Origin of the sequence: Rhizobium sp. NXC24, from assembly GCF_002944315.1 — a bacterium.
In the GTDB taxonomy this organism is placed as follows: Bacteria; Pseudomonadota; Alphaproteobacteria; order Rhizobiales; family Rhizobiaceae; genus Rhizobium.
This window is the reverse complement of record NZ_CP024311.1, coordinates 1-56,625: the sequence shown is the minus strand read 5'-3', so window position 1 is coordinate 56,625 and position 56,625 is coordinate 1. Positions and strand designations below refer to the sequence as shown.

55 protein-coding genes (1 of these 55 only partly in view) are annotated in these 56,625 nt (G+C 60.4%); 24 read left to right on the top strand and 31 right to left on the bottom strand.

All coding sequences use genetic code 11. The features are described from left to right. From NXC24_RS00275 to hslV, 4 genes are all read right to left on the bottom strand, one after another. A protein-coding gene (locus NXC24_RS00275) for a cytochrome P450 (RefSeq protein WP_104821482.1) crosses the window boundary here: on the bottom strand, positions 1–547 show its 5' end (the start). The gene continues 848 nt to the left of window position 1, outside the view; the window shows 547 of its 1,395 coding nt (coding positions 1–547); the start codon lies at positions 545–547; its stop codon lies beyond the left edge, outside the window. Positions 548–595: 48 nt separating this feature from the next. Next, positions 596–1,549: a DUF1402 family protein gene (locus NXC24_RS00270; RefSeq protein WP_104821481.1), complete on the bottom strand. Its 954-nt coding sequence runs from the start codon at positions 1,547–1,549 to the stop codon at positions 596–598. A gap of 168 nt (positions 1,550–1,717) precedes the next feature. Further along, a complete protein-coding gene (hslU, locus tag NXC24_RS00265; RefSeq protein WP_104821480.1) occupies positions 1,718–3,025 on the bottom strand; it encodes an ATP-dependent protease ATPase subunit HslU in 1,308 nt (435 codons plus the stop codon). A 43-nt stretch (positions 3,026–3,068) separates the two neighbouring features. After that, positions 3,069–3,596, bottom strand: a complete 528-nt coding sequence (hslV, locus tag NXC24_RS00260) for an ATP-dependent protease subunit HslV (protein WP_104821479.1) — start codon at positions 3,594–3,596, stop codon at positions 3,069–3,071. A gap of 214 nt (positions 3,597–3,810) precedes the next feature. On the opposite strand from hslV, the gene hisB reads away from it, so the two are divergent. Genes hisB through coaA form a run of 7 tightly spaced genes read left to right on the top strand, consistent with a single transcriptional unit; the run spans position 3,811 to position 8,473 of the window. Then, positions 3,811–4,419, top strand: a complete 609-nt coding sequence (hisB, locus tag NXC24_RS00255; RefSeq protein WP_104821478.1) for an imidazoleglycerol-phosphate dehydratase HisB — start codon at positions 3,811–3,813, stop codon at positions 4,417–4,419. 26 nt (positions 4,420–4,445) lie between these two features. Further along, on the top strand, positions 4,446–4,928 hold the full coding sequence (locus NXC24_RS00250) for a DUF2628 domain-containing protein (protein WP_104821477.1): 483 nt from the start codon (positions 4,446–4,448) through the stop codon (positions 4,926–4,928). A gap of 2 nt (positions 4,929–4,930) precedes the next feature. Next, positions 4,931–5,581 carry an imidazole glycerol phosphate synthase subunit HisH gene (gene hisH / locus NXC24_RS00245; protein ID WP_104821476.1) on the top strand — a complete coding sequence of 217 codons (651 nt, stop codon included), beginning with the start codon at positions 4,931–4,933 and terminating at the stop codon, positions 5,579–5,581. A gap of 25 nt (positions 5,582–5,606) precedes the next feature. Next, a complete protein-coding gene (gene hisA, locus NXC24_RS00240; RefSeq protein WP_104821475.1) occupies positions 5,607–6,356 on the top strand; it encodes a 1-(5-phosphoribosyl)-5-[(5-phosphoribosylamino)methylideneamino]imidazole-4-carboxamide isomerase in 750 nt (249 codons plus the stop codon). Continuing rightward, positions 6,353–7,141, top strand: coding sequence for an imidazole glycerol phosphate synthase subunit HisF (gene hisF, locus NXC24_RS00235; protein WP_104821474.1), 789 nt, complete (start codon positions 6,353–6,355; stop codon positions 7,139–7,141). Before hisA ends, hisF begins: the two co-directional genes overlap by 4 nt. A gap of 15 nt (positions 7,142–7,156) precedes the next feature. Then, the gene (locus NXC24_RS00230; protein WP_104821473.1) at positions 7,157–7,471 is read left to right on the top strand and encodes a phosphoribosyl-ATP diphosphatase; all 315 of its coding nucleotides are present in this window, start codon (positions 7,157–7,159) and stop codon (positions 7,469–7,471) included. Between the two features lie 6 nt (positions 7,472–7,477). Continuing rightward, positions 7,478–8,473 carry a type I pantothenate kinase gene (coaA, locus tag NXC24_RS00225; RefSeq protein ID WP_104821472.1) on the top strand — a complete coding sequence of 332 codons (996 nt, stop codon included), beginning with the start codon at positions 7,478–7,480 and terminating at the stop codon, positions 8,471–8,473. A gap of 3 nt (positions 8,474–8,476) precedes the next feature. On the opposite strand, the gene NXC24_RS00220 is transcribed toward coaA, so the two are convergent. From NXC24_RS00220 to NXC24_RS00210, 3 genes are all read right to left on the bottom strand, one after another. Then, on the bottom strand, positions 8,477–9,085 hold the full coding sequence (locus tag NXC24_RS00220; RefSeq protein ID WP_104821471.1) for an alpha-ketoglutarate-dependent dioxygenase AlkB: 609 nt from the start codon (positions 9,083–9,085) through the stop codon (positions 8,477–8,479). Positions 9,086–9,371: 286 nt separating this feature from the next. Continuing rightward, the gene (gene arfB, locus NXC24_RS00215; protein WP_104821470.1) at positions 9,372–9,806 is read right to left on the bottom strand and encodes an alternative ribosome rescue aminoacyl-tRNA hydrolase ArfB; all 435 of its coding nucleotides are present in this window, start codon (positions 9,804–9,806) and stop codon (positions 9,372–9,374) included. Positions 9,807–9,927: 121 nt separating this feature from the next. After that, entirely contained in the window at positions 9,928–11,538 is a 1,611-nt protein-coding gene (locus tag NXC24_RS00210; protein ID WP_104821469.1) for a phosphoenolpyruvate carboxykinase, read from the bottom strand. 364 nt (positions 11,539–11,902) lie between these two features. On the opposite strand from NXC24_RS00210, the gene NXC24_RS00205 reads away from it, so the two are divergent. From NXC24_RS00205 to NXC24_RS00185, 5 genes are all read left to right on the top strand, one after another. Next, on the top strand, positions 11,903–12,634 hold the full coding sequence (locus tag NXC24_RS00205; RefSeq protein ID WP_199773506.1) for a response regulator transcription factor: 732 nt from the start codon (positions 11,903–11,905) through the stop codon (positions 12,632–12,634). 195 nt (positions 12,635–12,829) lie between these two features. Further along, the gene (locus tag NXC24_RS00200) at positions 12,830–14,623 is read left to right on the top strand and encodes a sensor histidine kinase (protein WP_104821467.1); all 1,794 of its coding nucleotides are present in this window, start codon (positions 12,830–12,832) and stop codon (positions 14,621–14,623) included. Then, on the top strand, positions 14,620–15,072 hold the full coding sequence (locus NXC24_RS00195; RefSeq protein ID WP_104821466.1) for a serine kinase: 453 nt from the start codon (positions 14,620–14,622) through the stop codon (positions 15,070–15,072). Before NXC24_RS00200 ends, NXC24_RS00195 begins: the two co-directional genes overlap by 4 nt. Before the next feature lie 152 nt (positions 15,073–15,224). Continuing rightward, complete coding sequence (locus tag NXC24_RS00190; RefSeq protein ID WP_104821465.1) at positions 15,225–15,626, top strand: PTS sugar transporter subunit IIA; 402 nt, start codon at positions 15,225–15,227, stop codon at positions 15,624–15,626. Positions 15,627–15,645: 19 nt separating this feature from the next. Next, positions 15,646–15,921, top strand: a complete 276-nt coding sequence (locus NXC24_RS00185) for an HPr family phosphocarrier protein (protein WP_104821464.1) — start codon at positions 15,646–15,648, stop codon at positions 15,919–15,921. Between the two features lie 25 nt (positions 15,922–15,946). Here the strand turns inward: NXC24_RS00185 and NXC24_RS00180 are convergent, their stop codons facing one another. Together NXC24_RS00180 and NXC24_RS00175 are read right to left on the bottom strand one after the other, a co-directional pair. Further along, on the bottom strand, positions 15,947–16,576 hold the full coding sequence (locus tag NXC24_RS00180; RefSeq protein ID WP_104821463.1) for a glutathione S-transferase family protein: 630 nt from the start codon (positions 16,574–16,576) through the stop codon (positions 15,947–15,949). A gap of 156 nt (positions 16,577–16,732) precedes the next feature. Continuing rightward, on the bottom strand, positions 16,733–17,221 hold the full coding sequence (locus tag NXC24_RS00175; protein WP_104821462.1) for a GNAT family N-acetyltransferase: 489 nt from the start codon (positions 17,219–17,221) through the stop codon (positions 16,733–16,735). Positions 17,222–17,525: 304 nt separating this feature from the next. Between NXC24_RS00175 and ahcY the strand changes: the two genes are divergently transcribed. The 7 genes from ahcY (at position 17,526) to trxA (ending at position 31,296) form a co-directional block, all read left to right on the top strand. Continuing rightward, positions 17,526–18,926 (top strand): adenosylhomocysteinase, encoded by a 1,401-nt coding sequence (gene ahcY / locus NXC24_RS00170; RefSeq protein ID WP_104821461.1) that lies wholly within the window; start codon positions 17,526–17,528, stop codon positions 18,924–18,926. 317 nt (positions 18,927–19,243) lie between these two features. After that, positions 19,244–21,832: a PAS domain-containing sensor histidine kinase gene (locus NXC24_RS00165; RefSeq protein ID WP_104821460.1), complete on the top strand. Its 2,589-nt coding sequence runs from the start codon at positions 19,244–19,246 to the stop codon at positions 21,830–21,832. After that, a complete protein-coding gene (gene tsaE / locus NXC24_RS00160; protein ID WP_104821459.1) occupies positions 21,829–23,340 on the top strand; it encodes a tRNA (adenosine(37)-N6)-threonylcarbamoyltransferase complex ATPase subunit type 1 TsaE in 1,512 nt (503 codons plus the stop codon). The genes NXC24_RS00165 and tsaE overlap by 4 nt, the downstream gene beginning before the upstream one ends. A gap of 77 nt (positions 23,341–23,417) precedes the next feature. Beyond that, positions 23,418–24,149 carry a nucleotidyltransferase family protein gene (locus NXC24_RS00155; protein ID WP_104821458.1) on the top strand — a complete coding sequence of 244 codons (732 nt, stop codon included), beginning with the start codon at positions 23,418–23,420 and terminating at the stop codon, positions 24,147–24,149. A 3-nt stretch (positions 24,150–24,152) separates the two neighbouring features. Beyond that, complete coding sequence (gene addB / locus NXC24_RS00150; protein ID WP_104821457.1) at positions 24,153–27,341, top strand: double-strand break repair protein AddB; 3,189 nt, start codon at positions 24,153–24,155, stop codon at positions 27,339–27,341. Beyond that, the gene (gene addA / locus NXC24_RS00145) at positions 27,334–30,900 is read left to right on the top strand and encodes a double-strand break repair helicase AddA (RefSeq protein ID WP_104821456.1); all 3,567 of its coding nucleotides are present in this window, start codon (positions 27,334–27,336) and stop codon (positions 30,898–30,900) included. The genes addB and addA overlap by 8 nt, the downstream gene beginning before the upstream one ends. A 75-nt stretch (positions 30,901–30,975) precedes the next feature. After that, the gene (gene trxA, locus NXC24_RS00140; RefSeq protein ID WP_028753820.1) at positions 30,976–31,296 is read left to right on the top strand and encodes a thioredoxin; all 321 of its coding nucleotides are present in this window, start codon (positions 30,976–30,978) and stop codon (positions 31,294–31,296) included. Between the two features lie 251 nt (positions 31,297–31,547). On the opposite strand, the gene NXC24_RS00135 is transcribed toward trxA, so the two are convergent. The 6 genes from NXC24_RS00135 to NXC24_RS00110 form a co-directional block, all read right to left on the bottom strand. Continuing rightward, positions 31,548–32,876 carry a folylpolyglutamate synthase/dihydrofolate synthase family protein gene (locus NXC24_RS00135; RefSeq protein WP_199773553.1) on the bottom strand — a complete coding sequence of 443 codons (1,329 nt, stop codon included), beginning with the start codon at positions 32,874–32,876 and terminating at the stop codon, positions 31,548–31,550. A 57-nt stretch (positions 32,877–32,933) separates the two neighbouring features. Beyond that, positions 32,934–33,845: an acetyl-CoA carboxylase, carboxyltransferase subunit beta gene (accD, locus tag NXC24_RS00130; protein ID WP_104821455.1), complete on the bottom strand. Its 912-nt coding sequence runs from the start codon at positions 33,843–33,845 to the stop codon at positions 32,934–32,936. A gap of 210 nt (positions 33,846–34,055) precedes the next feature. Continuing rightward, positions 34,056–34,895, bottom strand: coding sequence for a tryptophan synthase subunit alpha (gene trpA / locus NXC24_RS00125; protein WP_104821454.1), 840 nt, complete (start codon positions 34,893–34,895; stop codon positions 34,056–34,058). A gap of 10 nt (positions 34,896–34,905) precedes the next feature. Then, on the bottom strand, positions 34,906–36,120 hold the full coding sequence (gene trpB, locus NXC24_RS00120) for a tryptophan synthase subunit beta (RefSeq protein ID WP_104821453.1): 1,215 nt from the start codon (positions 36,118–36,120) through the stop codon (positions 34,906–34,908). Then, entirely contained in the window at positions 36,117–36,791 is a 675-nt protein-coding gene (locus NXC24_RS00115) for a phosphoribosylanthranilate isomerase (RefSeq protein WP_104821452.1), read from the bottom strand. Before NXC24_RS00115 ends, trpB begins: the two co-directional genes overlap by 4 nt. 193 nt (positions 36,792–36,984) lie before the next feature. Beyond that, entirely contained in the window at positions 36,985–37,800 is an 816-nt protein-coding gene (locus NXC24_RS00110) for an oxidoreductase (protein ID WP_104821451.1), read from the bottom strand. A gap of 89 nt (positions 37,801–37,889) precedes the next feature. Here NXC24_RS00110 and NXC24_RS00105 point away from each other — a divergent pair, with 89 nt between their 5' ends. After that, positions 37,890–38,333, top strand: coding sequence for a helix-turn-helix domain-containing protein (locus tag NXC24_RS00105; protein WP_104821450.1), 444 nt, complete (start codon positions 37,890–37,892; stop codon positions 38,331–38,333). Between the two features lie 28 nt (positions 38,334–38,361). On the opposite strand, the gene NXC24_RS00100 is transcribed toward NXC24_RS00105, so the two are convergent. The 6 genes from NXC24_RS00100 to NXC24_RS00075 all read right to left on the bottom strand — a co-directional run bounded on the left by NXC24_RS00100 (position 38,362) and on the right by NXC24_RS00075 (position 44,703). Then, positions 38,362–39,123 (bottom strand): SprT family zinc-dependent metalloprotease, encoded by a 762-nt coding sequence (locus tag NXC24_RS00100; RefSeq protein ID WP_104821449.1) that lies wholly within the window; start codon positions 39,121–39,123, stop codon positions 38,362–38,364. A gap of 90 nt (positions 39,124–39,213) precedes the next feature. After that, positions 39,214–39,654: a DUF2852 domain-containing protein gene (locus NXC24_RS00095; protein ID WP_104821448.1), complete on the bottom strand. Its 441-nt coding sequence runs from the start codon at positions 39,652–39,654 to the stop codon at positions 39,214–39,216. Between the two features lie 158 nt (positions 39,655–39,812). Further along, positions 39,813–41,087 (bottom strand): polyhydroxyalkanoate depolymerase, encoded by a 1,275-nt coding sequence (gene phaZ, locus NXC24_RS00090; RefSeq protein WP_104821447.1) that lies wholly within the window; start codon positions 41,085–41,087, stop codon positions 39,813–39,815. A gap of 208 nt (positions 41,088–41,295) precedes the next feature. Then, positions 41,296–42,138, bottom strand: coding sequence for a fumarylacetoacetate hydrolase family protein (locus NXC24_RS00085; protein WP_104821446.1), 843 nt, complete (start codon positions 42,136–42,138; stop codon positions 41,296–41,298). A gap of 129 nt (positions 42,139–42,267) precedes the next feature. Beyond that, positions 42,268–43,686, bottom strand: a complete 1,419-nt coding sequence (locus tag NXC24_RS00080; RefSeq protein WP_104821445.1) for a pyridoxal-dependent decarboxylase — start codon at positions 43,684–43,686, stop codon at positions 42,268–42,270. Between the two features lie 63 nt (positions 43,687–43,749). Then, positions 43,750–44,703 carry a glutathione S-transferase family protein gene (locus NXC24_RS00075; RefSeq protein ID WP_104821444.1) on the bottom strand — a complete coding sequence of 318 codons (954 nt, stop codon included), beginning with the start codon at positions 44,701–44,703 and terminating at the stop codon, positions 43,750–43,752. Between the two features lie 154 nt (positions 44,704–44,857). Between NXC24_RS00075 and NXC24_RS00070 the strand changes: the two genes are divergently transcribed. Together NXC24_RS00070 and NXC24_RS00065 are read left to right on the top strand one after the other, a co-directional pair. Continuing rightward, entirely contained in the window at positions 44,858–45,157 is a 300-nt protein-coding gene (locus tag NXC24_RS00070) for a DUF2218 domain-containing protein (RefSeq protein ID WP_104821443.1), read from the top strand. Between the two features lie 82 nt (positions 45,158–45,239). Beyond that, the gene (locus NXC24_RS00065) at positions 45,240–45,839 is read left to right on the top strand and encodes a nitroreductase family protein (protein WP_104821442.1); all 600 of its coding nucleotides are present in this window, start codon (positions 45,240–45,242) and stop codon (positions 45,837–45,839) included. Positions 45,840–45,906: 67 nt separating this feature from the next. Here NXC24_RS00065 and gyrB read toward each other — a convergent pair whose 3' ends face one another. The 5 genes from gyrB to NXC24_RS00040 form a co-directional block, all read right to left on the bottom strand. Continuing rightward, positions 45,907–48,342, bottom strand: a complete 2,436-nt coding sequence (gyrB, locus tag NXC24_RS00060; protein WP_104821441.1) for a DNA topoisomerase (ATP-hydrolyzing) subunit B — start codon at positions 48,340–48,342, stop codon at positions 45,907–45,909. A 149-nt stretch (positions 48,343–48,491) separates the two neighbouring features. Beyond that, positions 48,492–48,857 carry a helix-turn-helix transcriptional regulator gene (locus NXC24_RS00055; RefSeq protein ID WP_104821440.1) on the bottom strand — a complete coding sequence of 122 codons (366 nt, stop codon included), beginning with the start codon at positions 48,855–48,857 and terminating at the stop codon, positions 48,492–48,494. Continuing rightward, positions 48,854–49,438 carry a Smr/MutS family protein gene (locus tag NXC24_RS00050; protein WP_104821439.1) on the bottom strand — a complete coding sequence of 195 codons (585 nt, stop codon included), beginning with the start codon at positions 49,436–49,438 and terminating at the stop codon, positions 48,854–48,856. Before NXC24_RS00050 ends, NXC24_RS00055 begins: the two co-directional genes overlap by 4 nt. Continuing rightward, entirely contained in the window at positions 49,438–50,556 is a 1,119-nt protein-coding gene (locus NXC24_RS00045) for a murein transglycosylase A (RefSeq protein ID WP_104821438.1), read from the bottom strand. The genes NXC24_RS00050 and NXC24_RS00045 overlap by 1 nt, the downstream gene beginning before the upstream one ends. Further along, on the bottom strand, positions 50,553–51,254 hold the full coding sequence (locus tag NXC24_RS00040; RefSeq protein ID WP_104821437.1) for a Tim44/TimA family putative adaptor protein: 702 nt from the start codon (positions 51,252–51,254) through the stop codon (positions 50,553–50,555). Before NXC24_RS00040 ends, NXC24_RS00045 begins: the two co-directional genes overlap by 4 nt. Before the next feature lie 146 nt (positions 51,255–51,400). Here NXC24_RS00040 and NXC24_RS00035 point away from each other — a divergent pair, with 146 nt between their 5' ends. After that, the gene (locus tag NXC24_RS00035; RefSeq protein ID WP_104821436.1) at positions 51,401–51,931 is read left to right on the top strand and encodes an FxsA family protein; all 531 of its coding nucleotides are present in this window, start codon (positions 51,401–51,403) and stop codon (positions 51,929–51,931) included. Between the two features lie 95 nt (positions 51,932–52,026). Then, on the top strand, positions 52,027–52,509 hold the full coding sequence (secB, locus tag NXC24_RS00030) for a protein-export chaperone SecB (RefSeq protein WP_104821435.1): 483 nt from the start codon (positions 52,027–52,029) through the stop codon (positions 52,507–52,509). A gap of 81 nt (positions 52,510–52,590) precedes the next feature. Here secB and dnaQ read toward each other — a convergent pair whose 3' ends face one another. The 5 genes from dnaQ to NXC24_RS00005 are packed head-to-tail and all read right to left on the bottom strand — an operon-like array spanning position 52,591 to position 56,233. After that, a complete protein-coding gene (gene dnaQ, locus NXC24_RS00025; protein WP_104821434.1) occupies positions 52,591–53,307 on the bottom strand; it encodes a DNA polymerase III subunit epsilon in 717 nt (238 codons plus the stop codon). Between the two features lies 1 nt (position 53,308). Then, positions 53,309–53,926: a dephospho-CoA kinase gene (gene coaE / locus NXC24_RS00020; protein WP_104821433.1), complete on the bottom strand. Its 618-nt coding sequence runs from the start codon at positions 53,924–53,926 to the stop codon at positions 53,309–53,311. Next, on the bottom strand, positions 53,926–54,783 hold the full coding sequence (locus tag NXC24_RS00015) for a shikimate dehydrogenase (protein ID WP_104821432.1): 858 nt from the start codon (positions 54,781–54,783) through the stop codon (positions 53,926–53,928). The genes coaE and NXC24_RS00015 overlap by 1 nt, the downstream gene beginning before the upstream one ends. Further along, positions 54,776–55,375, bottom strand: a complete 600-nt coding sequence (locus NXC24_RS00010; RefSeq protein WP_104821431.1) for a Maf-like protein — start codon at positions 55,373–55,375, stop codon at positions 54,776–54,778. Before NXC24_RS00010 ends, NXC24_RS00015 begins: the two co-directional genes overlap by 8 nt. A gap of 36 nt (positions 55,376–55,411) precedes the next feature. Continuing rightward, positions 55,412–56,233: a pyruvate, water dikinase regulatory protein gene (locus NXC24_RS00005; RefSeq protein ID WP_104821430.1), complete on the bottom strand. Its 822-nt coding sequence runs from the start codon at positions 56,231–56,233 to the stop codon at positions 55,412–55,414. Positions 56,234–56,625: the final 392 nt, after the last annotated feature.

The window sequence follows — 56,625 nt, the reverse complement described above, 5'->3', positions numbered from 1 at the left end:
GCTGGTTGACGTCATCGGCGAAATGGCCGCTTTCGGTGACGATCTCACCGGAGAACAGCGTTTCGGCGAGGATGGCGAAGGTAAGCTCGGTCATATCGATGGCGATGTCGAAAACCTTGCCATCGCTGCCGGCCTCCTCGTATTTGCGAACATAGGCTTCGCTCTGGCTCAGCATCTGGCCGGCAAAGCCCTGGGCATGGCGCGGCGTGAAAACCGGCGCGACGGCCTTGCGCGAGCGCTTCCAGACCTGGCCTTCCGCCGTCAGCAGGCCGTCGCGCAGGATTGGCCGGAGCACGAGCTGGCGGATATCCGACATGCGGTAATTGGAGGCATTGTCGACCAGCACATGCTTGATCAGGCCGGGATCATTGACGATCAGCGTGTGCTCGCGAAAGAAGCGCGTCATGATCCATGGCAGCGTATAGGAAGGCTCACCCCATAATTCCAGCGGATTGCGCAGGATGGTGCGGATGATCGTCAGACGCGATGGCGGGACGGTACGCGGGGTCGGGGCTGGTGGGGAAAAGGCTTCCGGGATCATGTCCATGAGATCCAATCTCCTCGAAAACCTTATTTTCGCGACGGCTCCCGAAGTTTAAAGCAGCGACTTCAGATCGTCCAGCTTATCATTGATAAGCCAGCCATAGTAATTTTCCTCCGGCCAGACCGGTTGTCCGGCCCCACGGTTCTTGGCGGCGAGCGCTGCGGCCCGCTGGCGGGAATTGCCGACATTGTAGAGCGTCGCCGTGATGCCCGGATTGCCCGAAATGTCCATGCCGGCGATCGAACGGTAGTCATCGATCGACTTGCGGATCGAGGCCGCAACGAAGGCGAGCGACAGATCCGGATCCATGATGGCCTTGTAGACGCTGCCGGCGTCCTTTTCATCCAGCTTCGGAATGCCCGACGTGCTGCTGACGAGATCGGAGAGCTCCAGCGCCGTCAGCGGATTGACCTGGCCGAGGCCGAAGGTCTGGCCGGCATAGAAGGGCTGGAAGAACACGGCGCTGAAACGGTTGTCGGGGAAGGATTTGCCGCCGACCTTCTTGCCGCGGAAATCGCTTTCCCAGACATCTTCGCGGCAGGTCCAGAGGCTGTAGGAATCCCTCTTGCCCTTGCAGGCATCGAATTGCGGCCGGGCGACAAAATCATCGACGTCTTCGCCGTCATAGGCGAAGCGGAAGCTCTGGCCGGCATAGGAGGCGGCTTTGACGTAGTAGGACTGCAGGCCGTCATAGGCGTCGACATTATAGGTATGTTCGCCGACCAGCGCGCCGATGATGTGGATGGGGTCGATGCCGTAGGCGCGCGCCGTCGACTTGATCTTCGACATGAGCTTGGTATCGGTCGCCAGCAGTTCGTGAACCTTCTGGTATTTGCGCTCGAAGGTCGAATTCGTGCCCTTGGTACGGCGCACGGAGGCACCAGGGATTGCCGGCTGCTCGGCGTTGCGGTTGCCCGGCGGCACCATGGCCGCTGCATCCGCATAGGCCGGAGTCCAGGAGAGGCTGACAACCGCCAGAAGAAGGGTGATCAGAATGCGTCGCACGATGGCTGCCCTGTCGAAGTTTCATCCGATGTTTCAATGCGGCTGCCTGACGGACAATCTTGGCCGAATAAAGCCATTCCCACGCAAAGAAGCGGGCCTTAACTAAAAAGTTAACGGCCCGCTGTCGAGTGCTTAATATGTCAAGATGCCGTCACCGGCTTAATTCCATTAGAGAATGAAGCGCGACAGGTCGGTATTGGTGGCGAGATCGCCAACATGTTCGCGCACATAGTCGGCGTCGATGGTCACCGACACGCCGGCACGATCCGAAGCGTTGTAGGAAATATCGTCCAGTACACGCTCCATCACTGTCTGCAGGCGGCGGGCGCCGATGTTCTCGACAGTGGAGTTGAGGTGCACAGCGACATCGGCCAAAGCGTCGATCGCGTTATCCGTGAAATCGAGCTTCAAGTTTTCCGTCTCCATCAGCGCCTTGTATTGGCGGATGAGGCTGGCTTCCGGCTCCGTCAGGATACGGCGGAAATCCTCTTTGCTCAAAGGCTTCAGTTCGACGCGGATCGGCAGACGGCCCTGCAATTCCGGCAGGAGATCCGAAGGCTTCGACACATGGAACGCACCCGAGGCGATGAAGAGGATGTGATCGGTCTTCACCGGGCCATATTTGGTCGCAACCGTGGTGCCTTCGACCAGCGGCAGCAGGTCGCGCTGCACGCCTTCGCGGGAAACGCCGGCGCCCATGCCGCCATCGCGGGCGGCGATCTTGTCGATCTCGTCCAGGAAGACGATGCCGTCATTCTCGGCCGATTGAACCGCTTCGCGCTGGATCGCCTCGTTGTCGATCAGCTTGTCGGATTCGTCGCGGATCAGTTCCTTGTAGGAATCCTTCACCGTGGTGCGCACCTTCTTGGTGCGGCCGCCCATGGCCTTTCCGAACATTTCGGACAGGTTGAGGACGCCGATATTGGCGCCGGGCATGCCGGGAATTTCGAAGCCGGGCATGCCGGAGCCCGTGTCGGCGACTTCGATATCGATTTCCTTGTCGTCCAGTTGGCCTTCGCGCAGCTTCTTGCGGAAGCTGTCGCGCGTTGCCGGCGAGGCCGTAGAGCCGACGAGGGCATCGAGCACCCGCTCTTCCGCGCTCATATGCGCCTTCGCCTGCACTTCGGCGCGCTTCTTTTCACGCACTAGGCCGATGCCGACCTCAACGAGATCGCGGACGATCTGTTCGACATCGCGGCCGACATAGCCGACTTCGGTAAATTTCGTCGCTTCCACCTTGATGAAGGGCGCGCCGGCAAGCTTGGCGAGGCGACGGGAGATTTCCGTCTTGCCGACGCCGGTCGGGCCGATCATCAGAATGTTCTTCGGCATGACTTCGTCGCGCAGATCGGGCTCGAGCTGCTGGCGGCGCCAGCGGTTGCGCAGCGCAATCGCCACGGCGCGTTTGGCCTCATGCTGGCCGACAATATAGCGGTCGAGTTCTGAAACGATCTCGCGGGGGGAAAAAGTGGTCATTTCGTGCGCTTCCCGTCAGGGCTAGAAACAATCAAGAGAGGAATTAGGCTTCGGAGTCGAGCGTTTCGACCACGACATTGTGATTGGTGTAGACACAGATGTCGGCGGCGATATCGAGCGCGCGGCGGGCAACGTCCTCGGCCGATTTGTCGGTATCCATCAGCGCGCGCGCCGCGGCGAGCGCAAAATTGCCGCCGGAGCCGATCGCCATGGCGCCGTGTTCCGGCTCAAGCACATCGCCGTTGCCGGTGACGGCGAGCGTCACTTGTTTGTCGGCGACGAGCATCATGGCTTCGAGGTTGCGCAGATATTTGTCCGTACGCCAATCCTTGGCAAGCTCGACGGCGGCGCGCATCAACTGACCGGGATATTGTTCGAGCTTCTTTTCCAGCCGCTCTAGCAGCGTAAAGGCATCGGCGGTCGCACCGGCGAAACCGGCAATCACGTCACCCTTGCCAATGCGGCGAACCTTGCGGGCATTGCCCTTCATTACGGTCTGGCCGAGGCTCACCTGGCCATCGCCAGCCATCACCACCTTGCCGCCCTTACGAATAGTTACAATTGTCGTCATATAAACACCTGTTTGCCCCCATTTTGGCGGGCTTTCTGCCGGGCCGCGTTTCGGCCCCGTCAAGCCCTATGTAAGAGGGCTTTTTACGATTGCAAATGCCCGTTATTTCGGAATGATGCATGTAAGCCGGCTAGATAAGTCTATACTGACTTAACTTCTGGATATTTGCCGATGTGCCTGATAAGGAACGGCCGTCAATCCCGATGGAGCAACCATGGCAGAGACCGCAGCGAGCCGCACGGCAAGCGTTTCCCGCAAGACCAATGAGACTTCGGTCTCCGTGTCCGTCAACATCGACGGCAGTGGCAAGTCGACGATTTCGACGGGCGTCGGCTTCTTCGACCATATGCTGGAGCAGCTTTCGCGACATTCGCTGATCGATATGGAGATCGACACCAAGGGTGATCTGCATGTCGACGATCACCACGCGGTCGAAGATACCGGCATCGCCATCGGCCAGGCCATTGCCAAGGCGCTGGGCGACCGGCGCGGCATTACCCGCTACGCCTCGATCGATCTCGCCATGGACGAAACGATGACGAAGGCGGCCGTCGATCTGTCCGGCCGGCCCTTCCTCGTCTGGAATGTTGCCTTCAGCGCCCCGAAGATCGGCACTTTCGATACCGAGCTGGTGCGCGAATTCTTCCAGGCCTTGGCGCAGAATGCCGGCATCACGCTGCATATCCTCAACCACTATGGCGCCAACAATCACCATATTGCCGAGACATGCTTCAAGGCCGTTGCCCGCGCACTGCGCACGGCAACCGAGATTGATCCGCGGCAGGCAGGCCGTGTGCCCTCGACAAAGGGCACCCTCGCCTGAGCCCCCGTCATGGGGAAAGTGAAGAGATGGCAAGCTATTTGATTTTGACGCCACCCGGAGGACCGGACAAAAACCAGGTGAGCACGCGCTTCATCCGCGACGGTTTTTCCTGGACCGCATTTTTGTTTCCGACACTATGGATGCTTTTTCACCGGCTGTGGCTGCAGGCCATCGCCGCCTTTCTGCTACAGGGCATCGCCCTGGAATTGATCCGCCGGCCGGAGTTTTTTGCCGCCGGCATCGCGATCCTGCTCGGCGTGCATGTCCTGGCTGCGCTTGAAGGCAACCACGCCGCGTATCGGAGCCTCGTTGCAGGCGGCTGGAAGACGGAAGACTTGGTTTCGGCGCCCAATCTGGCGACGGCCGAAGAGATCCATTTCACTACGACTGAGCCGAAGGCCGAGGAGAATATCCGTTCAAACGATTGGGATATCCCCACCTCTCCAAACAATAGCCCAAGCCGGGGCGGACCGTCTTTCGGTCTTCCCGGCTATGACGGAGGACGCTGATCATGCGCGTCGCGATTATCGATTACGGCTCAGGCAATCTGCGCTCGGCCACCAAGGCCTTTGAACGCGCCGCCCGCGAAGCCGGTATCGACGCTGAAATCGATCTGACTGACGATGCCGAGCGTGTCGCCACCGCCGATCGCATCGTGCTTCCGGGCGTCGGCGCCTATGCCGATTGCCGCCGTGGGCTCGACGCCGTTTCCGGCATGGCGGATGCGGTGATTGATGTCGTGGAACACAAGGGCCGCCCTTTCCTCGGCATCTGCGTTGGCATGCAGCTCATGTCGTCGCGCGGGCTGGAAAAGACGATCACGCAGGGGTTCGGCTGGATCAAGGGCGACGTCAAGGAGATGACGCCCGGCGATCCCACGCTGAAAATCCCGCAGATCGGCTGGAACACGCTGGATCTCAGACACCCGCACCCGCTCTTCCACGGCATTCCGACCGGATCGGAGGGGCTGCATGCCTATTTCGTGCATTCCTATCATCTGGCCGCCGACCATGCCGACGATGTCATCGCCACGACCAGTTATGGCGGAGCGATGACCGCCTTCGTTGGCCGTGACAACATGGCCGGCTCGCAGTTCCATCCGGAAAAGAGCCAGAAGCTCGGCCTCGCCCTGATTGCCAATTTTATGCGCTGGAAGCCGTGACGCTTCGCGCATTAAGGACAAAGACATGATTCTCTTTCCCGCCATCGACCTCAAGGACGGCCAGTGCGTGCGCCTGAAGCTCGGCGACATGGAGCAGGCGACCGTCTACAATCCCGATCCCGCCGCCCAGGCGAAAGCCTTTGAAGACCAGGGCTTCGAATGGCTGCATGTCGTCGATCTCAACGGCGCCTTCGCCGGCGAGACCGTCAATGGGGCGGCCGTTGACGCCATTCTCAAGGCGACGAAAAACCCTGTGCAGCTCGGCGGCGGCATCCGTACGCTCGACCATATCGAAAACTGGCTGACACGCGGGCTTGCCCGCGTCATTCTCGGCACTGTCGCCGTGCGCGATCCGGCGCTTGTCGTCGAAGCCTGTCGGAGATTTCCAGGCCATATCGCCGTCGGCATCGACGCCAAGGGCGGCAAGGTGGCGGTCGAAGGCTGGGCGGAAGCCTCCGAACTCGGCGTCATCGAACTGGCGAAAAAATTCGAAGGCGCAGGCGTGGCCGCGATCATTTATACCGATATCGACCGCGACGGCATTCTCACCGGCATCAACTGGGCTTCGACGCTGGAACTGGCCGATGCCGTTTCCATTCCCGTCATCGCGTCCGGCGGCCTTGCCTCGCTTGATGATATCCGCCGCATGATCCAGCCAGATGCCCGCAAACTGGAAGGTGCGATTTCCGGCCGCGCGCTTTATGATGGCCGGATCGATCCGAAGGAGGCCTTGGCGCTGATCAAGGCGGCCAAGGCGAAGGAGATCGCGCAATGACCCTGAAAGCCCGCGTCATCCCCTGCCTCGACGTCAAGGACGGCCGTGTCGTCAAGGGCGTCAACTTTCTCAACCTCGTCGATGCCGGCGACCCCGTCGAAGCCGCCAAGGCCTACGACGCCGCCGGTGCGGACGAGCTGTGTTTCCTCGATATCACCGCCTCTTCCGACAACAGGGAGACGATCTTCGATGTCGTGGCCCGCACCGCCGAGCAATGCTTCATGCCGGTAACGGTCGGCGGCGGCGTGCGCACCATCGCGGATATCCGCAAGCTGCTGCTTTGCGGCGCCGATAAGGTCTCGATCAATTCGGCGGCGGTCAACAATCCTGATTTCGTCGCCGAAGCGGCCGACAAGTTCGGCAATCAGTGCATCGTCGTCTCGATCGACGCCAAGCGGCGGCGTACCGAGGCACTCGGCGGCGACAATATGAGCGCCTGGGAGATCTATACCCATGGCGGCCGCAACGCGACCGGCATCGATGCCGTCGATTTTGCCCGCAAGATGGTCGAGCGCGGCGCCGGCGAACTGCTCGTCACCTCCATGGATCGAGACGGCACCAAGGTCGGCTACGATCTGGAGCTGACGCGGGCAATTGCCGATGCGGTACGTGTGCCCGTGATCGCCTCCGGCGGCGTCGGCGATCTCGACGATCTCGTTGCCGGCATCAAGGAAGGCCATGCGACGGCCGTGCTGGCGGCTTCCATTTTCCACTTCGGCACCTATTCGGTCGGCGAAGCGAAGCACTATATGTCAGAGCATGGCATCGCCATGCGGCTCGATTAGGAAGGGATAGGACGGATGAGCGGATTTACCCTTTCCGACCTCGAAAGAATCGTCGACGAGCGCTCCAAGGCTTCGCCGGAGGAATCCTGGACGGCAAAGCTTTTCGCCGCCGGTCAGCCAAAGGCGGCAAAGAAGCTCGGCGAGGAAGCGATCGAAGCCGTCATGGCGGCGGTGACCGGCGATCGCGACAATCTCACCTACGAGGCAGCCGATTTGCTTTATCACCTTATGGTCGTATTGAAGATTGCAGGCATTCCGTTGCAGAATGTCATGGGTGAGCTCGAAAGGCGCACCGCTCAATCCGGCCTTCAGGAGAAGGCCAGCCGGTAGAATGCGATGACGATAGCGACCCAAACCCTGCCTGCGCACGAGACACTCGATATATTTGAGGCGAAAGCCTATTCGCCCTATTATTTCTTTTCTTCGGACGAGTGGTCGAAATTCAGAGCCGATACGCCGCTGACGCTGACCGCCGATGAAGTGACGCGGCTGCGCTCCATGGGCGACCCGATCGATCTCGATGAAGTCCGACGCATCTACCTTTCGCTATCGCGCCTTCTGTCCTCGCATGTGGAATCCTCGCAGATCCTGTTCGAGCAGCGCAATCGGTTCCTCAGTCTTTCCGACGTCGCCAAGACGCCTTTCGTCATCGGTATCGCCGGCTCCGTCGCCGTCGGCAAATCCACTACGGCCCGTATCCTGAAGGAATTGCTGCGCCGCTGGCCGTCGAGCCCGAAAGTGGACCTGATAACGACCGACGGCTTTCTATTTCCGAATGCCGAATTGCAGCGCCGCAACCTGATGCAGCGCAAGGGCTTTCCGGAAAGCTACGATACCGCAGCACTCCTGCGCTTCCTCTCGGCGATCAAGGCCGGGCAGCCGGACGTCAAAGCACCCTGCTATTCGCATCTCGTCTATGACGTGCTGCCGGACGAATACAAAACCGTCGACCGGCCGGATATCCTGATTTTCGAAGGCATCAACGTCCTGCAATCGCGGCATCTGCCGGCGGATGGCAAGATCGTGCCGATGGTGTCCGATTTTTTCGATTTCTCGATCTATATCGATGCCGACGAGCATCTGATCCACAACTGGTACGTCGCCCGCTTCATGAAGCTGCGCGAAACCGCCTTCCGCGACCCCAACTCCTTCTTCCACCGCTACGCCTCGATCACAGAACAAGAGGCAATCGCGACCGCCGAAGGACTGTGGAAGAACATCAACCTGAAGAACCTGCGCCAAAACATCCTGCCCACCCGCCCGCGCGCTGATCTCATCCTGCAGAAAGGCAGGAATCATCTGATCGAACAGGTGGCGTTGAGGAAGCTTTAGAAGTTACGGGTTCACCCGCCTTAAGGTTAGGTTTATCCGGCCGCCGTTTTTCAGCAGAGTCGAGGTCGCCGGATAGATGCGGTCGACGCCGTGGAAGCAAAGCCTGCCTTTTCCGCCGAGAAGGACAATATCGCCGCTGGAAAGCTTGAAAGATAGCGTACGATCATTGCGGTTAAGGCCGCCGACGCGGAAGAGGCAGGCGTTGCCGAGCGAGATCGACAGCACGGGCGCCGCCAAATCCTGTTCGTCGCGGTCTTGATGCAGGCCCATGCGGGCATCGTCATCGTAGAAATTAATCAGGCAGGCTTCCGGCGGCTTTTCATAGCCCGCTATATTGCTCCAGAGATCAAACAATTGTTGCGGAATCCCCGGCCAGGGCCTGCCAGTCACCGGATGGTTCTGCTGGTAACGATAGCCGCGCTGCTTGTCCGTCACCCAACCCAGCGGGCCGCAATTGGTCATGCGCACGGACATTTCCTTGCCGGTGCCGGGCATGACCGGGGTGTAAAGCGGCGCCTCGGCGACAACGGCGCGGATGGTCTCGACCAGCGCTTCCTGAGTGGAGCGGTCGAGATAACCGGGAAGATGGCGAATTCCGTTGGGTAGGAGCATCGATATTTTCCAAGATTGGTGATCGTCAGGGAAGTGCGCCATTGCCGCGTCTTTGTGCATGGCCCCTCACCTCTGCCCTCTCCCCGCCTTGCGGGACGAGTGAGCTTACAATACCTAATCCGAACCCGTCACGAGTGGGGAGCTTTGTTGTTTCACACTGTCGTCCCTTCTCCCTGCAGTGCGGCGAGAAGGTTGGGATGACGGGCCAGGCACAGAGCTACGGCAACAACAGACTCGCCTGACAAGCCCCATTTTACCCAATCAAACCAAAACCGCAGCCCGAAACCTATTCGCCCCCGGGCTTGCCTCGCATCTTCTTGACCTCAGAGCGACCCGATTTTTCCTTCAGGCGCCGTTCGATCGAGCCTTTGGTCGGCTTGGTCTTCTTGCGTGGCGGCGGCGGCGGTGCGGCGGCTTCGAGGATCAGTTCCTTCAGCCGCTCGCGTGCATCCTCGCGATTGCGATCCTGGCTGCGGAAGCGGCTGGCCTCGATCATCAACACGCCGTCTTTGGAAACGCGCCGGCCGGCGAGCCTCGCGGCGTTGGCCTTCACGCGGTCATTCAGCGACGGCGAATTCGGAATGTTGAAGAATAGCTGAACAGCGGTCGCGACCTTGTTGACATTCTGCCCGCCGGGGCCGCCCGCCAGAACGAATTGTTCCGTCAGTTCCCAGCCGGCAATGGTGATCCGGTCGTTGATGTAAAGCGCGTCGCTGGCCATGGTTTTCTCCGCGCCCGTCTATCCCATATTGACGCGCGGTTGAAAACAGGCAGAGGGCAAAATGAAAAACCCGGCGGACCGGCCGCCGGGTTTCACGTGAGTCATTCCTCTGTGCGGCGAATCACTCCGCCGCGACACGCAAACCCGGCGCCGCGTCACGGACGTTGCCGTCGACATGATCCTCGAACTTGGCGAAGTTGGAGACGAACATCTGCACCAGCTTTGCCGCCTGCGCGTCATAAGCCTCGCCATCGGCCCAGGTGGAACGCGGATCGAGGATTGCGCTGTCCACGCCTTCGACCGCAACCGGCACGGCGAAACCGAAATTCGGGTCGATCCGGAATTCGGCATTATCGAGATCACCCTTCAAAGCGGCGGCCAACAGGGCGCGCGTCGCCTTGATCGGCATGCGCCGGCCCGTGCCGTAGGCACCGCCGGTCCAGCCGGTGTTAACGAGCCAGCAGCCGGCGCCGTGGCGGGCGATCAGGTCCTTCAGCAGGTTGCCGTATTCGGCCGGATGACGCGGCATGAAGGGCGCGCCAAAGCAGGTCGAGAAGGTGGCTTCCGGCTCGACCACGCCTTTTTCCGTGCCGGCGACCTTGGCGGTGTAGCCGGAGAGGAAGTGGTACATCGCCTGTTCCGGCGTCAGCTTGGCAATCGGCGGCATGACGCCGAAGGCATCGGCCGTCAGCATGATGATCGTCTCCGGATGGCCGGTCATGCCGGATTCCGAGGCATTCGGGATGAAATGCAGCGGATAGGCGCTGCGGGTGTTCTCCGTCAGCGAACCATCGTCGAGATTCGGCACGCCATGTTCGTCAAGCACGACATTTTCGAGCACGGTGCCGAAACGGCGGGTCGTGGCGTAGATTTCCGGCTCGGCCTCGGCCGACAGGCGAATGGTCTTGGCGTAGCAGCCACCTTCGAAATTGAAGATGCCATTTTCACCCCAGCCATGCTCGTCGTCGCCGATCAATGTGCGGGTCGGATCGGCTGATAGCGTCGTCTTGCCGGTGCCCGACAGGCCGAAGAAGATCGCGGCGTCCCCATCAGGCCCGACATTGGCCGAGCAATGCATCGGCATGACGCCGCGTTCTGGCAGGAGGTAATTCAGGACGGTGAAGACCGATTTCTTCATTTCGCCAGCATAGGAGGTGCCGCCGATCAGGACGATGCCGTTGACGAGATCGCAGGCGATCACCGTTTCCGTGCGGCAGCCATGGCGCTCCGGATCGGCGCGGAAGCTTGGCAGATCGATGATCGTCAGCTTCGGCACGAAGCTTTCCAGCGCCGACCGCTCGGGACGAATGAGCAGGTTGCGGATGAACAGCGAGTGCCAGGCGAATTCGGTGACGACGCGCGTCGGCAGGGCGTAATCCTGGTCGGCGCCCCCGATCAGGTCCTGAACGAACAGGTCCTTGCCGTGTACATGCGCCAGCATGTCCTTGTGCAGCAGCGCGAAATGTTCTGGCGACATCGGCTTGTTGTTATCCCACCAGATTTGGTCTTCGGTGGTCGCGTTGCGGACAACGAACTTGTCCTTCGGCGAGCGGCCGGTGTGCTGCCCAGTCAATGCTCTCAGCACACCATGAGCGGTCAGATCGGCTTCGCGCCGACGAATCGCTTCCTCATAGAGATGAGCTTCCAAGAGATTATAACGAACACTGGCGGCGGCTCCCAGGCCGATCGATTCGAGTTCGGTTGCGGGATTACGGACGCCGAATTGCTCCATCGCTCTATTCCTCTACGTGGCCTCAGCCGTTAAAACTAAATAAAGCGTAGAGGCGTCTTTTTAAAAGCACAAGAGAGTAGAGCGAAAAATCTTTAATGATATCATGTATTTAATCGATTTAAATAAATTTTCATAATTTTAAATCGGTTGAATAGATACCAGCGAGACGTTTCGCCGCACAACCCGTGGTTAACTGTTTGTGTGTTCGGCAATCCGCCTCTTTATCTTTGCCACAATTTGTTCCACCTTTATCCCCATAAGCGCGCCAGGTTACCGCCAACCGAGCTGGCAAGCCACCTGGGAGCCACCTGGGGCTGGATTCCAAATCCGGGAGAGACGCGCACTGATGATGGAGACGAACACCATGTTGACAATCGCGCTCGTTGACGACGACCGCAATATCCTGACTTCCGTGTCGATTGCTTTGGAAGCCGAGGGATATAAGGTGGAGACTTATACCGACGGCGCTTCGGCGCTCGACGGATTGCTTGCCCGGCCGCCGCAATTGGCGATCTTCGATATCAAGATGCCGCGCATGGACGGCATGGAGCTTTTGCGCCGCCTGCGGCAGAAGTCCGACCTGCCGGTGATCTTCCTCACCTCCAAGGATGAAGAGATCGACGAGCTCTTCGGCCTGAAGATGGGCGCCGACGACTTCATCACCAAGCCTTTCTCGCAGCGTCTGCTGGTCGAGCGCGTCAAGGCCGTGCTTCGCCGCGCCTCCGCCCGTGAAGCCGCGAACGCGGCCAGCAGCGGCACAGCCGCGAAGCCCGGCGCCGCGCAACAGGCCCGCTCGCTGGAGCGCGGCCAGCTTGTCATGGACCAGGAACGCCATACCTGCACCTGGAAAGGTGAACCGGTGACGCTGACCGTCACGGAGTTCCTGATCCTGCATTCGCTGGCGCAGCGCCCTGGCGTGGTCAAAAGCCGCGATGCCTTGATGGATGCTGCCTATGACGAGCAAGTCTATGTCGACGACCGCACCATCGACAGCCACATCAAGCGGCTGCGCAAGAAATTCAAGATGGTCGATCTCGATTTTGATATGATCGAAACGCTGTATGGAGTCGGCTACCGCTTCCGCGAAGCGGCCTAGAGCCGGGGGATTTTAGGTCGAATCGACCTAAAATCTGAATCCGCTCGAGAGGTAGAGAACAGGGCATGATGTCGTCCGAAAACCGCTTACACTTTTCGGCATCATACTTGGATAGTTTACTGGACCGTGCGACGGGCAATGAAATAAGAGCATGCGGACAGGGTCGCCGATCCTGTCTTCGAAAGGGCCGCTGGCTTGGCACAACTGGTGCAAGATAGAGATATCGACGAGACGGAAAGCCCGAGCGACGTCAGAATCGCCCGCCGTCGGTGGACTCACCCTTTCACGCTGATCCGCCGCATCTTCGGCAATGCAGTCTTTTCGAGCCTGACGCGGCGTATCCTGTTCTTCAACCTCGCCGCCCTCGTCGTTCTCGTCGGCGGCATCCTCTATCTCAATCAATTCCGCGAGGGCCTGATTGATGCGCGCGTCGAGAGCCTGTTGACGCAAGGCGAAATCATCGCCGGCGCCGTCTCAGCATCCGCTTCGGTCGATACCAACTCCATCACCATCGACCCGCAGAAGCTGCTGGAACTGCAAGCCGGGCAGAGCATCACGCCCGTCCCGAACGACGAGGACCTGGAGTTCCCGATCGATCCGGAGAAGGTGGCGCCGGTGCTGACGCGACTGATCTCGCCGACGCGCACCCGTGCCCGCATCTTCGATGCCGACGCCAATCTGCTGCTCGACAGCCGCCATCTCTATTCGCGCGGTCAGGTGCTGCGCTACGATCTGCCACCGGTGGAAGACGCGGCTCAGAACTGGTCGGACTGGTTCAGCGGCCTGCTCAACAAGATGCTGCAGCCGGGCAACCTGCCGGTCTATAAGGAAGCGCCCGGCGGTGACGGTTCGATCTATCCGGAAGTGATGAACGCGCTGACCGGCGTGCGCGGCGCCGTGGTGCGTACCACGGAAAAGGGCGAGCTGATCGTCTCGGTCGCCGTGCCCATCCAGCGTTTCCGCGCCGTGCTCGGCGTCTTGCTGTTATCGACGCAGGCCGGCGATATCGACAAGATTGTGCATGCCGAGCGCCTGGCGATCATGCGCGTCTTCGGCGTCGCGACACTGGTCAACGTCGTTCTGTCGCTGCTTCTGTCCTCCACCATCGCCAATCCGCTGCGCCGGCTTTCGGCAGCGGCCATCCGCGTGCGCCGCGGCGGTGCGAAGGAGCGCGAGGAAATTCCCGATTTCTCCGCGCGCCAGGACGAAATCGGCAACCTGTCGATCGCCCTGCGCGAAATGACGACGGCGCTCTACGACCGGATCGATGCGATCGAAAGTTTTGCCGCCGACGTCAGCCACGAGCTGAAGAACCCGCTGACATCGCTGCGGAGCGCCGTCGAGACGTTGCCGCTCGCCAAGAGTGACGATTCCAAGAAGCGGCTGATGGATGTCATCCAGCATGACGTGCGCCGCCTCGACCGGCTGATAAGCGATATTTCCGACGCCTCCCGCCTCGATGCCGAGCTTGCCCGCTCCGATGCGAGATCGCTCGATCTCGAAGTGCTCTTGCGCGACATGATCGATATTTCCCGTCAGGTCGGGCACAGCAAGAAGGCGGTCGAGATAGACTATATCGTCGACCGCAAGCCCGGCACGAAGACCAAGTTCACCATCGATGGCCACGACCTGCGGATCGGCCAGATCGTCACCAACCTCATTGAAAACGCCCGCTCCTTCGTTGCGAAGGACACCGGAAAGATCACGGTCAGGCTGACGCGAACGCGAACGCGTTGCGTCATCTATGTCGAGGACAACGGGCCAGGCATCCAGGCGGAAAATATCGACCGCATTTTCGAGCGCTTCTATACCGACCGGCCGGAAGCGGAAGGTTTCGGGCAGAATTCCGGTTTGGGCCTGTCGATCAGCCGGCAGATCGCCGAGGCGCATGGCGGGTCGCTACGTGCTGAGAATATCGTCGACGGCGAGGGCCCGGCGCTGCTCGGCGCCCGCTTCATCCTCTCATTGCCGGCCGAAACACCGGCATGAGCAGCAAAGCGACCAATGTCCACGGGACGGCGATCGTGATCGGCAAGACCGGCCTGCTGTTTCTGGGACCATCGGGCAGCGGCAAGTCCACGCTTGCCTTCGCATGCCTTGCCGCTGCCAAGCCGCTTGGCCTTTCCGCCACATTGGTCGCAGACGACCAGGTTTTCATCACGCAGCGTGAGGGCGCCATCATCGCCGAATGCCCGCCTTCGATCGCCGGACTAATGGAGATCCGCTACACTGGCATCGTCCGCCTTCCCCATGTTTCTGAGGCCGAAATGCATTTCGCCATACGCCCGGTCGATCCGGCAACGGCCGAGCGACTACCCCCGGAAGACGAACAGATCGATGTGACTGAATCCATTCGCTTACCGCTGATCCGGCTGTCCGCGGCATCGGCCAATCCGCTTGCAGTAATTATGGCGAAAATCATCATCAGTTTGGATTAATCGGCCATTTAGGTCCTTGCAGGCGCCTAAATATCATATTTTAAGCTTGCACTTCGGCTTTTCATCGCCAAGATGTCCCCCCACCGGTGGACGACATTGCTGCATTGCGATATGGGCCACCTGTTTGCGTGTGCGATGGGAGCAGTAATATCATGATCGGACTTGTGCTTGTCACTCATGGCAAGCTGGCTGAAGAGTTTCGGCATGCCGTCGAGCATGTCGTTGGTCCGCAGAAGTTCATAGAGACGGTATGCATTGGTCCCGAAGACGACATGGACAAGCGCCGGCAGGACATCCTGCAGGCTGTTTCCGGCGCTGACGATGGGCACGGGGTCATCATCCTTACCGATATGTTCGGCGGCACTCCCTCGAATCTTGCGATCTCCGTCATGAATAGCGGTCATACCGAGGTTATTGCCGGCGTCAATCTGCCGATGCTAATAAAGCTTGCGGGCGTACGGGGCGACAACAACATGGAGAAGGCTCTGGTTGAAGCCTCCGAGGCCGGGCGCAAGTATATAAATGTGGCCAGCCGTGTACTCAGCGGCAAATGACGAGACAAACATCCCGCCCATGACGGAACTTTCCCGGGAACTTCTGATCATCAACAAACGCGGCCTGCATGCCCGCGCTTCCGCCAAATTCGTACAGACCGTCGAAGCCTATGACGCCACCATCACCGTCTCGAGGGACGGAACCACGGTGGGCGGCAATTCGATCATGGGCCTGATGATGCTTGCGGCAAGCCCCGGCTGCAGCGTGCTCGTCACCGCCAGCGGCACCCAGGCCGCCGAGGCACTGGATGCACTGGATCGTCTGGTCGCCGACAAGTTCGGCGAAGAGATGTGATCTCCGTCTCCGCGCTATGCATGCTTCAAGCGCCGGAATGCGGATCGATGCTGTAGGGATGCACGGGATAACCCGGACCAATGGCATCTTTGACACGGGCAGACCAGGCGGAGACCGCCGGGTAGTCGGTCAGCGGAAAGCCGCAATCCGCGGCGCGGTGGCTGTAGGCGTAGACCGCAATATCGGCGATCGAAAGATCGTTCCCGACAAGAAACGGAAGACCGGCGAGGCTGCGTTCCAAGGCCGAAAGAGCGCGGACCGCGGCTTCGTGCTTGCCCGAAACCAAGGCCTGATTGCGTTCCAACCGCCCAGTCAGCGTCCAGAAGCGCAGCGAGCCGATGACTGGCTCGATGTGGTATTGCTCGAAGAACAGCCATTGCATGACCTTGGCGCGCTGGTAGCGGTCCGTTGGCAGAAAGGGCGTGCCTTCGGCGAGATAGGTGAGGATCGCGTTTGATTCCGCGATCGCGTTTCCGTCCCCCAGTTCGAGAACGGGGATAGCGCCCACCGGATTGAGCTTCAGGAAGGCGTCGGTGCGGCTCTCGCCCTCGAAAATCGACACAAGATGGCTGGTATATGGGATTTCGAGGAGCCCGAGCAAAACCCTGGCTTTCCAGCCGTTCTGCGACGGCAAATAGTCATGAAGCGTGAGCATGGCGGTTCCTTCGCTGTGAAAAGGCCGAGTTTGCTCGCTACAGTCGTCTGTGCAATCCGATTCTTGCAAGCCGGACGCAGCCAATGATCGCCTAGTTTCTGTAGAGCGGCGATTTCGGCTGGAAAGCGGACTTTGCTGCCGTTGCATCCATTCTGCTTACCGCTTCGCCAGCATTGGCAAGATCAAGCCCCATCCAGTCTCTTGAGGTGGTCCAGACAGTTCGAACCCCAACTTCTTGTAGACGGCTATCGCCCGTCCATTGTCTGGATGCGGATCGGTCGCAATCACAGGTGCGCCCTCATCGAAAAGAGCCTGCATCCTCATTCCGATAAACGCTGAACCATGTCCAACGCCGACCATTTCGGGGTCTCCGATATATTGATCAATTCCCCGCGACCCTTTGGGAAGACCGGCAAAATGGTGATCTTCCCATCCGTGCACCGTGTAGTCCTGCAAGAACGCAAAGGGCCGTTCGTTAATTGAAATGATCCAGCGAGCCACCCGAGGATCAACCAGTTCTGCTTCACCATACGGCTCACCAGAACCCCACCATTCCAGGACATGCGGGCTCGACCGCCACGCCTTCAGTAAAGCGAGATCATCCAGGGTCGCTCTGCGAAACTCGTAAGGGTTGGTCGCGAACATTAGATCACTCTAGCAGATTGTGCGACGGTGAGTATGGGCCGAATCCAGACGTCCTCGCCTCAGCTATGAAAAATCGCTTGCCGCCGACACGCCGACTAGAGAAGCCCCGATAGTCTCATGACAGAGAAGCACCCTAAAAATCGACGGATATAAAGATATAAAGACTTCTTTATATCAACATTGATTTCCGGCCTGAAGCCTGCTACAGGGCATCATCCCACACGCTGTCAGCGTGCAATTCTTGTTGCATTCGGCCGAGGCGTTCGCCTGTGGTCCGTTCGCATCGTTCAGGCTGGAGACCTTCATGAGCACTGAAAAGGACTACATCGTCGCCGATATCGGCCTTGCCGACTTTGGCCGCAAGGAAATCTCGATCGCCGAAACCGAAATGCCGGGCCTTATGGCTTGCCGCGCCGAATTCGGCGAAGCGCAGCCGCTGAAGGGCGCGCGCATCACGGGTTCGCTGCACATGACGATCCAGACCGCAGTGCTGATCGAGACGCTTGTCGCTCTCGGCGCTGAAGTGCGCTGGGCATCCTGCAACATCTTTTCGACCCAGGACCATGCCGCTGCCGCGATCGCCGCTTCCGGCGTTCCGGTCTATGCCGTCAAGGGCGAAAGCCTTGAAGACTACTGGATCTACACCGACAAGATCTTCCAGTGGGCCGATGGCGGCTTCTCCAACATGATCCTCGACGATGGCGGCGACGCCACCATGTACATCCTGCTTGGCGCTCGCGCCGAAGCTGGCGAGGACGTCCTCTCCAATCCGCATTCCGAAGAAGAAGAAATCCTCTTCGCGCAGATCAAAAAGCGCCTCCAGGCATCGCCGGGTTGGTTCACCAAGCAGCGCGAAGCCATTAAGGGCGTCACCGAAGAAACCACCACGGGCGTCAACCGCCTGTATCAGCTCAGCCAGAAGGGCCTGCTGCCCTTCCCGGCGATCAACGTCAACGACAGCGTCACCAAGTCGAAGTTCGACAACAAGTACGGCTGCAAGGAATCGCTGGTTGACGGCATCCGCCGCGCCACCGACGTGATGATGGCCGGCAAGGTCGCCGTCGTCTGCGGCTATGGCGATGTCGGCAAGGGTTCTGCTGCTTCGCTTTCCGGCGCCGGCGCGCGCGTCAAGGTCACGGAAGTCGATCCGATCTGCGCCCTGCAGGCTGCCATGGACGGCTATGAAGTGGTTCAGCTCGAAGACGTCGTCTCGACCGCCGACATCTTCATCACCACCACCGGCAACAAGGACGTTATCCGCATCGACCATATGCGTGCGATGAAGGACATGGCGATCGTCGGCAACATCGGCCACTTCGACAACGAAATCCAGGTTGCCGCCCTGCGTAACCTGAAGTGGACGAACATCAAGCCGCAGGTCGACATGATCGAGTTCGCCAAGGGCAACCGCATCATCCTGCTGTCGGAAGGCCGCCTGCTGAACCTCGGCAACGCCACCGGCCATCCGTCCTTCGTCATGTCGGCTTCCTTCACCAACCAGACGCTGGCGCAGATCGAGCTCTTCACCAAGCCCGGCCAGTACAAGAACGAAGTCTACGTGCTGCCGAAGCACCTCGACGAAAAGGTTGCTCGCCTGCATCTCAGCAAGCTTGGCGTGAAATTGACGGAGCTTTCTGAAGAGCAGGCTTCGTATATCGGCGTCACTCCGAAGGGTCCGTTCAAGTCCGACCACTACAGATACTGATCTTACGATCGATATCCACAATATCTTGTGGCCCCGGCATTGACAAATGCCGGGGCTTATTTTTTGGCCCGCTCCCTTCCCGGCGATTCCCTTAGGCAGTATTGTTTTTAGACTTGATTCGTGACGAACCGGGCATGCCCGGAGCCATGAAAATGGGATGTCTTGTCGAGATGCGGCACAGTAGAGTCGGATGATTTTAGGTCGACACGACCTAAAATCTGAATCCGCTCTACAATCAAATAAGTAGAGCATGATGTCGTCCGAAAACCGCTTACACTTTTCGGCATCATGCTCTGAAGGACGGAGACAGACCGCTTATGTCTGAAGGGAAAGACAACCTGCCTGAGCCAGCGATACCCCCAGCGGCGATCGCGCGGCGGCGGCAGGGCGGCGCATATATGCTTTTACCGCGAGCAAAGCGGCGGACGAATGCAGGCCTTTTGGCCTCATTGGGTCGCTTGCTGCGTTTCAGCGTTTTCGGCGGCATCGTCAGCGGCCTGGCGGGTCCCGTTCTGGCGCAGACGAGCGCCGGCACGCCGGCGGTAGCCCGTCTCTTTACCTCCTCCGAAATGGCCGTCTTTTCCGTCATCATCGGCGTAATTTCCGCGGCACTTCTGTCGACGGTCTGGGTGGTCCGCCAGCGCGGCAATATGGAAAGCGAAAGCCGCGAGATCCGTACGGCGCTATCGGACGCGAACCAGCGCATTTCGCAGTATCAGGCGCTGATCGCCGACAAGAATCGCCGGATCGTCATCTGGGACGGGCAGAACGCACGGCCGGAGCTGCTTGGCCAGCTCCCCGTCGAGACCGGCGCGCCGCAGGACAACGAATTCCTCGCTTTCGGCCGCTGGCTGAAATCCTGGTCGGCCGGCGAGCTGGAAAAGGCGATCGACAAGCTGCGCAGCAGCGGCCAAAGCTTCGATATGGTGGTCGAGACGAACCGCGACGAGATATTGGAGGCGCAGGGCCGCATCTCCGGCGGCCGCGCCTTCGTCCGCTTCATCGCGCTCAACAATCTGCGCGCCGAACTGGCCGAGCTCAAGATCGAGCGCGACCGGCTCATGACTTCGATCTCCGCTTTCCAGAACCTGCTCGATGCCATCGACCTGCCGGTCTGGCGGCGCGATACCGAGGGCAAGCTGACCTGGGTCAACCAGGCCTATGGCGAAGCAGTCGAGGCGGTGTCGCCGGATGAAGCCATCCGCGAAGGCCGCGAATTCCTGACGACCGTCGCGCGCGAGCGCATCCGTGCATCCACCACGCCGGAATCGCCTTTCCACGACAAGATTTCCACCGTCGTACACGGCAATCGCACCTTCTTCGATGTCATCGACGTCAAATCATCTGATGGTTCGGCCGGCATCGCTATCGACGTTTCGGAAGCGGAAGCAGTCCGTGCCGAGCTGGCGCGCACGCTGAAGAGCCATGCCGAGACGCTCGATCATCTTGCGACACCGGTCGCGATTTTCGACGGTGACCGGCGGCTGCAATTCTACAATCAGGCCTTCGTCCAGCTTTGGGAGCTCGACATCGCCTTCCTCGAGAAGAAACCTGACAATAGCGAGCTGCTGGATCGGCTGCGCGGCGCCAAGAAGCTGCCGGAGCAACTGAACTGGAAGACCTGGAAAGACGGAGTCTTGTCCGTCTACCGCGCGCTCGACACCCAATCGGATCTCTGGCACCTGCCGAACGGTCAGACCCTGCGGGTTTTCGCCACCGCCCACCCGCAAGGCGGCGCCACATGGGTATTCGAGAATCTGACCGAGCAGGTCGATCTCGAAACCCGCTACAACACGCTGGTCAAGGTGCAGGGCGAGACGATCGACCATCTCTCCGAAGGCGTTGCCGTCTTTGGCCCCGATGGCCGCATCCGCCTCTCCAACCCGGCATTCCGCATCCTGTGGAACATCACCGAGGCACAGGCGAAGCCCGGCACGCATATCCAGGCTCTGGCCGAGGCCTGCGCGCCCTCCTACGACCGGCCGGACGGCTGGAAGCGGTTTGCCGAGCAGATCACCAGCTTCGACGACGAACGCCCGTCGTCGCAGGGCACGCTGGAGCTCTACTCCAACCTAGTCCTCGATTATGCCGTCATTCCGCTGCCGAATGCGCAGACCATGCTGACCTTCGTCAACAAGACCGACAGCGTGCGCGCCGAACGGGCGCTGACCGAAAAGAACGAGGCGCTGCTGAAGGCCGACGAGCTGAAGAACGATTTCGTCCAGCATGTTTCCTACGAGCTGCGCTCGCCGCTAACCAATATCATCGGCTTTACCGATCTTTTGAAGACGCCGGGCATCGGGTCGCTGAACGACCGGCAGGCAGAGTATATCGATCATATCTCCACCTCTTCCTCGGTGCTCTTGACGCTGGTCAACGACATTCTCGATCTTGCAACGGTCGATGCCGGCATCATGCGGCTGAACTATTCCGAGATCGGGCTCGACGACCTTCTGGACGAGGTGTCGATGCAGATCGCCGATCGGCTGCAGGAAAGCGGCGTCACGCTGGAAATCACCGTCCCCGCCCATCTCGGTTCCGTGGTTGCGGATCAACAACGGCTGAAGCAAATCCTGCTCAAGCTTCTGACCAATGCCGCCAATTTCGCGCCGGAAGGCTCGACGATCGAATTGAGATGCGCACGCGAAGGCACCGATTTCGTCTTCTCGGTCGCCGACAAAGGTCCGGGCATCCCTGAAGAGATCATGCGCACCGTGTTCAACCGCTTTGCTTCCAGCGGCAAGGGCGGCAAGCGCAGCGGCGCCGGTCTCGGTCTCTCCATCGTCGAAAGCTTCGTCAGCCTGCACGACGGCCAGGTCTCGATCGAAAGCCAGCCGGGCAAGGGAACCACGGTCACGTGTCGGATTCCCTCCGCCGAATTGCCGCACTCCGTCGCAGCAGAATGACAGCAGCGAACACAAGCATCTCCCTTTTCCTGGCAGACGACGCGGCAACCACTCGCCTGGGCGAAGATCTGGCGCTGGCGCTCAAGGCCGGCGACTGCCTGGCGCTGTCGGGCGATCTCGGCGCCGGCAAATCCTCGCTCGCCCGCGCCCTGCTGCGCGCCATGGCCGATGATTCGGAACTGGACGTACCAAGCCCTACCTTCACGCTCGTGCAGTCCTACGAGCTGCGCATCCCGGTTTCGCATTTCGATCTCTACCGTCTGGGCGACCCCAGTGAACTCGACGAACTCGGCTTCGACGAGGCGCTGCAGACCGGCATCTGCCTGGTGGAATGGCCGGAGATGGCCGAAGGCGAACTGCCGAAAGAGCGCATCGATCTCAAGCTCGAGCACGAAGGCGAAGGCCGCCGCGCGACCATTGTGGCATCGGCCAAGCAATTCGCCCGCATCCAGCGCGTTCTGGCGATCCGCGCTTTCCTCGACACCAATGGTTATGCCGGCGCTCGGCGGCGTTTCCTGACGGGCGATGCTTCGCTGCGCGCCTACGAATCCATCCATCCGCATGGCGGCGGTAAGCGTGTGATCCTGATGGACTGGCCGCGGCTGCCCGAAGGGCCGCCGGTGCTCGACGGAAAGCCCTACCCCAAAGTCGCGCATCTCGCCTGGGATGCCTATCCCTTCGTGGCGATCGCCAATGTCCTGCGCGAAAACGGCTTTGCCGCGCCGGAGATCTTCGCGGCCGACTATGATCAGGGCATTCTTTTGATCGAGGATCTCGGCACCGATGGCGTGCTCGACAAGGAAGGCAAGCCGATCGCCGATCGCTACCGGGCAAGCGTCGCCTGCCTGGCGCATCTGCACAGCCTTCATATCCCGCAGGACATCCCGGTCACGCCGGATCACGTCCATCATATTCCGGATTTCGACCGGACGGCCATGACGATGGAAGCGCGGTTGCTCATCGACTGGCATCTGCCCTGGAAACGCGGTGCGCCGGCGAGCGACGAGGAAAGGGCCGACTATCTGGCGATCTGGAACGGCCTGATCGATGAGCTGGACGATGCTGAAAAGAACCTGCTGCTGCGCGATTTCCATTCGCCGAATATCATCTGGCGGGTCAAGGAAAAGGGCATCCAGCGAATCGGCCTCATCGATTTCCAGGATGCGATGATCGGCCCGACGGCCTATGACCTTGCCTCCATCGTCCAGGACGCGCGTGTCACCATTGAGCGCGATCTGCATGATGAATTGATAGCGGATTATCTGTCGCTGCGGCATGCCCAAGGCGGTTTCGACGAAGCAAAGTTCCTGAAGAGCTGGGCGATCATGTCGGCGCAGCGCAATTGCAAGCTCGCCGGCCTCTGGGTGCGGCTGCTGCAGCGCGACGGCAAGCCCGGCTATATGAAGCATATGCCACGCACGCTCGCCTATCTCGCCATCGCTTTCGAACACGAAACGCTCGCTCCGTTGCGCGAATGGTGTGCACGAGCTGGAATAGGCGACGTCTAGCTGACCGAGACCGGGCGACGGTTTTCCTGCAATATGCTAAAGGAAGACAGCCGAGCGAATCACAAATTCGAGACGAGATGACCATCAAGCAAGCCATGGTATTGGCCGCGGGCCTCGGGACCCGCATGCGGCCAATTACCGATACCATCCCAAAACCGCTGGTAAAGATCGCCGGCAAGCCGATGATCGATTATACGCTGGATGCCCTGGCCGAAGCCGGTGTCGAGCGGGCCGTCGTGAACGTCCATCATCATGCCGATCAGATGGAGGCGCATCTTCGGAACTATCGCGGATTAGACATCCTGATCTCAGATGAACGCGATGCGCTGATGAACAATGGCGGCGGCATCGTCAAAGGCCTGACGCTGCTGAGCCGCGATTCTGTTTTCGTCATGAATGCCGACTTGTTCTGGATCGGCGAGAAACCCGGCCAACCAACAAACCTCGAGCGATTAGCCGGATTCTTCGACGAGCAGCGCATGGATATGGCGATGCTGTGCGTCGAGCTGGAAAGAACCACGGGTCACAACGGCAAGAACGATTTCAGCATGGCTGGGGACGGCCGGCTTACACGCTATCGCGACGCGCAATATAATGGCGTCGTCTATGCCGGCGCCTTCGTCATGAACCCCTCCCTTCTTGACGATGCGCCAAATGATGCCTTCAACATCAACATCTATTTCGACAAGGGAATCGCCAAGGGCCGGCTCTACGGCACGATGATGGACGGCCATTGGCTGACCGTCGGCACGCCGGAGGCGATCGGCGAGGCGGAGGAAACGATCCGGACTTTCCGGGCGTTTGCGTGACGGATGACGGGCGGGCACCGGCAACGCATCCTGACGATCCCGGCGGGCCTGCCTTTTCTCAAGACCCTTGCCAGCGCTCTCTGTGATGGCCGACTGACCGAGCACTTTCGCCACGATCCCGGCGATCCGCTATCGCTTGCCAAGGTTACCATCTTCCTGCCGACAAGGCGCGCGGCGCGCGTGCTGCGTTCGGAATTCGTCGATCTGCTTGGCGGCCGCTCCGCGATCCTGCCGGTGATCCGCCCGCTCGGCGAGACGGACGACGATAGCGGCTATTTCGAAGAGGCTCTGCCCGCGACCGCGGATCTGGCACAGCCGCTCGCCAATACCGCGCGGCTGTTGGAACTGGCACGGCTGATCCTTGCCTGGCGCAACAGGCTGCCGCAGATCGTCCGCGACATTCATTCGGATTCGCCGCTCGTCGCTCCGGCAAGCCCGGCAGACGCCATTTGGCTGGCGCGCAATCTCGCCGAACTCATCGATTCCATCGAGACCGAGGATCGCGACTGGGCCGAGCTTGCCAAGCTTAGCGCCGACGACCATGCGCTCTGGTGGCAATTGACGACCGAATTCCTGCAGATTGCCAGTGCTTTCTGGCCGGCGCGGCTGGAGGAACTCGGCAAATCCTCGCCCGCCAGACACCGCAACGCCATCCTGCGTGCCGAGGCGCAACGGTTTGCCACAATGCAGCATGCCGGGCCGATCATCATCGCCGGCTCCACCGGTTCGGTTCCGGCAACGGCGGAGCTGATTGCCGCCGTTGCCTCCCTGCCGCAGGGCGTCATTGTGCTTCCGGGGCTCGATCTTTCGATGCCGGAGGAGGAATGGCGGCTTGTGGCGCCGGAGACGGGCGCTGGCGCTAGGGTCGATCCGACGACACGCAGCCATTCACAATATGGCCTGTCGCTGCTGTTGAAGCGGCTGCGCGTGGAGCGAAGCGATGTGGAAACCGTCGCCGAGGCGCCGGAGAGCATGCAGATTCGCGCTGAGGTCCTGTCGCGCGCCCTGGCGCCAGCGAAAGCGACCAGCGGCTGGGGGGCATGGCAAAAGACGCTGGCGCCGGACGCCATTGCGCGAGCCTTCGCCGATGTCGCGCTAATCGAGGCGACGAACGAACGCGAAGAGGCGACGGCAATCGCCATCGCCTTGCGGCTCGCGCTGGAGAAGCCGGGGCGCAACGGCGGCGAAAGCCAGGCGGCACTGATCACGCCGGATCGCAATCTGGCGCGGCGCGTGACGGCGGAGCTGGCCCGCTTCGGCATCACCGCCGACGATTCGGCCGGAACGCCGCTCGCCGCCACGCCGCAAGGGGCGCTGCTGCAATTGCTGCTCGAGGCGACGCTTCGCCCCGGCGACCCCGTTGCCATCGTCTCGCTCATCAAGCATCCCCTCGCCCGCTTCGGCTTTCGCACGGATGCCTTGCAGCTTGGCGTCGATGCGCTGGAAGTGCTCGCCTTGAGGGGCGGCATCGCCGATGTCGATATCGGCGCGCTGGAATCCCTGCTCGACCGGCAGCTCACCGAACAGGCAATGGACCGACATGCGCCGCACTGGCGCAAATCCCTGCCTCCGGAAGCCGTGGAACATGCGCGCGCGCTGGCCCGAAAGATCGCAGCGGCATGCGAGCCGCTGACCTCAGCGCTTACACCATCATCCGCCGGACTTCCCACCCTTTCCGAATGGGCCGATCGCACGGGCCGCGCCCTTGAAGCCGTTGCCGCCGATGAGCGCGGCAACTTGGCCGGACTCTGGTCCGGCGAGGCCGGCGATACGATGGCAAGCCTGCTGAAGGAGGTCATGGAAACCGAAGGCCAGCTCGAAGCGGATGGGCCGCAGTGGATCGATATCATGGCCGCGCTCTCCGCCGGGCAGGCAGTCAAGCCGCGGGCACTGAGCCATCCGCGGCTGTTCATCTTCGGTACGCTGGAAGCGCGCCTGCAGAGCGTCGATACGTTGATCCTCGGCGGGCTCAACGAAGGCTCCTGGCCGGGCCAGACCGCCAACAATCCCTTCATCTCCCGCACGATGAAGACCGCGATCGGCCTGGAACCGCCGGAGCGCCGCATCGGTCAGCTTGCCCACGATTTCGAAATGGCGAATGGGACGCGCGACCTGATCTATTCGCGCGCACTGCGACAGGGCTCGACCCCGACCGTGGCGTCGCGCTGGCTGCAGCGGCTGATGGCGCTGGGCGGCAAGACGTTTGCCGGGGAATTGAAAGCGCGCGGCGATCAATATCGCCATTGGGCTGGGATGATCGACGAAGGCGAAAACCAGGCGCCGGCGCTGAGGCCATCCCCGAAACCGCCAGCCGGGCTACAGCCGAAAAGCTATTCCTTCAGCGAGGTCGGCCGCCTCCGCCGCGATCCCTATGCGATCTACGCCCGACGCGTCCTGCGGCTCGACCCGATCGCTCCCTTCAACCGCGAGCCCGGCCCGGCCGAGCGCGGCACGCTCTATCACAAGATCATCGATCGCTTTATCCGTGAGGGTCATATCGCGGGAACGCCGAATGCATCGCTGGCTATGGATCGTATCGTGGCCGAGCTTTTCGACGCGGAGCAACTGCCGGTTCATATCGATAGCGTCTGGCGGCCACGTTTCCGCGAAGTGGCGCGCGCTTTTCTCGCCTGGGAAGCGGAGCGGCGGCCTGAGATCCGCTCGACGGCAACGGAAGTGCCTGCGGGCGTCGAGATCGAGCCGATCGGCATCCGCTTGACCGGCGTTGCCGACCGCATCGATTTCAAAGGCAACAGGGCGGCAGACATCATCGACTACAAGACCGGTTACAATCCCTCGCCGGCGCAGGCCCGCGCGCTGCTCGATCCGCAATTGGCTCTGGAGGCTTACGCACTCAAGGCCGGCGCTTTCCGCGATGTCGGCGCACTTGCTCCGGAGAACCTGCTTTATGTGCGTCTGAGGCCCGGCGATCGCTTCAAGGTCGATCAGGTCAACAACGAACTTTCCGGCCGCAGCGGCAAGACGGAAACAAAGTCGGCTATGGATTTGGCGGAGGAGTCGATGGACCAACTCGTCAAATTCGTTGCCCTGCTGCAGTCCGGCGAAAAGGGCTTCTCGTCACGGCTGATCCCCGCCCAACAATTCGAATATGGCGGCGACTACGATCACCTGGCCCGCGCCTCCGAATGGTCGACAGCGGAGACCGAACAGGAGGGAGGCGGCGATGAGTGAGCTTTCCGACGGCGAACTCAGCGCCCTGCCCGATAGCGACGATCCTGGCGTCTGGATCGGCTGGACGACTGTGCAGCAATCGATCGCCTCCGATCCGGAACGGTCCGCCTGGGTCTCGGCCAATGCCGGTTCCGGCAAGACGCATGTGCTGACCCAGCGCGTCATCCGCCTGTTGCTCGCCGGCGCGCGGCCGTCAGCCATTCTCTGCCTCACTTATACCAAGGCCGCGGCGTCGGAGATGTCGAACCGCGTCTTCGATCGCCTAGCTGCCTGGGCAACATTGCCGGACGAGGAGCTGAAGGCGCGAATCACCGAGATCGAAGGCGCGGAGCCGGGTCTCTTGAAGCTCGCCGAAGCTCGCCGCCTCTTTGCCAAGGCGCTGGAAACGCCGGGCGGGCTGAAGATCCAGACGATCCACGCCTTCTGCGAAGCGCTGCTGCATCAATTCCCGCTGGAAGCCAATGTCGCCGGCCATTTCTCGGTTCTCGACGATCGCGCCGCGGCGACCCTGCTGGATGATGCCCGTCGGTCCCTGTTGACGGCAACGCCGCATGATCCGAATGCCGAACTTGCCGAGGCCTTCGCCTATGTGCTCGATCTCGGCGACGAATCCGGCCTGGAGACATTGCTGGGCGAAATCGTCGCCAACCGCAATGCTATCAGGCGCTTCACTGCGGAAGCCGAACGGAACGGCGGCATTGAGGCTGCGCTGCTGACCCGGCTCGGTCTCTCTCCCGATGACACCGAAGCTGGGATAGCGGAGCAGTATTGGCCTCTGCCCGGCCTTTCAGGCTCGGCGCTGGAGCTCTATCTCACGCTTGCCGATCTCAAGGGTGGGGCAAAAGCGCAGGACATCGCCTATGGGCTGCGCCTTGCCAAACGCGAAGCGAACCCGATCGCCCGCGCGGAGATCCTCGAAAAGGTCATGCTGACCGCCAAGGGCGAGCCGAAGTCGGACAGCCAGTTTTTCGTCAAGGCGATGCTGGCCGATGCACCCGCGCTGGCCGACGCAGTCGCTGCCGCCCGCGCCCATGTCGTCGTTTGCCGCGACCGGCTGAAGCTGATGCGGATGTATCGCGCCACCCGGGCGGCGCTTACCCTCGCCGACCGGCTGAACCGCGACTATGAAGAACTGAAGAAGCGGCGCAGCCAGCTCGATTTCGAAGACCTGATCACCCGCACCGCCGATCTGCTGACCAAGAAGGACGTCGGCCCCTGGATCCACTACAAGCTCGACCAGGGCATAGACCATATCCTCGTCGACGAGGCGCAGGATACCAGCCCGATCCAATGGAGCGTCATCCAATCGCTGGCGGAGGATTTCTTCTCCGGGGAAAGCGCGCGCCCGACCCTCAGGACGATCTTCGCGGTCGGCGACGAAAAGCAGTCGATCTATTCCTTCCAGGGTGCGCGGCCCGAACGTTTCTCCGAGGAGAGCGACCGGACGCGGCGGCGCGTGGATAATAGCGGCCAGCAGTTTTCATCGATCCGCCTTCCGCTCTCCTTCCGTTCCACCGCCGACGTGCTGGCCGCCGTCGACCATGTCTTCACGGCGCCCGAGAATGCCCGTGGCCTCAGTGCCGCCGCCGAGCCCGTCGTGCACCGCTCCAGCCGCATCGGTCATCCCGGCGCCGTCGATCTCTGGGAGATGATTGCGCCCGAGCCGCTGGCGAAGGAGGAAGACTGGACGGCGCCCTTCGATTCGACGCCGGAAAGCGCGCCGGCGGCGATCCTGGCGCGGCGCATGGCGCAGACGATCGGCAACGTCATTGGCCGCGAGACGATCATCGACAAGGGAAAGGCGCGCTTCATCGAGGCCGGCGATATATTGGTGCTGGTGCGCAAGCGTGACAGCTTCGTCAACGCGCTGACTCGGGCCTTGAAGCGGCGCAACAACATTCCCGTTGCCGGCGCCGACCGCCTGGTGCTGACTAGCCACATCGCCATTCAAGACCTTTTGGCGCTTGGCCGTTTCCTGTTGCTGCCGGAAGACGATCTTTCGTTGGCAGCGCTGTTGAAGAGCCCCCTGTTCGATCTCGGTGAAGACGATGTGTTCGCCGTCGCGGCCTATCGCGGCGATGATGAAAGCGTCTGGAGCCATCTCCAAAAATTCGCCGATGACGGCAATGAGCGCTTCCGGCATGTCCTCGACCGGCTGAAAACCTTCCTGGCACTCTCCAAGAGCCTATCCGTGCATGACTTCTACGCTCGCGTTCTCGGCAGCTTCGGCGGCCGGCGGCAGTTCCTGGCGCGGCTCGGCACCGAAGTCAGCGACATCCTAGACGAGTTCCTGACCTTTACATTGGACCACGAAACTTCCGGCCTGCCGGGTCTGCAATCCTTCATCTCGACGCTGGAGCTGGAGGCGCCGACCGTGAAGCGGGAGCAGGACAAGGGCCGCAACGAGGTGCGGATCATGACGGTGCATGCCTCCAAGGGCCTGGAAGCGCCGATCGTCTTCCTCGTCGATGGCGGCGGCAAGGCCTTTACCCATACGCATTTGCCGAAGCTGCGCCTGATCGAGACCGGCAAAGGCGAAATCCCGCTGCCCGTCTGGGTGCCGGTCAGCGCACTTGCCAATTCGCTGACACAGGCCGATGCGACGAGGCTGCAGTCGCTGGCGGAGGAGGAATATCGCCGCCTGCTCTATGTCGGCATGACACGCGCCGCCGACCGGCTGATTGTCTGCGGCTATCGCGGCATTCGCGAAAACGTCGATACATGGCATGCTATGATTTCCAGGACGCTGCGCCAGGATGGCGAGCGCTGCACGCCTGTCAGCTTTTCCGGACCGGATGGCGAGTGGCAGGGTTTGAGCTGGCGCGTGACCCAGGTCGAGCGCAGTTTCGAGCACATGGAACAGGCGGAAGCGACCGTGGACCGAGGAGCGCTGCCGGTGGGATTAAGCCGGCCGCTGCCGCCGCAGCGAAACCTACCCCGGCCGCTCAGCCCTTCCGGTGCCGGCACCATCATCGACGATGAAGCCGACAATCTGCTTGTCGCCTCGCCGCTGTTCACCGAGAAGCCCAAATCGGATCGCTCGCTGGAAAAGGGCCGCTTCATCCACCGCATGCTGCAGACATTGCCGGAGATCGCGCCGGCAGATCGCGCCGATGCCGCGCGGCGCTACGCCGAGCGAGCCGCACGCTTCTGGCCTGAGGCCGAACGCGAAGCGCTGATCAACGCGGTGATGGCGCTGCTGTCGCACCCAGACCTGCAGGGTGTTTTCAGCGCCCATGCCCAGGCCGAAGTCTCGATCATGGGCACGCTGACGCTCGGCGATCAAAACTATGCCGTCTCCGGCCGCATCGACCGGCTGACCGTGCTCGACGATCGCGTGGTCATCCTCGATTACAAAACGAATCGCGTGCCGCCGCGTGGTGCCGAAGGGATTCCTTTCGCCCACCGGGCCCAGCTTGCCATCTATCGCGAGATCCTTTCGCCGCTCTATCCCGGCAAACGCATCGATTGCGTGCTTGTCTACACCGAGAACGCCTCGATCCACACGCTCTCCCAAGAAGCGCTCGCATTGGCGCTTGCGGAGCTCAAAACAAAGTGAAATACCAAATATTGAAATTTGGGCACCGCACCATCACATATCTAGCAACCCGCAAATCCTGGTAAGGAGCAGCCTATGGCTACCGTGAAAGTCGATACCTCCAACTTCGCTGCCGAAGTCCTGCAGTCCGCAGAGCCTGTCGTCGTTGATTTCTGGGCCGAATGGTGCGGTCCGTGCAAGATGATCGCGCCTGCTCTCGAAGAGCTCGCCGTACAGTTCGAAGGCAAGGTGAAGGTCGCCAAGCTCAACATCGATGAAAACCCGGAACTGGCTGCCCAGTTCGGCGTTCGCTCGATCCCGACGCTTGCCATGTTCAAGGCCGGCGAAGTTGCCGACATCAAGGTTGGCGCCGCTCCCAAGACCGCCCTGCAGAGCTGGATTTCCAGCGCTGCCTAATCGGTATCGACTGAGAGAATGAAAAAGCCCGCTTCGTGCGGGCTTTTTGTTGGTCGGAGAACACGGGCCATCCTCGCTCTTCGAGGCTTCGTACCATCAGGGCGAGGATGAAGCAGGCTCGTCGCCACGGCAACGCAGAGATGAATGATGAGCCCGTGGCGCGGCTGGGCGAAAAGGTCAGCCCTCATGCCGAGGAGGCCCGCAGGGCCGTCTCGAAGCACGAGAGCGGGTTGTTGATCAAGGCACCGGAATCACTTCGGCGGCGTGCCGTTATCGGCAAGGACATCACCGACGAGATATAGCGAGCCGCCGATCAGAATGCGCGGCGCCGGCAAATCGGGTACGGCCAGTTCCTTGATCGCATCCAGCGCTTGGCCGACGCTCGACATCGGTTCGGCCACCAGACCAGCATCGTAAGCCGCGCCGGCCAAAACCACGGGGTCGATCATCGAATCGCTGCCGCGGATCGGCACGCAATAGACCTTTTCCGCCAGGCCGGTGAATGCCTTGAAATAGCCGACAGGATCCTTGGTATTGATCATGCCGGTAATCAGGAACAACGGTCGCGGCTGGCGCTCCTCGAAATTGGCCATGGCTTCGGCAATGACCTCGCCGGCGCCGGGATTGTGGCCGCCGTCGACCCAGATTTCCGCGCCTTCGGGTGCGTGCACCAACAAATCGCCTTCCGTCAGACGCTGCAGGCGGCCCGCCCATTCGACCGAGGCCATCGCCTTTTCCATCATCGCTTCGGTGACGACAAAGCCCGCGGCCTTGACGGCACGGATGGCAGCGGCGGCGTTGGCATATTGATGCCGGCCCGGCAGGCGGGGCAGCGGCAGGTCGGCGAGACCGAACTCGTCCTGATAAACCAGCCGGCCATATTCCTCGTGAGCGGAAAAATCCTGGCCGAAAACCGCCGTCGGGCAACGCAGCCGCTCGGCAGTCGATATCAGCACGTCCAAGGCGGCATCATATTCCTGATGACCGATGACCACGGGACGGCCGGGTTTCATGATCCCCGCCTTTTCGGCCGCGATCAGCTCGACGCGGTCGCCGAGATAGGGCTGGTGGTCGAGCGAGATCGGCATGATCACGGAGGCGGCCGGATCGGAAATGACGTTGGTGGCGTCGAAACGGCCGCCGAGGCCGACTTCGATGATCGCGACATCGGCCGGCTGCTCGGAAAACAGCATGAAAGTCGCCGCGGTCAGGATTTCGAAGACCGTGATCTTCTCGCCGCCATTGGCGTCGGCAATCCGCCGGAGCACATCGGCGAAAACCGCATCGTCGACGAGCTTGCCGCGGCCGCCCTTGATGCCCAGGCGGTAGCGCTCGTGCCAATTGACGAGATGTGGCGAGGTATGGACATGCACGCTCAGGCCGCCGGCCTCGAGAAGCGCTCGGCAGAAGGCCGTCACCGAGCCCTTGCCGTTGGTGCCGGCGACATGGATCACCGGCGGCAACTTTTTATGCGGATTGCCGAGGATGTCGAGCAGCCGGGTGATTCTATCAAGCGATAGATCGAAGCCTTTGGGGTGCAGCCCCATCAGCTTGTCGATCTCCCGTGCCGCCTCGCTCATTGCGGATTGATCCATAGCCGTCATCCCGCACCTCCGCCTTTGGCCATCCGTTTTAGATCAGGCGCGCGCCACCATCGGCAACGCCGCGCCATTCAGGTCCTTCGCAGACACATCATTCGCCGGCTTCTTGGTCAGTATCTTCAGAAGCGTTGCCAGTGTGTCGGGGATGTCGTGACGCTTGACAACCATGTCGACCATGCCGTGCTCGAGCAGATATTCCGAGGTCTGGAAGCCTTCCGGCAGCTTTTCGCGGATCGTCTGTTCGATGACGCGCTTGCCGGCAAAGCAGATTTCCGCACCCGGCTCCGCAAGATGGACATCGCCGAGCATGGCGTAGGAGGCGGTGACGCCGCCGGTCGTCGGATTGGTCAACACGACGATATAGGGCTGGCCGGCTTCCTTCAGCATGTCGACGGCAACCGTCGTGCGCGGCAATTGCATGAGGGATAGAATGCCCTCCTGCATGCGCGCACCGCCCGATGCCGGGAACATTACCAGCGGGCACTTTTCGGCGATGGCGCGTTCGAACGCCTTGACGATCGCTTCGCCAGCGGCGATGCCGAGCGAACCGCCCATGAAATTGAATTCATGCACGACGGCAACGAGCTTCAGGCCACGAACCTTGCCGACGCCGACGAGAATCGTGTCTTCCTGCTCGGTCTTGACGCGGCTGTCCTTCAGGCGGTCGGTATATTTCTTCGAATCGCGGAACTTCAGCGGGTCCTGCGCGACCTTCGGCTGCGGCAGAGCTTCGTACTCACCATTGTCGAAGAGATCGGCAAGGCGGGCCTTGGCCGGCATCTTCATATGGAAACCGGAAGCGGGAATGACCCACTTGTTGTCTTCCAGATCCTTGTGGAAGACCATTTCGCCGGTCTCCGGGCACTTGATCCAGAGATTTTCCGGCACTTCGCGGCGGCCCAGCATGGAATTGATCCGCGGGCGGACGTAATTCGTGATCCAGTTCAATTCGAAAACTCCTGATCGACTGAATTAACCGATATCGTAGTCGACACAGAGCGGTTCAGCGTCTCACGGAATCGCTTTCCCGCTCTATCCCTCTGTTTTTACGCAATTCCGGACGGAAAACCGCTTCGCACTTTTCCTGGAATTGCTCTAATGCGCACAGGCCGTTTCTTCAACCGAATCCGATTGAAGCTTTCCGCCTATGTGGGAAAACTATTCGGCAGCAACAAGGCGCGCCGAACGCGTCCCCGTCGACAGACCGCGCACCAGCGTGGCAACGGCCTGGATGGTGTCTGATGTCGCCTTGCCGTCCTTGGTCAGGCTGGTGGCGATCTGGTTGACGATGGCCGTACCGACGACGACGCCATCGGCGGAAGCGCCGATCAGCTTGGCATGCTCGGCCGTCTTGACACCGAAGCCGACGCAAACCGGCAGGTCCGTATGCTGCTTGATGCGCTTGACGGCGCCGGAGACCAGCGACGGGTCCGGCAAAGCAGAGCCGGTGATGCCGTTCATCGAAACGTAGTAGACGAAGCCGGACGTATTGTTCAGCACGGTCGGCAGGCGCTTGTCATCGGTGGTCGGCGTCGCGAGACGGATGAAATTGATGCCCTTGCGGATCGCCGGGATGCAGAGCTCGTCATCCATTTCCGGCGGCAGATCGACGACGATGAGGCCGTCGATCCCAGCGGCAATCGCGTCGTCGAGGAACTTCTCGACACCGTAGATATAGATCGGATTGTAGTAGCCCATCATCACGATCGGCGTATCGGCATCCGTCTTGCGGAAATCGGCAGCGAGCTGCAGCGTCTTCTTCAGCGTCTGGCCGGCCTTCAGGGCGCGCTGGCCGGCAAGCTGGATCGCCGGGCCATCGGCCATGGGATCGGAAAAGGGCATGCCGAGTTCGATGACGTCGGCGCCGGCTTCCGGCAGCGCCTTCATGATGCCGAGCGAGGTCTCATAGTCGGGATCACCACCCATGAAATAGGTGACGAGTGCCGGGCGGCCTTCAGCCTTCAAAGCGGCGAAGCGTTTGTCCATACGTGCGGTCATGGCGTCTAACTCACATTCCCAGAATCTTGCCGACGGTGAAGATGTCCTTGTCGCCGCGGCCGGAGAGGTTCATCAGGATGATCTCGTCCTTGCCCATCTTCGGCGCGCGCTTGATGACTTCGGCAAGCGCATGGCTCGGCTCGAGTGCCGGAATGATGCCCTCGAGGCGCGTCAGCGTCTGGAAGGCTTCCAGCGCCTCATGGTCCATGATCGGCACGTATTCGACGCGGCCGATATCATTCAGCCAGGAATGTTCCGGGCCGATGCCGGGATAGTCGAGGCCGGCCGATATCGAATGTCCTTCCTTGATCTGGCCGTCGCCATCCTGCAGCAGGTAGGTGCGGTTGCCATGCAGCACGCCGGGCGAGCCAGCGGTGATCGAGGCGCAATGCTCGTCGCCCTGCAGACCCTTGCCGCCGGCTTCGACGCCGACGATCTTGACGTCCTCGTCATCGAGGAAGGGATGGAAGATGCCGATGGCGTTCGAACCGCCGCCGACGGCAGCGATGACGAGATCCGGCAAGCGGCCTTCAGCCTCAAGCATCTGCTGCTTGGCTTCCGTGCCGATGACCGACTGGAAGTCGCGGACCATTTCCGGATAGGGATGCGGGCCGGCGGCCGTGCCGATCAGGTAATAGGTGTCGTCGACATTGGTGACCCAGTCGCGAAGGGCCTCGTTCATGGCGTCCTTCAGCGTGCCGCTACCGGCGGTGACCGGAATCACCTCGGCGCCGAGCAGCTTCATGCGGAAAACGTTCGGCGCCTGGCGCTCGACGTCGGTTGCGCCCATGTAGACGACGCAGGGAAATCCGAAGCGGGCGGCCACCGTTGCGGAGGCGACGCCATGCTGGCCGGCGCCGGTTTCGGCGATGATGCGGGTCTTGCCCATGCGCTTGGCGAGCAGGATCTGGCCGATACAATTGTTGATCTTATGCGAGCCGGTGTGGTTCAGCTCTTCGCGCTTGAAATAGATCTTGGCGCCGCCAAGCTCGGCCGTCAGGCGCTCAGCGAAGTAGAGCGGGCTCGGGCGGCCGATATAATGGGCGCCGAGCGACTTCAGCTCTGCCTGGAAGGCCGGATCGTTCTTCGCCTTGTTCCATTCCTCCTGCAGATCCAGGATCAGTGGCATGAGCGTTTCGGCTACGAAACGGCCGCCATAAATGCCGAAACGGCCGTCCTCATCGGGGCCGGCACGGAAGGAATTGGGTTTGGGCGTCTGGTTCACTCTCTACTCCCTGCTGCCGGTTCCGGCAGACATGCTTCTGTAAAAGCGTCGAAAAACTGGTCGATCTTCCCGAGATCCTTCACGCCCGGCGCACTTTCGAGGGCGGAGGAAAGATCGATACCCGTGGCCTTGGTGGATGCCAGCGCCTCAGCGACATTGTCCTTGTTCACACCGCCAGACAGCATGTAATCCACCCGATCGTCGAGCCAGCTCATCAGGCTCCAATCGAAGGACACGCCGTTTCCGCCCGGCAGCTCCGAACCGGCCGGCGGCTTAGCATCGAACAGGAACCGGTCGGCAATGCCGATATAGGATTCCACCCGCTTCAGATCGCCGGCATCGCGCACCGCCATGGCCTTCATGACGGGGACATTATAGACCGCTTTGATCGTCAGCACACGCTCCGGGCTTTCACTGCCATGGAGCTGCAGCATATCCGGCTTCACCAGCGACATGATCTCGTCGAGATCGTCATTCGTGGGATTGACCGTGACGGCAACGATCTTCGCCTTGCCGCGCGCGCGTTCCGCCAGTTGTCCGGCCAGATCGGGCTCGATATAGCGCGGGCTCTTTTCGAAGAAAATAAAACCGATATGGGTAGCCCCGCGCTCCAGAGCGCGGTCCACCGCTTCCGGCGTCTTCAGGCCACAAATTTTGACATCGGGGTTCATGGCAGCGAAGTGACATGAAATTGCAAAAGAGTCGAGCCTAAAGGCGACGCGCGGGGAATTTTACGCTGTTCGGAAGCAATGGGCAGCATGGGCTCATCGGCGTAGGGCGCACCCAAGCAATGCTTCATGAGAACTAGCTTTCGTTTCCAAATAATGACCGTCGGACCTTGAGTGCCGCCCGACGATCAAGTGATCAGGCGGGAAGTCTGCTAAACTTGCGAAGGTTCTTGTCGACGAAAGACTCCGGCAGGAAGCGGCGTATGAAACGGATCTGTCCCGCTGCCTTGCCTGCAGTGTAGCGTCTCTTCGGCGATGCGGCGCTCGCGGCTTTCAGCACCATGCCGGCGACGACCTCCGGCGCATCACCCGTCCCAATAATCTCGCGCATCAGTTTCTCTGCATTGGTGCGAGCCGTATCGTATAACGGAAGCGGATGATCCGGTCGCGTCAGGTTCTCCTCGAAGGACGTACGGGTGACACCGGGCTCCACGAGCACGACACGGATGCCTTGTGTTCGGACCTCGTGGTCAAGGGATTCGGAATAGCCCTCGATCGCGTGCTTGGTCGATGCGTAAAGCGCGTTATAGGGAGCGGGGATCAGCCCAAGGATGGAACTCATGTTGATGATCCTGCCTTTGCGCTGACGTCTCATCACTGGAAGGATTGCATTCGTCATCCGCAGGACGCCGAAAAAGTTCACCTCGAACAGAGCCTTCGCCTGCGCGGCAGAGGATTCCTCGGCTCCGCCAAGCAATCCGATCCCGGCATTGTTGACGAGAAGATCGATCCGTCCTGCGCGGGCGAATATCTCATCTACCGCCCTTTGCACCGATTCCTCGTCGGTAACGTCGCATACCAGCATGGCAACTCCGTCCGGAGTATCCGGCATGGGCTTGCGGCTGGTTCCAAACACTCTGTATCCAGCGCGTCGCAACGCTTGCGCAGTCACCAACCCGATACCGGAGGAAGCGCCCGTAACCAGGGCGACGCCGCTTTCTATCTTGCTCATCTGTCTCTGCTTTCATTTTGGCATGGAACATCAACGAACAACCTGTTACTATCAATTCAGTAGTAAGTCACTATCAAAAAGATATCGACATGAAGAATCTTTCGAACCAGCCATGCCTCATCGCCCGCAGCCTTGCATTGGTAGGCGATGCGTGGAGCATGCTGATCATGCGGGACGCCCATACGGGGCTCACTCGCTTTGACGAATTCCGCAAGAGCCTTGGCATCGCGCCGACAATGCTGACTGCCCGACTGGCCGCGCTTACGGAAGATGGTCTGCTGGAAAAGCGACGCTACTCGGAGCGGCCTCCGCGCGATGAATACGTGCTGACAGAGGCGGGCCAGGACTTCCTTCCCGTGCTGTTTGCGATTGGAGCATGGGGACGGAAGCATCGCCCCTGCAATGATGTGACCCGGTTTTTCGACGCCGAGACGGGTACCGAAATCGATCCCGTCACCATCGACCGGGCAACCGGCGCGCAGATTGGAACACGTCCCATCCGCATTGCTGCGCCTGACAACGCCGTCGAATGAGGAAGTTCAGCCGCCTTCCGCGGCCTGCTCAATCAAAATCGATCGCGTGCAGCTGGCTGCCATGACGCTTCAGCCAGGCCTTGGCTTCGTCCATGTCGGGGCAGAGCTTGCGGCAGAGGGCCCAGAAGCGCGGGCCGTGGTTCATTTCGCGTAGGTGCGCGACCTCGTGGGCGGCGAGATAGTCGATCACCAGCGGCGGCGCCATGACGATGCGCCAGGAGAAGCTCAGATTTCCGCCCGAGGAGCAGGAACCCCAGCGGCTGCGGGTATCCTTCATGCTGATGGAGGAGACCGTGGCGCGGATCGCTTTCGCGTGCAACGCCACCAGCTTTTCCAGATCGGCGCGGGCCTCCTTCTTGAGGAAGGTGGCGATGCGCCGGCCGGCATGTTCCGGCAGGCCGCTGACACGCAGCACTGGCAAACCATCGGCGTTGACAGCCTCGGTCAGGCCGCGCAGGCTGCCGGTATGCTCGATGCGATGGCGGATACCGCGCAGGAGGATTTCGCTGCCGCTCTGAAGATTTGCCTGGGTGGAGAATTTCGCAAGCTTGGTCAGCAGCCAGCCCTGATGCCGGTCGAGGAAGGCATTGACCTCGCGGGCGGCGAGGCCGCGCGGAATGGTCATCTTCAGCGCCCGTCCGCCGGGCTCGATCCTGAGCGTGATCCGCGTTGCGCGCTCATGCTGACGGATCGTCAGGGGCATCAGCCGCCCGGCCACGTCCAAGGTGCGCGTTTCCGGCGCGGGCGGCTTGGGAACAGGTCGGCGGGATCTGGACGAAAGCGGAAACATGAAAAGCAGTTTTATGCGATTCGCTGGGGTTTCTGGCAAAGAAAAACCGGCATCGCCGGATGCCGGTTCTGACTGGAAAAGCTGTTGTAATTACGGCGTTTTAAATTCGGAAGCCGGGCCGTTGTCATCGTTGCGCTTGACGTTGTTACGGTCGCGCATGAAACGGTCGAACTCTTCCTGATCCTTGGCGCGGCGCAGTTCGCGGACGTAGGTGTCGAACTCGGCACGCATTTCATCGAGTTTGCGGCGCTCCTCTTCGAGGCGCTCCAGCTCTGCCCGGCGCCAATCGTCGAAGGCGACATTGCCGGTGGAAAAATGCTGGCGATAACGGCCGCGGTGGCGGCCGCAGCCGGCAAACATGCCGTCGGCCTTCTGGTTCACATCCCGTTTGAAATCTCTCAGGCGTTCGCCGAAGAGAATATAGGCAAGCATGGCGAGACCCAGAGGCCAGAAGACCACGAAGCCAAGTATCATCAGGGCAATGGTAGCCGGAGTCCAATCCGGGCGAAGCAATGCTGACTGGTGGTTCATCGTGAGGTATCCTCGCAGTAAGGCGGCCCGGCCACATGCCGAACCGCTGGAATCGAGATGGTAACCTCTTCGTGAGCCTTCAATGGCTTTTGCCGGGAAAATCGGACAAGCCCTTGAATCCGGCCCAATAATTCAACAAAAGCTAATTATTTGCAATTTCAGGCAGATTTGCCGCCCTTGATCACACGCTTGACCACTGGCTTTCCGGTGCGGCTATGTTCGCGGGTGAAAGCGACGATGCGCGGCGCGATTTCGCGACGGAAACGCGAACCGTTGAAGACGCCGTAATGGCCGACATCCGGCTGCAGGTAGTGCATCCGCATATCGTCGGGAATGTTGGTGCAGATGGTCTGCGCCGCCTTGGTTTGACCGACACCGGAAATGTCGTCGTTTTCGCCTTCGACTGTCAGCAGGGCGACATTACGGATCGCCGTCGGATCGACGCGCTGGCCGCGGTGCGTCAGCTCACCCTTCGGCAGCGCGTGCTTCATGAACACCTGATCGACGGTCTGCAGGTAGAATTCCGCCGTCAGATCCATGACCGCCAGATATTCGTCATAGAAATCGCGGTGCTTCTCCGGCTCGCCGTCGTTCTTGACGAGGTGCATGAAGAAGTCCTTATGCGCGATCATGTGCCGGTCGAGGTTCATCGACATGAAGCCGGAGAGCTGCAGGAAACCGGGATAGACCGGGCGCATGAAGCCCGGCTGCGGCCAGGGCACGTTCATGACGACATTGTCGGCGAACCATTCGAGCGGCCTGTCCTTGGCAAGCTGGTTTACTGCCGTCGGGTTGATGCGCGTGTCGATCGGACCACCCATCAGCGTCATCGACGAGGGCGACAGCGGATCGCCGGCCGCTTCCATCACCGCGGCTGCGGCCAGGACCGGCACGGAGGGCTGACAGACGGCAATGACATGGGTGTCCGGCCCGAGATGATGCAGCATCTCGATGACGTAATCGATGTAATCTTCCAGATCGAAGGTGCCTTCGGTCATCGGCACCATGCGGGCATCGATCCAATCGGTGATGTAGATATCGGCATTAGGTAGCAGCGCTTCTACCGTCCCGCGCAGCAGCGTCGCATAGTGACCCGACATCGGCGCGACAATCAGGATGCGCGGATCGCTGCCATGGCCGGCGGGCAGGCTGCGCTCGAAATGGATGAGATTGCAGAAGGGCTTGTTCCAGACGATCTTTTCGTAGACCGAGACCGGCTTTCCTTCGATCGAGGTTTCAGGCAGGCCGAATTCCGGCTTGCCGTAGCGGCGGGTGGTGCGCTCGAAGACTTCGAGACTTGCCGTCAACGTGCGGCCAAGCATCGTATGGGACAGAGGGTTTAGCGGATTGGCATAGGCCAGGCGCATCATGTCGGCAGCGGCGCGGAAGGGTGCGAGGGCGGCATGATTGAGTTCATAAAGCTGATAAAACATAAAATCATTACCTTTCGAGGTGATCAGACGAGAACGCTACCCCCAGCGCGCGCCTCGTCCATGAAGCTCTTTCTGTTGAGACTATCAGTTTTTGTTGCAGGGCAACATAACCCTTTCGGAATCTTGCGCATGTAAAAATGCCGGAGAATCGTCTCTCCGGCATCAATAATGGTCTCAAAACGTTAAAGTTCCTGATCGTGCACGTTCATCAAGCGTCAGCCAGGAAGGTTTGACGCTGCGTGCCGAGACCTTCCATGCCGAGCTCGACGACGTCGCCGGGCTTCAGATATTGCGGCGGCTTCATGCCCATGCCGACGCCCGGAGGCGTGCCCGTGGAGATGACATCGCCCGGATGCAGCGACATGAACTGGCTGAGATACGAGACGAGGTAGGCGACGCCATAGACCATGGTCTTGGTCGAGCCGTTCTGCATCATCTGGCCGTTGACCTTCAGCCACATGCCAAGCTTCTGCGGATCGGCGACTTCGTCCTTGGTGACGAGCCAGGGGCCGATCGGGCCGAAGGTGTCGCAGGACTTGCCCTTGGTCCACTGTCCCGAACGCTCAGTCTGGAAGCCGCGTTCGGAGACGTCGTGGGAAACGCAGTAACCGGCGACATAATCCAATGCGTCGGCCTCGCTGACGTATTTCGCGGTCTTGCCGATGACCACGCCGAGCTCGACTTCCCAATCGGTCTTTTCCGAGCCGCGTGGGATCAGCACGTTGTCGTTCGGGCCGACGATGGCAGAAGTTGCCTTCATGAAGATGATCGGCTCCGGCGGCACGGTGGCGCCGGTTTCGGCGGCATGGTCGGAGAAGTTCAGGCCGATGCAGATGAACTTGCCGGTGCCGGCGACGCAAGCGCCGATACGGCCTTCCGCCAATTCCGGCAGGCTCTTCGGATCGAGCGCGGCGATCTTCGCCAGGCCGGCAGGCGAAATCGCCTCGCCGCCGATATCGGCGACGTGAGCGGAGAGATCGCGGATCTTGCCGTCGCTATCCAGAAGCGCCGGCTTTTCCTTGCCGGCATCGCCAACACGCAACAATTTCATAGGTCTTCCTTCCCTGCATTTTCAAAGATGAGATTGGTTTCACCATATATGAACGAATTATTCATCAGTGTCACCCATCGATTTCTGGCCTAACATGTCTCGCCCGCCTGCACCGGAACAACGGCGTTCCTATGACGATGGCAAGGAGCGCGCGATTTCGACAATGGTGGCAAAGGCGATATCGACATCTTCCGCCGTCGTCTCGAACTGTCCGGCCTGAAAGCGAATGACCAGCCTGCCATCGACCCGCGTCTGCGTCAGATAGATGCGGCCATCATTGTTGATGGCGGCAATCAGGCGCTGGGTATGGCTTTCCTGCTCGATGCCGGCGGGTGCCTTGTGATCGAAGGAGAAGAGCGACAGGAACGGCTTGGTGACGATCTCGAAATCCGGCTCGGCGGCCAGACGTTTTGCCAGGGTCTCGGACCAGGCAACATGGTTGCGGATCATCGTGCGCAGGCCTTCGAGACCGTGATAGCGCAACAGGAACCAGAGTTTCAGCGCGCGGAAGCGGCGACCGAGCGGCACGGACCATTCGGAATAATTGATGATACCATCGTGACCATGGGTGCGCAGAAATTCCGGATGAATTGCCAGCGTCCGCACAAGGGATTCCGGCTCGCGGATGAACTGCACGGAGCAATCGAACTGCGCACCAAGCCATTTATGCGGATTGAAGACGATGGAATCGGCCTGTTCGACGCCCTGCCACAACGCCCGGAATTCGGGGCAGATCATGGCCGAGCCGGCCCAGGCTGCGTCGACATGCACATAGAGCCCTTGGGCGTGTGCGACTTCGGCGACCGCTGCAATATCATCGCAGCCGCCGATACTCGTGCCGCCAACACACGCGATGACGCCGGCCGGCAGCAGGCCCGCCGCGCGATCCTGTTCGATCGCAGCAGCGAGCGCCTCGGTATCCATAGCGTGGTTCGGGCCGATGGAAGGGATACGGACCAGGTTCTCCGAGCCGATGCCGGATATCCAGATGGCGCGATCGATCGACGTATGGACCTGATCGGTGGAATAGATGCGGATGGTTTTGTTCGCCGCAAGCCCTTGACTGTTGCCCTGCCAGCCGAGCGCTCGTTCGCGCATGACCAGAACCGCTGCCAGCGTCGCCGTCGAGGCGGAATCCTGGATGACGCCGGTGAAGCCCTCGGGCAATCCAAGTGCCTGGCGCAGCCAGTCGACTACCTTGGTTTCCAGCTCGGTGGCGGAAGGCGAGGTCTGCCAGAGCATGCATTGGGCGGCGATCGCGCTGACGAGATATTCGGCGACGACCGAGACCGGGGCGGCATTGGCGGGGAAATAGGCGAAGAAGCGCGGGTGCTGCCAGTGCGTCATGCCGGGAACGAGGATATCCTCAAAATCCTTGAAGATATCCTCCATCGCTTCGCCGGATTCGGGCGGAGAATCCGCGATATGCGCTGCGATTTCGCCGGGCTTCGTCTGGGCCCGCACCGGCCGGTCGCGGAGCGATGCGCGATAGTCCGCCCCCCAATCCGCCGCCTTTTCCGACCAGCGCCGAAACTCCTCCCAATCCATGACCGCCTCCACACTTCGTCAGAACGAGGCGACCTTAGACCGGTTTTCTGAGGCGGTCGAGTATCAGAAAAGCTCGTCGAGCGCAGGGCCAGCCGGCACAATTCCAGTCGGATTGAGTGCCGCGATGGAGTAATAGCCGCGCTTGATATGGTCGAAGCTGACGGTCTCGGCGATGCCGGGCCAATCGAGCATGCGACGGCAGAAGGCCTGGAGGTTGGCATAGTCCGACAGGCGGCGGAGATTGCATTTGAACAGGCCGTGATAGGCAAGATCGAAGCGAACGAGGGTCACGAAAAGCCTGATGTCGCTCTCGGTCGGGTGCTCGGCGAAGAGGAAGTCCTTGCCCTCCAGTTCGCCTTCAACCCAATCGAGGCAATCGAACACATCGCGGAAGGCTTCTTCATAGGCGATCTGTGTCGTCGCGAAACCGGTGCGGTAGACGCCATTGTTGAGGACCGGATAGATGCGGGCGCTGAAAGCATCGATATCTTCGCGCCGGCCGGCCGGATAAAGATCGATCGCATGGCTGGCGAGATCGCCGAAACCGTCGTTCAACATGCGCAGAATATCAGCGGATTCGTTGTTGACGATCGTGCCCTTCCGCTTGTCCCAAAGCACCGGCACGGTGGCGCGGCCGGAGAAGAGCGGATCGGCCTTCGTATAGATTTCGTGCACATAGCTGGCGCCGTTGACCGGATCGTCGGTCGCGCCGGGGTAATCGCCGAACCGCCAGCCTTGCTTGCTCAAGGCCGGCTCGACCACCGATACGGAAATGACCTCTTCCAAACCCTTCAGCTTGCGGCCGATGAGCGTGCGCGAAGCCCAGGGGCAGATCAGCGCGACATAGAGATGGTAACGGCCGGCTTCGGCTGCAAAACCACCCTCACCCGTCGGGCCTGGTCGCCCATCCGATGTCACCCAATTGCGGAAGCTCGATGTCTGGCGAACGAAGCCGCCCTTTTCATCCTTGGCCTGGACGGGCTGCCAGTCTTCCATCCACTTTCCGTTCACCAGCAAGGTTCTGTCTCCAATTCGCGCGCGTTCTGTTGGGCGCGATCATAGCGAAATCGGATTTCACCGAAATAACGTAATGTTGAAACAGACTGTCTACCGGGCAGCGCCGGATACGACTATAAACTTGCCTCCTATATTCCAGTTATCGGAGCCCCCTATGCCTACTTCCGTTTCTTCCGTGAAAACCGACCATGCCAGTCGCTATCTGCAGCAGCTTTGCAAGCACTGGAGTCACAAATTCATCGTCGAATTCAACGAAACCGCCGGCAAAGTGCCGTTCAGCCCCGAAACCTCCGTCGAGTTTTCGGCCGATGCTTCCGCTTTGCTGATGACCCTGCACGTCGAAAATCCGCAGGACCTCGAGCGCATGCAGAATGTGGTGGCCGATCACCTCAAGCGATTTGCCTTCCGCGAAGAGCTCGACGTGGTCTGGACTGCGGACGCAAGCGGGGTATAGGTTCGCTTCGCATCCTCCAAAGCCAGTCGCTTCGTCCGCTCCCAACGGTCCGCGACTGCCTCCCTCAGATGGAAAGAATCCCATGACGTCCAGCAACACCCGCGAATCGCAATATCCGATCGACAAGCTCTTTCTCGACCGTTGGTCGCCGCGTGCCTTCTCCGACGAAACCATGCCGGAGGCCGATCTCCTGACCATTCTGGAAGCCGCCCACTGGGCGCCGTCCGCCTCCAATCTGCAGCCCTGGCGCTTTGTCTACGCACTGCGCGGCTCGGAAAACTGGGAGAAATTCCTCGATCTGCTGATCGAGTTCAACCAGAGCTGGGCGAAATCCGCCGCGGCGCTGCTTTTCGTCGTTTCGCGCACTCATAACGGCGAACTCGGCTCCGCCGAGCAGAAGCCCAACTACAGCCACTCCTTCGACACTGGTACGGCCTGGGGCTTCCTGGCGCTGCAGGCGCACCTAGCCGGCTACGCAGCGCACGGCATGGGCGGTTTCCATGTCGAGAAATCCTATGAAGTTCTCGGCATTCCGGAAGGCTTCCGCGTCGAGGCGGCCGTTGCGATCGGCAAGGTTGGCGACAGGGATCAGCTTCCGGAGAAGCTGAGGGAACGCGAAGTGCCGAACCACCGCAAGCCGCTTTCCGAAGTCGCCTTTAACGGCACCTTCATCGCCAAGTAATTGATATTAAAACGGAAAGGCCCGCCTGATCTTCAGGCGGGCCTTTTTTGATTTCTGAAATTGGCGGTCAAATATCGAGATTGGCGACGCTGAGGGCGTTGTCCTGAATGAATTCGCGCCGGGGTTCCACCTCGTCGCCCATGAGCCGGGCAAACAAACCGTCGGCATCGGTCGCATCGGCGACCTTGACCTGCAGCAGCGAACGGACGTTCGGATCGAGTGTCGTTTCCCAAAGCTGCTCGGCATTCATTTCGCCAAGACCCTTGTAGCGCTGCATGGTGAGACCCTTGCGGCCACTGGCAAAGATGGTTTCCAGCAGCATGCGCGGACCGGAAATCTCGGTTTCGCCGTCGCGGCGAACGAGCTTCGGCGGCAGATTATAGATCTCCTTGAGGCGCGAGGCGAGCTGATCGATAAGGCGCGCGTCCTGCGAGCCGATCAGCGCCATATCGAGAACGACGACTTCCTTGACGCCCCGCACCATGCGCTCGAAACGCAAGCCGCCTTCGCTGGTGAGCCCGCCGGTCCAGCCGCGTTCAGTTTCTTCGGCAATGATGTCGAGCCGGTTGGCGACATCATTTACCAGGCTTTCGGCACGTGCCTGGTTGCTGACGAGTTCGGCATTCAGAGCGCCGGCAATCGCCGCTTGTTCGATGACGGAACGGTTATAACGCGAATGCAGATTGTCGAGTAGCGTGCGCAGACGCAGGGCGTCCGAAATGACCTCCCGCAGATCCTGGCCGGCGCGAACCTCACCGGTGCCGAGACGCAGGCTGGCATCATCGAGACCCTGGCCGATCAGATATTCCTCCAGCGCCTTCTCGTCCTTCACATATTGCACCGACTTGCCGCGCGTCACCTTATAGAGCGGCGGCTGAGCGATATAGAGATGGCCGCGCTCGATAAGATCAGGCATCTGCCGGAAGAAGAAGGTGAGCAGCAGCGTGCGAATATGGGCGCCGTCTACGTCAGCGTCCGTCATGATGATGATCTTATGATAGCGCAGCTTGTCGGCGTTGAATTCGTCCTTGCCGATGCCGGTGCCGAGTGCGGTGATCAGCGTGCCGATTTCCTGGCTCGACAGCATCTTGTCGAAGCGGGCGCGCTCGACATTGAGGATCTTACCGCGCAGCGGCAGGATCGCCTGGTTTTCGCGCGAGCGGCCCTGCTTGGCCGAACCGCCTGCCGAGTCACCCTCGACCAGAAAGACTTCGGACTTGGCCGGATCGCGTTCGGAGCAGTCGGCAAGCTTACCGGGGAGAGAAGCGATATCCAGCGCGCCCTTCCGCCGGGTCAGTTCGCGCGCCTTGCGGGCAGCTTCGCGGGCGGCGGCGGCTTCGACGACCTTGCCGACCAGCACCTTCGCATCGGCGGGATGTTCTTCGAGCCAGGTGTTCAGCGCCTCGTTGACAAGGCTTTCGACCACCGGCCGCACTTCCGACGACACCAGCTTGTCCTTAGTCTGCGAGGAGAATTTCGGGTCCGGAACCTTGACCGAAAGCACCGCCGTCAGGCCTTCGCGGCAATCATCGCCCGTCAGCGTCACCTTTTCCTTCTTGGTAATGCCGGAAGTATCAGCATAGGAGGTGATCTGGCGTGTCAGCGCGCCACGGAAGCCCGCCATATGCGTGCCACCGTCGCGCTGCGGGATGTTGTTGGTGAAGCAGAGCACGTTTTCATGGTAGCTGTCGTTCCACCACATCGCCACTTCGACGGTGATGCCATCCTTTTCACCACGGATGGATACCGGCTTTTCGACCAGCGGCTTCTTGGCGCGATCGAGAAAGGCGACGAAAGCCTCAAGGCCTCCGTCATAGATCATCTCTTCCTGCCTGATGTCGGAATGACGCTTATCGGTCAGAAGAATGCGGACGCCGGAGTTCAGGAACGCAAGCTCGCGCAGGCGATGTTCCAGCGTCGCATAGTCGAATTCCGTCATGGTAAAGGTCTGCGAGCTCGGCATGAAGCTGACTTCGGTGCCGGTCTCGGCGCCGGCATCACCCGTCTCCTTGAGCGGCGCGTCGGCGACGCCGTGGGTGAAGCTCATTTCATGGATCTTGCCTTGACGGCGGATCTTCAGTTTCAGCCAGACGGACAAGGCATTGACGACAGAAACGCCGACGCCGTGCAGGCCGCCGGAGACCTTGTAGGAGTTCTGGTCGAATTTACCGCCGGCGTGGAGCTGGGTCATGATGACCTCGGCTGCGGAAACGCCTTCGCCAGTGTGAATATCCGTCGGGATGCCGCGGCCGTTGTCGGTGACGGTCACCGAACCATCGGGATTGAGCGTCACCGTAACGATGTCCGCATGGCCGGCCAGCGCCTCGTCGATGGCGTTGTCGACAACCTCATAGACCATGTGGTGCAGGCCCGAACCGTCATCCGTGTCGCCGATGTACATGCCGGGGCGCTTGCGCACGGCATCAAGGCCCTTCAGAACCTTGATGGAATCTGCGCCATACTCGGCATTGCCGCCGTTTTCGGTTACGGATGTATCGGTCATATATTGAAGTCTTTCCAGTGTTTTAGAGAACCCTGCCGATCTCTACCGAATCAGCGGTTTTTCTTTCCCTGAATATAGGATGTTTCGCCCCGAACTTCCAAATGGAAGGCCCCTCATATCAGGCATAAAGCAGGGGATTAAGGCGGTTTTCAGCCGCTTTTGCCGGCATTTTCGAGAAGCTCGGACAGCTCCCCAATCGTTGCCGCATCGAGGCTGCGAATCCGGCCCGCCAACCGATTGACAAAGGCCGTATATTCCGGCGCCAGGCCCGAGGTGTCGATGACGACGCGCGGGTCGGAAAAGCGTGCCACGAGGAACAATTCCTCCGCCTCGTCCCAGATGATGTTGAAATATCCGGCAATGCGCTGCAGCAGATCGAAAGTCGGCGTGCCGCGCTTTCCGTGTTCTAAAGCGGATAAATAAGCCGGAGTCACGTTCAGCGCCGCGGCCATTTCCTTCTGCGAGACACCCTTGCGCGCTCTCAGCTTTCTTACCGCTTCGCCAAAGGGGGTCACAGCTTCTCGCCTTTCAGTCGCGACAGGCGGATATAGAGGGCGCCGTCGCCGCCATGATGCTGCGCCGCCGTCTCATAGGACGAAATCAGGAACCGGAATTCCGGCTTGGAGAACCACATCGGCACGGCACGCTTCAAGGCACCCTCGCTGCCCATGGAACTGCCCTTGCCGGTGATGACTAGCACATGGCGAAGGCCGCGCTGATGCGCGCGGAGAAGAAAATCGAGGAGCATCGCATGCGCCTCGCTCTGGATCAGCCCGTGAAGGTCGATCCGCGCTTCCAGCGCCAGCCGGCCCTTGGCGATCTTACGCTTGACCGGCCGCTCCAGCGGATGGTGCGCGCCGGAAGGCGGTTTGGCCGGTGGCGGCGGAATTTGCGAATCTCGGGACGCTGCCGAAGCTTTCTCCTTCTCGGCACGTGCGGTCTCCTCCGCCCGTGCCTCTGCCGCCAGAACCTCGTCGAAAGCTTCGATATCGGCGAGCCGTTCCGGCATTGGCCGAGTGCTTTTCGCCACCTTGCCCCAGAGAATGCGCTCGTCCGTGCTGAGCTTTCGTTCCTTGGTCTGTCGTTCTGAAGCCATCAGCCGAACCTCTGAGCTGCCGCCTTCGGAACCAATATATAAAAATCCGCATCGTTGCGCACGGTACCGGCAAGCTCTCCCGCATCGTAGCCGGAACCGGTAAAAATATCCCCACGCGCCGGGCCGACGATCGCTGAGCCGGTATCGAGCGCCAGCATCAGCCGCCCGAAAGGTTTGCCGCCGTCGAGATGCGTCAAGCTTTCCGACTGGATGAAGAAAGGAAAGCCGAAGGTGTGGATCAGCCGGTCGACCGCCAGCGAGCGCCCGGCGACCAGCGGCACTTTCGCCGCTGCGATCGGACCAAGCGTCGGATCGCTGACATCGGCCTCGCGGAAAAAGATGTAGGACCTGTTGTGCCACAGGACCTCATCGACTTCCTGCGGATGGGCATAGAGCCAATCGCGGATCGTCTGCATCGAAATCGTCGCGCGATCGAGCACGCCGCGGTCAATCAGCAGGCGGCCGACGGCCGAGAAGGGATGGCCGGCCTTGGCGGCATAGGTGATGCGGCCCATGCGTCCATCGGGATAGAGCAATCGCGCCGCGCCCTGCACATGCACAAAGAAGACATCGACCTTGGACTTTGCCCAGGCGATCTCCAAGCCCCTGCCCTCCAGATAACCCCGATCAATCTCGCCGCGGTCCGGATAGGCGGAGATGTTCCCATCCTTGAGACGACCGAACATATAGGATGGATCGAGATTCGCGGGCCGGTTGGTATCGTCGAGATCGATCAGATCGTCCGGCCGGCGATAGAACGGATAGCGATAGGTCTCGTCCGGTGTTGCGGAGACTGCAATCTCCGGCTCATAGAAGGCTGTTACGAAACCTCTGGCGCCGTCGCCGCGGCGAATAAAAAAGGGCTGGCAGCGTTCTTCGAAGAAGGCGCGGGCCTCGGCAACGTCCGTGGGCGCGTAGCCTTCTGCATCGTCAAGCAGGGTCAGGAGGTCGTTCGCGGTCAGCCCGGCGGCACCGGTGCGGTAGGGCTTTACATCTCTGATATGGTCCCGACAGTCCTTCATGGCACGAAAAAGGCTGGAAGGATCGTCGTCCTTCCAGCCCTTCAGATCGGCGAAGGTTGCCGGCTCAAGCCTGAAATCCTGCGATGGGGTCGTCATTGTTCGGATTCGGTCGCCACGAGTTTCCAGTTCGGGTCGCGCGAACGGCTGTCGCGGGCAAAGGTCCAGAGATCGCTGATCTCGGCAACCGCCTCGGCGTCTCCGTCAATCAGCGTGCCGGCCTTATCGTAGGTCGCCGAAATCATCTGGCTGACGATGCGCATCGTCACGAAGGCTTCCGTCCCCTTCATCTCGGCGGTGACGATATCGGCCTTGTCGATGCCGACAAAGGTGGACTTTACCTTTTCGCCCCTGGTTTCGCGCTCTGTAATGGCGGCATCGAAGCCTTCATAGACCTCGCGCGACAACAGGCCCTTCAGCGCCTTGCGATCGCCATCGGCAAAGGCCATGACGATCATCTCATAGGCCATGCGGGCGCCATTGACGAATTCCTTCGGATTGAAGCTGGGATCGGCCTTGCTCAATTCGCGCAGCGAATCGTTGAGCGGCGTGCCGGCTGCCGCAAAGGCGTCGATGGCCGCAAAACGATCTTCATCCTCGGCTGCATCGCGGCGCGGCAGGGTCACTACCTTGCCGGCATCCGGTACGGTCGGACCCGTAGCCGAATCGGGGGAACCGTAGAGATCGCGCGGCGGCTTCTCGTTCCCCGTACGGCGGCCAAGGACGCTACGGAGCTGAAAGAAGATCAGCACCGCTGCCACCAGGAAAAAGATCGTCACAAAGTCGTTTGCACCCATCTCGTATCGGAACCGCCGTTAAAATTGAGAGTTTCAATCCCCATATAGTCCGCATCGATCTATCATTCAAATAGCGGACCGGTATCTTTATTATGCGCGATGGACTAACGCTAAGCGTATAAGCACCGCTTCCAGGACACATTAACATGCGCCTATCCCTCGTACCTGTCTTCGTCTTTCTGATGCCGCTTGCCGAAATCGCTGGCTTCATCATCGTCGGCAAGATGGTCGGCGTCTGGGCGACATTGGGGCTGGTGATCCTCAGCGCCCTCCTGGGTGCCGCTCTTCTCAGAATCCAGGGCATCGGTATCCTGCAGCGCATCTCCGCCGAGAGCCGCAATGGCGGCGATCCGGGACGCGAAATGGTGCATGGAGCCATGATCGTCGTTGCCGCATTCCTGCTGATGCTACCCGGCTTCATCTCTGATATTATCGGTTTGCTGCTCTTCATTCCGGCCGTGCGTGAGTTCGCCTGGACGGTCCTGCGTAAACGCATCGTCGTTCTGGGCAGTTCGCGTGCCTTCAGGCGCGGCACCGGCCAAGGCCCGAGTTCGGCTTCCGGCCCGCAAACAGGGCCGCGCGGCCCCGGGCATGTCGTCGATCTGGACGAGACCGATTTTCATCGAGAGCCCAACCGCAACTCGCCTTGGTCTGACAAAAAGCGCCTTGAAGAGTAGGCAACAGCGGCCAAAGATGGCCGAAGCCTCAAGGGTTGTAAGCCCTTATTCGAAATGCTAGATGGCGACACCCATTGACGTCAGAGGAAACCCCCATGGCCAACGAGAACAGCGGCAACGGCGCAGCCAGCCCGAGCCTTTCCATCCTTGCTCAATACACCAAGGATCTTTCCTTCGAAAATCCTGGTGCTCCGCGCTCGCTGCAGGCCCGGGAAAACGCCCCCGATATCAACATCAATGTCAACGTCAACGCCAATCCGCTGTCGGAATCGGATTTCGACGTCGTGCTGACGCTGAATGCCGAAGCCAAGGATGGCGAACGGGTTCTCTTCCACACCGAGCTGGTCTATGGCGGCGTCTTCCGCGTCACCGGTTTCCCGCAGGAACACATGCTGCCGCTGCTCTTCATCGAGTGCCCGCGCCTGCTCTTCCCCTTCGCCCGTCAGATCATCGCCGACGTCACCCGCAACGGCGGCTTCCCGCCGCTGATGATCGACCCGATCGATTTCGCGCAGATGTTCACCCAGCGTGTCGCCGAAGAACAGGCCCGCGCCCAGGTCGAAGCGGTTCCGAACTAAGCCTTCGGTCCATTCCATCGATAGAAACAAAAATGCCCGGATTTCGATCCGGGCATTTTCTTTTGGGCTTAGAGTATGTCTTCAATTCGCGGCGCGGTATTTCGACCAGATGCCTTTTTCGCCAAGCTTGGCGATCAGCGCTGCGTGATCTTCCAGCTCGGCCTCGCTCAATCTGCTCGCCAGCGGCGTCGGTCGCACCAGGATATCCGCAACGATCTCGTCGGCATCGTCGGCCTGACGGGAGCGTGCGGATGAACCGTTGATGCTGCCGAGACCAAGGGCTGTCTGCCGGCCGCCGATCATCTCGATATAGACTTCAGCCAGCAATTCGGAGTCGAGAAGCGCGCCGTGTTTGGTGCGGTGGGAATTGTCGATGCCATAGCGCCGGCAGAGTGCATCCAGTGAGTTCGGCCCCATCGGATGTTTGCGCCGGGCCATGGCGAGCGTGTCGATCACTGTATCGGGTAGGATCGGCGGCCGACCAAGCCGCGCGAATTCGGCATTGACGAAACCCATATCGAAAGTCGCATTGTGGGCGATCCACTTGGCTTCGCCGAAAAAGGCAAGGATTTCATCGGCGACATCGGCAAAGGACGGCTTGTCCTTCAGGAATTCGTCGGTGATGCCGTGCACGGCAAGCGCGTCCGGATGGACCTTGCGGTCGCCGGGATTGATATAGAGATGGAGGGTCTTGCCGGTCGGAAAGTGATTGAAGAGCTCGATACCACCGATTTCGATGACCCGGTCGGCCCTGTTGTCGAGGCCGGTCGTTTCCGTATCGAAAATAATTTCGCGCATATTAGGGCTCTCCGCCTGCAGATCCGTTGTCTGCCGATCGCTGCCGCAGGTCGGCTATGATGTCTTTTATCTGCTCCCGCGCCGCATCGATGCTGCCGCCGGTGTCGATGACATAATCCGCCCGCGCCCGCTTCTCCGCATCCGGCGTCTGGCGGGAGAGAATCATGGCGAATTTTTCCTCAGTCATGCCCGGCCTGGCAAGCACTCTTTCCCGTTGAATCTGTGGATCGCAACTGACGACGACGATCTTGTCCACCCGTTCATTGGCGCCGGTCTCGAACAGCAGGGGGATATCGAGCACGACGATATCGGCACCGGCGGCACGCTGACGTTTGAGAAACGTTCGTTCGCGCTGCCGCACCAGCGGATGAACAATGGCCTCAAGTCGCTTGAACCCGGAGGGATCGGAGGCGAGTTTGCGGCCAAGCTCCTGCCGGTCGACGGCCCCATCCTTCGTCGTTCCGGGGAAAGCGGCTTCGACCAGGGGAACGGCTTCGCCACTATAGAGATCATGCACGACTGCGTCGGCATCATTCACGGGGATGCCCGCTTCGGCGAAGAGCTTGCCCGACGTCGATTTTCCCATACCGATCGATCCGGTCAGTCCAATGCGGATCATCAGTGTTTTTCCATATCGGCGATGATCAGCGCCCGGAGCGCCTCATCGACCACCGGACGCTCGCCGAACCATTTTTCAAAACCCGGCACAGCCTGATGCAGCAACATGCCAAGCCCGTCGACTGTGGCGAAGCCTTGTTCTTCCGCCTGGGCAAGCAACGGCGTTTTCAGCGGCACATAAACAATATCGGTGACAACGGCATTTTCGGCCAGCGGCGAAAAATCAATCTGCGGCGCCGCCTCACCGTCCATGCCAAGCGAGGTGGTATTGACAAGAAGACCGGCACCTCGCATCACCTCATCCAGCGCCGCCATCGGATGGGCATGGACACACTCGCCGAAGCGATCGGCCAGTTCCCTTGCCCGCTCGACAGTGCGATTAACGACGTGAATTTCCGGAATGCCGCGATTGCGCACCGCCTGGATGACGGCGCGGCTCGCGCCGCCCGCACCCAGGATCACCACTCGTCCGGTACGATCCCAACCGGGATGGCGCTCATCCAGATTGGCCGTGAAACCGCGGCCGTCCGTGTTGGTCGCATGCAGCAAGCCATCCTGAAGCCAGAGCGTGTTCGAAGCACCGAGCTCCTCGGACAATTCATCCGGGCGATCCGCCAGCTTGAATGCCGTCTCCTTGTGCGGGATCGTCACATTGCCGCCGACAAAGCCGCTCGAACCGTCCTTCAAGGAAGCGATGAAGGCCGGGAAATCATCCGGCGAGACCTCGTGCGCACGATAATTGCCGGCGAGACCGAGTGTGCGAAGCCAATGGCCATGGATCAAAGGCGAGCGAGAATGCTTGATGGGATAGCCCGTAACGAAGGCGTTGGGGCCAAATGTTTCACGTGAATCACCCATCGATCACTCCCAATTCGCGAAGCTGCTGAAGGAGCGGCAGCATCGGCAATCCGACGATGGTAAAGTAATCGCCGTCGATTTTCGAGAAAAGCTGTATCCCCTCAGCCTCAAGCTGATAGGCGCCGACGCTCGACAGCGCCTTGTCGCCGACACGGCTCAGATGACGGTGGACAAAATCGGCCGAAAGATCGCGCATGGTCAATTCCGCATGGGACACATGTTCCCAGATGATGTCTCCATTGCGCGCCAGTGCGATGGCACTGTTCAAACGATGAGTCTTGCCAGACAGTTTTCGCAGATGGTTCTCGGCGTCCGCCATCGTTTTCGGTTTATGAAAAACTTCATCGCCGAGCGACATCGTCTGGTCCGAACCAATGACGAGCGAGTCGGGGAAACGATCGCTCACCTCTTTCGCCTTGGCTTTGGCCAGCACCAGGGCCACGGCATCCGGCCCGGCGCCATCCTTCTCCAGCGGTGCTTCGATTGCGCGTTCATCGATCTGAGCCGCCACCGCCTGGAAATGCAGACCGGCATTTTGCATCAGCATCCGCCGGAACGGGCTGGAAGAGGCAAGAATGAGCGGTGCTGTCATATCGGATAAACCTCGGGGAATCTTGGTATCCAGCGCTTAGCGCAGCTTCGGGCGCAGGGCAACAATGGCGGCCGCGGTCTCTTCGATCGAGCGGCGGGTGACATCGATGACAGGCCAATTGTGCCGGGCGCAGAGCGAGCGGGCATATTTCAGCTCCTCGGAGATCGCCGCGCGATCGACATAGTCGCCACGATCGAAACCGGCCGTCGCCCCGAGGATACGGTTTTCGCGAACCTGCGAAATACGATCAGTGGTCGCCACCAGCCCGACGATCAGCGGTTTGGTCGCCCGGATCAAACTCTCGGGCAGAGGCACACCATGGACGATCGGAATATTGGCCGTCTTGATGCCTCTATTGGCAAGATAGATGCTGGTCGGCGTCTTCGATGTCCGGCTGATGCCGATGATGACGACATCGGCGTCATTATAATCATCCTGCATCTGTCCATCATCATGATCCATAGTGAAGTTCAGCGCTTCGATGCGGGCGAAATAATCGGCATTCATCACATGCTGGGCACCGACCCGGCGACGGGACGCCGCTCCGAGATAGGTCTGGAAGACATTCATTACCGGCTCGAGGACATTGACGCAGGGCACACCCATCTCGCGGCAGCGCTCGGCGATGAAATCGGCAAGTTCACGGTCGACGATCGTATAAAGGACTATCCCGGGACTATGGTCGATCGCTTCCAGAACCGGCAGGAGCTGCTTGCGGTTCCTGATCAGGGGATAGACATGTTCGATCGGCTGGCTGGCATGGAATTGCACCGAGGCGGCGCGGCCCGCGGAGATCAGAGTCTCGCCGGTTGAGTCAGAAATCAGATGCAGATGAAAGAAGCTTGTCCGGTTTTCCACGCTACTTTCCATTGCCTGTTGATATGTCGGGAGAGAAGAGAGGTACGGGAAGCGGCCGGTCGGGGGCAAGTGGAAAACCGCCGACTTTTCCACATTTCGAATTTGGCCGGGGACGCTTCGCCGGAGATTGTGGGCAATGTGGATAATTTGCGGCTTTCAGCCAGCCTCCCCATTTTATCCCCAGACAGGCCTGAAATAAAAGGCAAGCCAAACCCTTCAAAAGATTGATCTAAGTTTTACTTTTTCCACATATCCGGCGCTCCAGCCGATCTCTTTGCCGGATCTTGATGGATGCGCGACATTTTGGATCGGCCGTGGATGGATTTTAATCCTTGATAGTCACCGACTCTAAGAAATAGAAACCTTAGATATATGTTTGGTTTTTAAATGGG

Excerpts from the sequence above, each read along its gene's own strand:
- NXC24_RS00010 (WP_104821431.1), bottom strand. The coding sequence starts at position 55,375 with ATGACAGCACCGCTCATTCTTGCCTCTTCCAGCCCGTTCCGGCGGATG.
- NXC24_RS00035 (WP_104821436.1), top strand. The coding sequence starts at position 51,401 with ATGCGCCTATCCCTCGTACCTGTCTTCGTCTTTCTGATGCCGCTTGCC.
- NXC24_RS00110 (WP_104821451.1), bottom strand. The coding sequence starts at position 37,800 with ATGAGCAAGATAGAAAGCGGCGTCGCCCTGGTTACGGGCGCTTCCTCC.
- addB (WP_104821457.1), top strand. The coding sequence starts at position 24,153 with ATGACGGGCGGGCACCGGCAACGCATCCTGACGATCCCGGCGGGCCTG.
- NXC24_RS00040 (WP_104821437.1), bottom strand. The coding sequence starts at position 51,254 with ATGGGTGCAAACGACTTTGTGACGATCTTTTTCCTGGTGGCAGCGGTG.
- NXC24_RS00100 (WP_104821449.1), bottom strand. The coding sequence starts at position 39,123 with ATGTTTCCGCTTTCGTCCAGATCCCGCCGACCTGTTCCCAAGCCGCCC.
- gyrB (WP_104821441.1), bottom strand. The coding sequence starts at position 48,342 with ATGACCGATACATCCGTAACCGAAAACGGCGGCAATGCCGAGTATGGC.
- hisA (WP_104821475.1), top strand. The coding sequence starts at position 5,607 with ATGATTCTCTTTCCCGCCATCGACCTCAAGGACGGCCAGTGCGTGCGC.
- NXC24_RS00190 (WP_104821465.1), top strand. The coding sequence starts at position 15,225 with ATGATCGGACTTGTGCTTGTCACTCATGGCAAGCTGGCTGAAGAGTTT.
- NXC24_RS00065 (WP_104821442.1), top strand. The coding sequence starts at position 45,240 with ATGACGTCCAGCAACACCCGCGAATCGCAATATCCGATCGACAAGCTC.
- NXC24_RS00175 (WP_104821462.1), bottom strand. The coding sequence starts at position 17,221 with ATGTTCGCGACCAACCCTTACGAGTTTCGCAGAGCGACCCTGGATGAT.
- NXC24_RS00105 (WP_104821450.1), top strand. The coding sequence starts at position 37,890 with ATGAAGAATCTTTCGAACCAGCCATGCCTCATCGCCCGCAGCCTTGCA.
- NXC24_RS00080 (WP_104821445.1), bottom strand. The coding sequence starts at position 43,686 with ATGGATTGGGAGGAGTTTCGGCGCTGGTCGGAAAAGGCGGCGGATTGG.
- coaE (WP_104821433.1), bottom strand. The coding sequence starts at position 53,926 with ATGATCCGCATTGGACTGACCGGATCGATCGGTATGGGAAAATCGACG.
- NXC24_RS00250 (WP_104821477.1), top strand. The coding sequence starts at position 4,446 with ATGGCAAGCTATTTGATTTTGACGCCACCCGGAGGACCGGACAAAAAC.
- NXC24_RS00070 (WP_104821443.1), top strand. The coding sequence starts at position 44,858 with ATGCCTACTTCCGTTTCTTCCGTGAAAACCGACCATGCCAGTCGCTAT.
- hslU (WP_104821480.1), bottom strand. The coding sequence starts at position 3,025 with ATGACCACTTTTTCCCCCCGCGAGATCGTTTCAGAACTCGACCGCTAT.
- NXC24_RS00165 (WP_104821460.1), top strand. The coding sequence starts at position 19,244 with ATGTCTGAAGGGAAAGACAACCTGCCTGAGCCAGCGATACCCCCAGCG.
- hslV (WP_104821479.1), bottom strand. The coding sequence starts at position 3,596 with ATGACGACAATTGTAACTATTCGTAAGGGCGGCAAGGTGGTGATGGCT.
- NXC24_RS00180 (WP_104821463.1), bottom strand. The coding sequence starts at position 16,576 with ATGCTCACGCTTCATGACTATTTGCCGTCGCAGAACGGCTGGAAAGCC.
- NXC24_RS00220 (WP_104821471.1), bottom strand. The coding sequence starts at position 9,085 with ATGCTCCTACCCAACGGAATTCGCCATCTTCCCGGTTATCTCGACCGC.
- phaZ (WP_104821447.1), bottom strand. The coding sequence starts at position 41,087 with ATGTTTTATCAGCTTTATGAACTCAATCATGCCGCCCTCGCACCCTTC.
- NXC24_RS00085 (WP_104821446.1), bottom strand. The coding sequence starts at position 42,138 with ATGAAATTGTTGCGTGTTGGCGATGCCGGCAAGGAAAAGCCGGCGCTT.
- NXC24_RS00050 (WP_104821439.1), bottom strand. The coding sequence starts at position 49,438 with ATGGCTTCAGAACGACAGACCAAGGAACGAAAGCTCAGCACGGACGAG.
- NXC24_RS00015 (WP_104821432.1), bottom strand. The coding sequence starts at position 54,783 with ATGGGTGATTCACGTGAAACATTTGGCCCCAACGCCTTCGTTACGGGC.
- trxA (WP_028753820.1), top strand. The coding sequence starts at position 30,976 with ATGGCTACCGTGAAAGTCGATACCTCCAACTTCGCTGCCGAAGTCCTG.
- NXC24_RS00185 (WP_104821464.1), top strand. The coding sequence starts at position 15,646 with ATGACGGAACTTTCCCGGGAACTTCTGATCATCAACAAACGCGGCCTG.
- dnaQ (WP_104821434.1), bottom strand. The coding sequence starts at position 53,307 with ATGCGCGAAATTATTTTCGATACGGAAACGACCGGCCTCGACAACAGG.
- secB (WP_104821435.1), top strand. The coding sequence starts at position 52,027 with ATGGCCAACGAGAACAGCGGCAACGGCGCAGCCAGCCCGAGCCTTTCC.
- NXC24_RS00155 (WP_104821458.1), top strand. The coding sequence starts at position 23,418 with ATGACCATCAAGCAAGCCATGGTATTGGCCGCGGGCCTCGGGACCCGC.
- tsaE (WP_104821459.1), top strand. The coding sequence starts at position 21,829 with ATGACAGCAGCGAACACAAGCATCTCCCTTTTCCTGGCAGACGACGCG.
- NXC24_RS00230 (WP_104821473.1), top strand. The coding sequence starts at position 7,157 with ATGAGCGGATTTACCCTTTCCGACCTCGAAAGAATCGTCGACGAGCGC.
- trpA (WP_104821454.1), bottom strand. The coding sequence starts at position 34,895 with ATGACCGCACGTATGGACAAACGCTTCGCCGCTTTGAAGGCTGAAGGC.
- NXC24_RS00205 (WP_199773506.1), top strand. The coding sequence starts at position 11,903 with ATGTTGACAATCGCGCTCGTTGACGACGACCGCAATATCCTGACTTCC.
- arfB (WP_104821470.1), bottom strand. The coding sequence starts at position 9,806 with ATGGCCAGCGACGCGCTTTACATCAACGACCGGATCACCATTGCCGGC.
- NXC24_RS00135 (WP_199773553.1), bottom strand. The coding sequence starts at position 32,876 with ATGAGCGAGGCGGCACGGGAGATCGACAAGCTGATGGGGCTGCACCCC.
- NXC24_RS00095 (WP_104821448.1), bottom strand. The coding sequence starts at position 39,654 with ATGAACCACCAGTCAGCATTGCTTCGCCCGGATTGGACTCCGGCTACC.
- addA (WP_104821456.1), top strand. The coding sequence starts at position 27,334 with ATGAGTGAGCTTTCCGACGGCGAACTCAGCGCCCTGCCCGATAGCGAC.
- coaA (WP_104821472.1), top strand. The coding sequence starts at position 7,478 with ATGACGATAGCGACCCAAACCCTGCCTGCGCACGAGACACTCGATATA.
- NXC24_RS00045 (WP_104821438.1), bottom strand. The coding sequence starts at position 50,556 with ATGACGACCCCATCGCAGGATTTCAGGCTTGAGCCGGCAACCTTCGCC.
- hisB (WP_104821478.1), top strand. The coding sequence starts at position 3,811 with ATGGCAGAGACCGCAGCGAGCCGCACGGCAAGCGTTTCCCGCAAGACC.
- hisH (WP_104821476.1), top strand. The coding sequence starts at position 4,931 with ATGCGCGTCGCGATTATCGATTACGGCTCAGGCAATCTGCGCTCGGCC.
- NXC24_RS00210 (WP_104821469.1), bottom strand. The coding sequence starts at position 11,538 with ATGGAGCAATTCGGCGTCCGTAATCCCGCAACCGAACTCGAATCGATC.
- ahcY (WP_104821461.1), top strand. The coding sequence starts at position 17,526 with ATGAGCACTGAAAAGGACTACATCGTCGCCGATATCGGCCTTGCCGAC.
- hisF (WP_104821474.1), top strand. The coding sequence starts at position 6,353 with ATGACCCTGAAAGCCCGCGTCATCCCCTGCCTCGACGTCAAGGACGGC.
- NXC24_RS00115 (WP_104821452.1), bottom strand. The coding sequence starts at position 36,791 with ATGAACCCCGATGTCAAAATTTGTGGCCTGAAGACGCCGGAAGCGGTG.
- NXC24_RS00195 (WP_104821466.1), top strand. The coding sequence starts at position 14,620 with ATGAGCAGCAAAGCGACCAATGTCCACGGGACGGCGATCGTGATCGGC.